General features: G+C 55.4%; 51 protein-coding genes, 1 tRNA gene, 1 other RNA gene and 1 pseudogene (1 of these 54 running past the window's edge). 41 read left to right on the top strand and 13 right to left on the bottom strand.

The genetic code is table 11. The features are described from left to right. The 7 genes and pseudogenes from ACMV5H_RS00270 to ACMV5H_RS00240 form a co-directional block, all read left to right on the top strand. A pseudogene (locus tag ACMV5H_RS00270) lies at positions 1 to 1,097 on the top strand (MFS transporter) (its annotated part extends 163 nt beyond the left edge of the window); the annotation flags it as partial. A gap of 23 nt (positions 1,098 to 1,120) precedes the next feature. Continuing rightward, positions 1,121 to 1,645 (top strand): cupin domain-containing protein, encoded by a 525-nt coding sequence (locus ACMV5H_RS00265; protein WP_021806228.1) that lies wholly within the window; start codon positions 1,121 to 1,123, stop codon positions 1,643 to 1,645. Further along, positions 1,645 to 2,463 (top strand): alpha/beta fold hydrolase, encoded by an 819-nt coding sequence (locus tag ACMV5H_RS00260; RefSeq protein WP_115159296.1) that lies wholly within the window; start codon positions 1,645 to 1,647, stop codon positions 2,461 to 2,463. The genes ACMV5H_RS00265 and ACMV5H_RS00260 overlap by 1 nt, the downstream gene beginning before the upstream one ends. Continuing rightward, the gene (locus ACMV5H_RS00255; RefSeq protein ID WP_021806226.1) at positions 2,460 to 3,254 is read left to right on the top strand and encodes an SDR family oxidoreductase; all 795 of its coding nucleotides are present in this window, start codon (positions 2,460 to 2,462) and stop codon (positions 3,252 to 3,254) included. Before ACMV5H_RS00260 ends, ACMV5H_RS00255 begins: the two co-directional genes overlap by 4 nt. A 13-nt stretch (positions 3,255 to 3,267) precedes the next feature. After that, positions 3,268 to 4,062: an aspartate dehydrogenase gene (locus ACMV5H_RS00250; RefSeq protein ID WP_021806225.1), complete on the top strand. Its 795-nt coding sequence runs from the start codon at positions 3,268 to 3,270 to the stop codon at positions 4,060 to 4,062. Positions 4,063 to 4,078: 16 nt separating this feature from the next. Continuing rightward, complete coding sequence (locus ACMV5H_RS00245; protein WP_021806224.1) at positions 4,079 to 5,548, top strand: aldehyde dehydrogenase; 1,470 nt, start codon at positions 4,079 to 4,081, stop codon at positions 5,546 to 5,548. Positions 5,549 to 5,584: 36 nt separating this feature from the next. Further along, positions 5,585 to 7,222 carry a thiamine pyrophosphate-binding protein gene (locus tag ACMV5H_RS00240; protein WP_414821363.1) on the top strand — a complete coding sequence of 546 codons (1,638 nt, stop codon included), beginning with the start codon at positions 5,585 to 5,587 and terminating at the stop codon, positions 7,220 to 7,222. A 56-nt stretch (positions 7,223 to 7,278) separates the two neighbouring features. On the opposite strand, the gene ACMV5H_RS00235 is transcribed toward ACMV5H_RS00240, so the two are convergent. Next, the gene (locus ACMV5H_RS00235; RefSeq protein ID WP_021179773.1) at positions 7,279 to 8,031 is read right to left on the bottom strand and encodes a M48 family metallopeptidase; all 753 of its coding nucleotides are present in this window, start codon (positions 8,029 to 8,031) and stop codon (positions 7,279 to 7,281) included. 225 nt (positions 8,032 to 8,256) lie between these two features. On the opposite strand from ACMV5H_RS00235, the gene tkt reads away from it, so the two are divergent. The 4 genes from tkt to ACMV5H_RS00215 all read left to right on the top strand — a co-directional run bounded on the left by tkt (position 8,257) and on the right by ACMV5H_RS00215 (position 14,595). Beyond that, the gene (gene tkt / locus ACMV5H_RS00230) at positions 8,257 to 10,251 is read left to right on the top strand and encodes a transketolase (protein WP_037375718.1); all 1,995 of its coding nucleotides are present in this window, start codon (positions 8,257 to 8,259) and stop codon (positions 10,249 to 10,251) included. Between the two features lie 275 nt (positions 10,252 to 10,526). After that, complete coding sequence (locus ACMV5H_RS00225) at positions 10,527 to 11,591, top strand: ABC transporter substrate-binding protein (RefSeq protein ID WP_371822718.1); 1,065 nt, start codon at positions 10,527 to 10,529, stop codon at positions 11,589 to 11,591. Between the two features lie 171 nt (positions 11,592 to 11,762). After that, complete coding sequence (locus tag ACMV5H_RS00220; RefSeq protein WP_074029700.1) at positions 11,763 to 13,532, top strand: ABC transporter permease; 1,770 nt, start codon at positions 11,763 to 11,765, stop codon at positions 13,530 to 13,532. After that, positions 13,525 to 14,595, top strand: a complete 1,071-nt coding sequence (locus ACMV5H_RS00215; RefSeq protein ID WP_115159292.1) for an ABC transporter ATP-binding protein — start codon at positions 13,525 to 13,527, stop codon at positions 14,593 to 14,595. The genes ACMV5H_RS00220 and ACMV5H_RS00215 overlap by 8 nt, the downstream gene beginning before the upstream one ends. A gap of 69 nt (positions 14,596 to 14,664) precedes the next feature. Here the strand turns inward: ACMV5H_RS00215 and ACMV5H_RS00210 are convergent, their stop codons facing one another. Next, on the bottom strand, positions 14,665 to 14,952 hold the full coding sequence (locus tag ACMV5H_RS00210; RefSeq protein WP_021806219.1) for a putative quinol monooxygenase: 288 nt from the start codon (positions 14,950 to 14,952) through the stop codon (positions 14,665 to 14,667). Between the two features lie 459 nt (positions 14,953 to 15,411). On the opposite strand from ACMV5H_RS00210, the gene epd reads away from it, so the two are divergent. The 3 genes from epd to fbaA all read left to right on the top strand — a co-directional run bounded on the left by epd (position 15,412) and on the right by fbaA (position 18,899). Further along, a complete protein-coding gene (gene epd, locus ACMV5H_RS00205) occupies positions 15,412 to 16,428 on the top strand; it encodes an erythrose-4-phosphate dehydrogenase (RefSeq protein ID WP_059201700.1) in 1,017 nt (338 codons plus the stop codon). A 72-nt stretch (positions 16,429 to 16,500) separates the two neighbouring features. After that, complete coding sequence (pgk, locus tag ACMV5H_RS00200; protein WP_037375818.1) at positions 16,501 to 17,664, top strand: phosphoglycerate kinase; 1,164 nt, start codon at positions 16,501 to 16,503, stop codon at positions 17,662 to 17,664. Between the two features lie 155 nt (positions 17,665 to 17,819). After that, positions 17,820 to 18,899 (top strand): class II fructose-bisphosphate aldolase, encoded by a 1,080-nt coding sequence (gene fbaA / locus ACMV5H_RS00195; protein WP_021179781.1) that lies wholly within the window; start codon positions 17,820 to 17,822, stop codon positions 18,897 to 18,899. 92 nt (positions 18,900 to 18,991) lie between these two features. On the opposite strand, the gene ACMV5H_RS00190 is transcribed toward fbaA, so the two are convergent. Then, positions 18,992 to 19,660, bottom strand: coding sequence for a DUF1345 domain-containing protein (locus ACMV5H_RS00190; RefSeq protein ID WP_037375815.1), 669 nt, complete (start codon positions 19,658 to 19,660; stop codon positions 18,992 to 18,994). 230 nt (positions 19,661 to 19,890) lie between these two features. Between ACMV5H_RS00190 and mscS the strand changes: the two genes are divergently transcribed. Further along, the gene (gene mscS / locus ACMV5H_RS00185) at positions 19,891 to 20,760 is read left to right on the top strand and encodes a small-conductance mechanosensitive channel MscS (protein WP_059201699.1); all 870 of its coding nucleotides are present in this window, start codon (positions 19,891 to 19,893) and stop codon (positions 20,758 to 20,760) included. Positions 20,761 to 20,800: 40 nt separating this feature from the next. Here the strand turns inward: mscS and ACMV5H_RS00180 are convergent, their stop codons facing one another. Next, positions 20,801 to 22,000, bottom strand: a complete 1,200-nt coding sequence (locus ACMV5H_RS00180) for an NAD(P)/FAD-dependent oxidoreductase (RefSeq protein ID WP_414821281.1) — start codon at positions 21,998 to 22,000, stop codon at positions 20,801 to 20,803. A 230-nt stretch (positions 22,001 to 22,230) separates the two neighbouring features. On the opposite strand from ACMV5H_RS00180, the gene ACMV5H_RS00175 reads away from it, so the two are divergent. Then, the gene (locus ACMV5H_RS00175) at positions 22,231 to 22,737 is read left to right on the top strand and encodes an RrF2 family transcriptional regulator (protein WP_021806214.1); all 507 of its coding nucleotides are present in this window, start codon (positions 22,231 to 22,233) and stop codon (positions 22,735 to 22,737) included. A gap of 124 nt (positions 22,738 to 22,861) precedes the next feature. After that, a complete protein-coding gene (gene argO, locus ACMV5H_RS00170; protein ID WP_414821280.1) occupies positions 22,862 to 23,485 on the top strand; it encodes an arginine exporter ArgO in 624 nt (207 codons plus the stop codon). 159 nt (positions 23,486 to 23,644) lie between these two features. Here argO and cspA read toward each other — a convergent pair whose 3' ends face one another. Further along, entirely contained in the window at positions 23,645 to 23,857 is a 213-nt protein-coding gene (cspA, locus tag ACMV5H_RS00165; protein ID WP_414821279.1) for an RNA chaperone/antiterminator CspA, read from the bottom strand. 1,343 nt (positions 23,858 to 25,200) lie between these two features. Here cspA and ACMV5H_RS00160 point away from each other — a divergent pair. After that, complete coding sequence (locus ACMV5H_RS00160; protein ID WP_021179787.1) at positions 25,201 to 25,932, top strand: oxidative stress defense protein; 732 nt, start codon at positions 25,201 to 25,203, stop codon at positions 25,930 to 25,932. Positions 25,933 to 25,969: 37 nt separating this feature from the next. Here ACMV5H_RS00160 and ACMV5H_RS00155 read toward each other — a convergent pair whose 3' ends face one another. After that, on the bottom strand, positions 25,970 to 26,863 hold the full coding sequence (locus tag ACMV5H_RS00155; RefSeq protein ID WP_021179788.1) for a LysR family transcriptional regulator ArgP: 894 nt from the start codon (positions 26,861 to 26,863) through the stop codon (positions 25,970 to 25,972). A 216-nt stretch (positions 26,864 to 27,079) separates the two neighbouring features. On the opposite strand from ACMV5H_RS00155, the gene rpiA reads away from it, so the two are divergent. Both rpiA and serA read left to right on the top strand, forming a co-directional pair. Beyond that, complete coding sequence (gene rpiA, locus ACMV5H_RS00150; protein WP_037375716.1) at positions 27,080 to 27,739, top strand: ribose-5-phosphate isomerase RpiA; 660 nt, start codon at positions 27,080 to 27,082, stop codon at positions 27,737 to 27,739. A gap of 426 nt (positions 27,740 to 28,165) precedes the next feature. Further along, positions 28,166 to 29,404 carry a phosphoglycerate dehydrogenase gene (serA, locus tag ACMV5H_RS00145; RefSeq protein ID WP_021179789.1) on the top strand — a complete coding sequence of 413 codons (1,239 nt, stop codon included), beginning with the start codon at positions 28,166 to 28,168 and terminating at the stop codon, positions 29,402 to 29,404. 47 nt (positions 29,405 to 29,451) lie between these two features. Here serA and ACMV5H_RS00140 read toward each other — a convergent pair whose 3' ends face one another. From ACMV5H_RS00140 to zapA, 3 genes are all read right to left on the bottom strand, one after another. After that, on the bottom strand, positions 29,452 to 30,060 hold the full coding sequence (locus ACMV5H_RS00140) for a 5-formyltetrahydrofolate cyclo-ligase (RefSeq protein WP_021806210.1): 609 nt from the start codon (positions 30,058 to 30,060) through the stop codon (positions 29,452 to 29,454). A 52-nt stretch (positions 30,061 to 30,112) separates the two neighbouring features. Beyond that, positions 30,113 to 30,296: non-coding RNA, 6S RNA (gene ssrS / locus ACMV5H_RS00135), on the bottom strand. A gap of 41 nt (positions 30,297 to 30,337) precedes the next feature. After that, on the bottom strand, positions 30,338 to 30,667 hold the full coding sequence (zapA, locus tag ACMV5H_RS00130; RefSeq protein WP_021179791.1) for a cell division protein ZapA: 330 nt from the start codon (positions 30,665 to 30,667) through the stop codon (positions 30,338 to 30,340). A gap of 295 nt (positions 30,668 to 30,962) precedes the next feature. Between zapA and ACMV5H_RS00125 the strand changes: the two genes are divergently transcribed. The 3 genes from ACMV5H_RS00125 to ubiH all read left to right on the top strand — a co-directional run bounded on the left by ACMV5H_RS00125 (position 30,963) and on the right by ubiH (position 34,125). Then, positions 30,963 to 31,541, top strand: coding sequence for a YecA family protein (locus tag ACMV5H_RS00125; RefSeq protein ID WP_024486381.1), 579 nt, complete (start codon positions 30,963 to 30,965; stop codon positions 31,539 to 31,541). Between the two features lie 90 nt (positions 31,542 to 31,631). Then, positions 31,632 to 32,945, top strand: coding sequence for a Xaa-Pro aminopeptidase (gene pepP / locus ACMV5H_RS00120; RefSeq protein WP_414821278.1), 1,314 nt, complete (start codon positions 31,632 to 31,634; stop codon positions 32,943 to 32,945). Position 32,946: 1 nt separating this feature from the next. Beyond that, the gene (ubiH, locus tag ACMV5H_RS00115; protein WP_414821277.1) at positions 32,947 to 34,125 is read left to right on the top strand and encodes a 2-octaprenyl-6-methoxyphenyl hydroxylase; all 1,179 of its coding nucleotides are present in this window, start codon (positions 32,947 to 32,949) and stop codon (positions 34,123 to 34,125) included. 12 nt (positions 34,126 to 34,137) lie between these two features. On the opposite strand, the gene ACMV5H_RS00110 is transcribed toward ubiH, so the two are convergent. Beyond that, a complete protein-coding gene (locus tag ACMV5H_RS00110) occupies positions 34,138 to 34,395 on the bottom strand; it encodes a hypothetical protein (RefSeq protein WP_414821276.1) in 258 nt (85 codons plus the stop codon). Positions 34,396 to 34,462: 67 nt separating this feature from the next. On the opposite strand from ACMV5H_RS00110, the gene ubiI reads away from it, so the two are divergent. From ubiI to ACMV5H_RS00085, 5 genes are all read left to right on the top strand, one after another. Continuing rightward, positions 34,463 to 35,665: an FAD-dependent 2-octaprenylphenol hydroxylase gene (gene ubiI / locus ACMV5H_RS00105; RefSeq protein ID WP_414821275.1), complete on the top strand. Its 1,203-nt coding sequence runs from the start codon at positions 34,463 to 34,465 to the stop codon at positions 35,663 to 35,665. Between the two features lie 509 nt (positions 35,666 to 36,174). Continuing rightward, positions 36,175 to 37,272 (top strand): glycine cleavage system aminomethyltransferase GcvT, encoded by a 1,098-nt coding sequence (gene gcvT, locus ACMV5H_RS00100; RefSeq protein WP_059201694.1) that lies wholly within the window; start codon positions 36,175 to 36,177, stop codon positions 37,270 to 37,272. Between the two features lie 29 nt (positions 37,273 to 37,301). Next, positions 37,302 to 37,688 (top strand): glycine cleavage system protein GcvH, encoded by a 387-nt coding sequence (gene gcvH, locus ACMV5H_RS00095; protein WP_021806203.1) that lies wholly within the window; start codon positions 37,302 to 37,304, stop codon positions 37,686 to 37,688. An 85-nt stretch (positions 37,689 to 37,773) separates the two neighbouring features. After that, positions 37,774 to 40,653: an aminomethyl-transferring glycine dehydrogenase gene (gene gcvP / locus ACMV5H_RS00090; protein ID WP_179248349.1), complete on the top strand. Its 2,880-nt coding sequence runs from the start codon at positions 37,774 to 37,776 to the stop codon at positions 40,651 to 40,653. 174 nt (positions 40,654 to 40,827) lie between these two features. Then, positions 40,828 to 41,574, top strand: coding sequence for an SDR family oxidoreductase (locus ACMV5H_RS00085; protein WP_414821274.1), 747 nt, complete (start codon positions 40,828 to 40,830; stop codon positions 41,572 to 41,574). Positions 41,575 to 41,607: 33 nt separating this feature from the next. On the opposite strand, the gene ACMV5H_RS00080 is transcribed toward ACMV5H_RS00085, so the two are convergent. Beyond that, positions 41,608 to 42,216 (bottom strand): HD domain-containing protein, encoded by a 609-nt coding sequence (locus ACMV5H_RS00080; RefSeq protein WP_414821273.1) that lies wholly within the window; start codon positions 42,214 to 42,216, stop codon positions 41,608 to 41,610. A 236-nt stretch (positions 42,217 to 42,452) separates the two neighbouring features. Between ACMV5H_RS00080 and trhA the strand changes: the two genes are divergently transcribed. Next, positions 42,453 to 43,127 (top strand): PAQR family membrane homeostasis protein TrhA, encoded by a 675-nt coding sequence (trhA, locus tag ACMV5H_RS00075; protein ID WP_037375710.1) that lies wholly within the window; start codon positions 42,453 to 42,455, stop codon positions 43,125 to 43,127. Positions 43,128 to 43,358: 231 nt separating this feature from the next. Then, complete coding sequence (locus tag ACMV5H_RS00070) at positions 43,359 to 43,856, top strand: DUF2165 family protein (RefSeq protein WP_021806198.1); 498 nt, start codon at positions 43,359 to 43,361, stop codon at positions 43,854 to 43,856. A gap of 39 nt (positions 43,857 to 43,895) precedes the next feature. Here ACMV5H_RS00070 and ygfZ read toward each other — a convergent pair whose 3' ends face one another. Next, the gene (gene ygfZ / locus ACMV5H_RS00065; protein ID WP_414821362.1) at positions 43,896 to 44,888 is read right to left on the bottom strand and encodes a tRNA-modifying protein YgfZ; all 993 of its coding nucleotides are present in this window, start codon (positions 44,886 to 44,888) and stop codon (positions 43,896 to 43,898) included. A gap of 300 nt (positions 44,889 to 45,188) precedes the next feature. Between ygfZ and sdhE the strand changes: the two genes are divergently transcribed. From sdhE to creD, 5 genes are all read left to right on the top strand, one after another. Beyond that, the gene (gene sdhE, locus ACMV5H_RS00060; RefSeq protein WP_021179805.1) at positions 45,189 to 45,455 is read left to right on the top strand and encodes an FAD assembly factor SdhE; all 267 of its coding nucleotides are present in this window, start codon (positions 45,189 to 45,191) and stop codon (positions 45,453 to 45,455) included. Continuing rightward, positions 45,436 to 45,858 carry a protein YgfX gene (locus ACMV5H_RS00055; protein WP_071681918.1) on the top strand — a complete coding sequence of 141 codons (423 nt, stop codon included), beginning with the start codon at positions 45,436 to 45,438 and terminating at the stop codon, positions 45,856 to 45,858. The genes sdhE and ACMV5H_RS00055 overlap by 20 nt, the downstream gene beginning before the upstream one ends. After that, positions 45,858 to 46,553 carry a two-component system response regulator CreB gene (gene creB, locus ACMV5H_RS00050; protein WP_021806195.1) on the top strand — a complete coding sequence of 232 codons (696 nt, stop codon included), beginning with the start codon at positions 45,858 to 45,860 and terminating at the stop codon, positions 46,551 to 46,553. The genes ACMV5H_RS00055 and creB overlap by 1 nt, the downstream gene beginning before the upstream one ends. Beyond that, entirely contained in the window at positions 46,550 to 47,968 is a 1,419-nt protein-coding gene (gene creC, locus ACMV5H_RS00045; protein ID WP_414821272.1) for a two-component system sensor histidine kinase CreC, read from the top strand. Before creB ends, creC begins: the two co-directional genes overlap by 4 nt. A gap of 103 nt (positions 47,969 to 48,071) precedes the next feature. Beyond that, complete coding sequence (gene creD / locus ACMV5H_RS00040) at positions 48,072 to 49,460, top strand: cell envelope integrity protein CreD (protein ID WP_414821271.1); 1,389 nt, start codon at positions 48,072 to 48,074, stop codon at positions 49,458 to 49,460. Between the two features lie 35 nt (positions 49,461 to 49,495). On the opposite strand, the gene fldB is transcribed toward creD, so the two are convergent. Further along, on the bottom strand, positions 49,496 to 50,014 hold the full coding sequence (fldB, locus tag ACMV5H_RS00035; RefSeq protein WP_021179810.1) for a flavodoxin FldB: 519 nt from the start codon (positions 50,012 to 50,014) through the stop codon (positions 49,496 to 49,498). A 220-nt stretch (positions 50,015 to 50,234) separates the two neighbouring features. Between fldB and xerD the strand changes: the two genes are divergently transcribed. The 6 genes from xerD (at position 50,235) to ACMV5H_RS00005 (ending at position 56,622) form a co-directional block, all read left to right on the top strand. After that, positions 50,235 to 51,134 (top strand): site-specific tyrosine recombinase XerD, encoded by a 900-nt coding sequence (xerD, locus tag ACMV5H_RS00030; RefSeq protein WP_021179811.1) that lies wholly within the window; start codon positions 50,235 to 50,237, stop codon positions 51,132 to 51,134. A 27-nt stretch (positions 51,135 to 51,161) separates the two neighbouring features. After that, entirely contained in the window at positions 51,162 to 51,875 is a 714-nt protein-coding gene (gene dsbC, locus ACMV5H_RS00025) for a bifunctional protein-disulfide isomerase/oxidoreductase DsbC (protein WP_414821270.1), read from the top strand. A 6-nt stretch (positions 51,876 to 51,881) separates the two neighbouring features. Then, entirely contained in the window at positions 51,882 to 53,615 is a 1,734-nt protein-coding gene (recJ, locus tag ACMV5H_RS00020; protein WP_414821269.1) for a single-stranded-DNA-specific exonuclease RecJ, read from the top strand. Positions 53,616 to 53,765: 150 nt separating this feature from the next. Continuing rightward, positions 53,766 to 54,864 (top strand): peptide chain release factor 2 gene (gene prfB / locus ACMV5H_RS00015; protein ID WP_098929871.1). Its coding sequence is split into 2 segments (ribosomal slippage): positions 53,766 to 53,840 and positions 53,842 to 54,864, totalling 1,098 coding nucleotides; the frame shifts between segments, so codons are not numbered across the junction. 9 nt (positions 54,865 to 54,873) lie between these two features. Further along, a complete protein-coding gene (gene lysS / locus ACMV5H_RS00010) occupies positions 54,874 to 56,391 on the top strand; it encodes a lysine--tRNA ligase (RefSeq protein WP_161741292.1) in 1,518 nt (505 codons plus the stop codon). A 157-nt stretch (positions 56,392 to 56,548) separates the two neighbouring features. Then, positions 56,549 to 56,622 (top strand) — tRNA-Gly (locus ACMV5H_RS00005). The last annotated feature ends 539 nt before the right edge of the window (positions 56,623 to 57,161 follow it).

The raw sequence follows: 57,161 nt of genomic DNA, 5'->3' as shown, positions 1-57,161 counted from the left end.
AGTTTCAGCAGGCGATGGGCATCGGCTTTGATCCCACCCGGCTCGGGCTGCTGATGAGCGCCTTTTTGTTCTCCTACGGCTTCTCTTCGATGCTGTTGAGCGGCATTGGCGATCGGCTCAATCCGGTCAAGGTGCTGATTGGCATGATGGTGACCTGGGGCGTACTGATGGTGCTGATGGGGATGACGCGCTCTTATCACACCATGATGACGCTGCGTATCCTGCTGGGCATCGCCGAAGGGCCGCTGTTGCCAATGGCCTATGCCATCGTGCGCCAGGCTTTTCCGCAACGTCTCCAGGCGCGAGCCACCATGCTGTGGCTGCTGGGAACCCCGATTGGCGCAGCACTGGGCTTCCCGGTCACGCTGTTCATTCTCAGCCGCTTTAACTGGGAAACCACCTTCTTCTTTATGGCATTTCTGACCGTGCCGGTGATGTTGCTGGTGCTGTTTGGTATGCGTCACCTTAACGTGGCACGTCCGGCGGCCAGCAACACCAGTAAACCGGCCGTTGCCGAGCGTAAGCAGCTGCGCCGCGAACTGTTCAGCACCCCGCATTTTTGGATGATTTGCCTGTTTAACATCGCGTTTCTCACCTACCTGTGGGGCATGAACGGCTGGCTGCCGAGCTATCTGATCGAAGGCAAAGGCATTCATCTGGAGCACGCCGGATACCTGTCATCACTGCCGTTTATTGCCATGTTGCTTGGCGAGGTGGTGGGGGCCTGGCTGTCGGACAAGATGGATCGCCGCGCGTTGGCCTGTTTCATCTCGCTGTGCGGTGCCGGGATCGGTTTGGGTGTCGTTCTGTATATGCAGGGCACCTACAGCGTGATCGCCGCCATGTCCTTCAGCACCTTTATGTGGGGAGCCGGCGCGCCAAACATCTTCGCGCTGTTGGCCAAGGCCACCAGCAGCCGGGTGAGCGCTACCGCTGGTGGGGTGTTTAACGGATTGGGTAATTTTGCCGGCGCATTGGCACCGGTGCTGATGGGGGCTCTGATCGCCGCCACCGGCAATATGGATAACGGTTTGCTGTTCCTGGTGGTGATGGCCTTTGTCGGCTGCGCCATTCTGCTGCCGTTACTGAATAAGTATTTATGCAACGAAGGAGAGACAACATGTCCCAGGTTGAGAATAAAGCCGGCATCAAGCCGCAGGATCTGACGATGGAAAACTGGGTGGAATCGCGTATCGCCCGTTTTGAAGGCCGTAAATATGACTGGAACGCGCTGAAGTTCCAGGCCGATTACGATCCGAAGTACCGCCGTGCGCAGATGCGCTATATCGGCACCGGTGCCACCGGCGTCGTCAGCGACACCAACACCATTCCGGCGGGGAACTTTACCTTCTCCACCATGGTGCTGCCGTCGAAATGTGAAGGGCCATTGCACCTGCATGACGACGTTGAAGAAGTGTTCTTTATGCTCAAGGGCAAAATCACGCTGATGATCCAGGACGGCGAAGAGTATTACGAAACCATCCTGAAAGAGCGCGATCTGATTTCTGTCCCGGCGGGGGTTTATCGCGGCCTGTTCAATCACGGCGAAGAGGAAGCGCTGATGTGCGTGATGCTCGGTACTGCCAAGCCGGAAACCCCGACTTACCCGGCCGATCATCCGTTGTCGAAAGTGAAGCGCAACTGATGAACGGCTTACCGGAACGCCAGCAGGCGGATTGTGGAGGCCAGCGGCTAAGTTGGCGTGAAGCCGGGCATGGTCGGGCAGTAGTGCTGCTGCATGGCATCAGTTCCGGTTCTGCTTCGTGGGTGAAGCAGTTCAGCGATCGCGCCCTGACCGACGGCCACCGCCTGATTGCCTGGGATGCTCCGGGTTATGGCGGTAGCGCAGCGCTGGCACAGGCACAGCCAGATGCTGCCGCTTATGCCAACGCGCTGGTGGAGCTGATCGCCGAGTTGCAGTTGCAACAGCCGCTGATCGTGGGGCATTCGCTCGGTGCGTTGATCGGCAGTGCCTTTGCCGCTGCCAACCCGGATGGGTTGAGTGGACTGGTACTGGCCGACCCGGCTCAGGGTTATGCCACTGCGCCGCTGGAAAAACGCCAGCAGGTGTTTGGCCAACGCAAACAGATGATCGAAACGCTTGGCCCACAGGGCTACGGTGAACAGCGTGCGGCAGCATTGCTGCGTGACGATGCGGAACCACAGGATATTGCCTGGGTACGCAGCGGTATGCAGCAACTTGATCCGGCTGGTTTTCTCAGCGCCGCCTGGATGCTGGCCAATGACGATATCAACCGCTACCTGGTGCGCTATCGCGGCCCGTTACAGGTGTGGTGTGGCAGTGTCGATCGCATCACGCCGCCGGAAGGAGCCGCAACGTTGGCGCAACAGCATGATGCGACAATGCGTCTGATTGATGCCGCGGGGCATGCCAGCTATCTCGATGCGCCAGCGCGGTTTAACCGCTATTTGCAGGACTTTACGGGGGCAATCCAACCATGAATTTTCAGATTGAACGGCGAGTGGCGGTGGTCACCGGAGGATCCTCGGGGATCGGTTTTGAAACGCTGCGTCTGTTGCTGGCCGAAGGAGCGAAAGTCGCTTTCTGTGGTCGCAATCAGGACAAACTGGCCAGCGCCGAGGCTAGCCTGCGTGAAGAGTTCCCGCAGGCGGAGATCCTGGCGTTACGTTGCGACGTGCTCGACGCCGAGCAGGTTGCCAAGTTTGCCGAGCAGGTCAGCACGCATTTTGGCGCAGTGGATATGTTAATCAACAACGCCGGGCAGGGGTTTGTGGCACATTTCGATCAGACACCGCGCGAAGCCTGGTTGCATGAGGCAGAGCTGAAACTGTTCGGTGTGATCAACCCGGTGCAGGCCTTTTTACCGGCGTTGGAGCGCTCGGATATCGCCTCCATTACCTGCGTTAACTCACTGCTGGCTCTACAGCCGGAAGAGCACATGATTGCCACCTCGGCAGCCCGTGCCGCGTTGCTCAACATGACGCTGACCTTATCGAAAGAGCTGGTGAGCAAAGGGGTTCGCGTCAATTCCATCCTGCTGGGCATGGTGGAGTCGGGCCAATGGCGGCGGCGCTTTGCCGAACGCCAGGATCAACAACAAAGCTGGGAACAGTGGACGGCGGCGATTGCCGAGCGGCGTGGCATCCCAATGGGGCGTTTGGGTAAACCGCAGGAACCGGCACGGGCGCTGCTGTTTTTAGCCTCCCCCCTGGCCTCATTTACCACCGGTGCGGCGCTGGACGTTTCCGGCGGTTTCAATCGCCATCTCTGACGGGACTGAAAAGATGAAGAAGATCATGATGATTGGCTATGGCGCGATGGCAAAAGAGGTGCTGGCGCGCCTGCCGGAGGGCGTGGCAGTCGGTTGGATCGTGGCACGGGAAACGCATCATGCCGAGATCGACGCAGCGTTTGCCGGACAGGTGCAGGCGCTGGCCCATCCTGACCAGTGTACCGAGCAACCAGATTTGGTGCTGGAGTGTGCCAGCCAGCAGGCGGTCGCCGAGTTTGGTGAGGCTATCGTTAAGCGTGGCTGGCGGCTGGCGGTGATCTCTACTGGCGCCCTGGCCGATGCCGCATTGCAACTGCGTTTGCAGCAGGCCTGCTCACGCTACCACGGGCGGCTGATCGTGCTGTCTGGGGCGGTGGCGGGTATGGATGGTCTGGCTTCGGCGCGAGAAGGCGGGTTGGACAGCGTGACCTACCAGTCCAGCAAAAGCCCGGCCAGTTGGCGCGGCAGCCCGGCGGAAAAGCTGATTAATCTGGATGCCGTCAGCGAAGCGCAGGTGTTCTTTGAAGGATCGGCACGTGAAGCCGCAAGCCTGTTCCCGGCCAACGCCAACGTAGCGGCCACTATTGCGCTGCATGGCTTGGGGATGGACGCCACGCGGGTACGCTTACAGGTAGATCCTCATACTCAACGTAATACTCACCGCCTACAGGTGTGTGGTCAGTTTGGCGAGTTCCAGATTGAGCTGTGCGGCACCCCGCTGGCCAGCAACCCGAAAACGTCAACGCTGGCGGCACTGAGTGCGGTACAAGCCTGCCGCAGTTTGGTGGACGGCGGTTTTATTGCCTGAATGGCAGGAGCAAAGCATGGAAACGTTAAAGATTTTTCTTGCCGGCCGCTGGTGCGAAGGGCGCGGCGAAGAGATGAGTTCAGTTTTCCCGGCGGATGGCAGCGTGAATGCTCGCCTGCGAGCGGCCAACGTCGAGGATGTGAATGAGGCGGTTGCGGCGGCAGAAAAAGCCTGGCGCGAGCCGAGCTGGCGTGGATTGGTGCCGCATCAGCGCGCGGCGATCCTGCATCGCGTCAGCGATTTGATTACTGAACAAGTGGAAGCCCTGGCGCAGTTGCAAACCCGTGACAATGGCAAACCGCTGGCGGAAACCCGTGGTCTGGTCATGAGTGCGGCGGCCACGGCTCGCTATTTTGCTGCCGCCTGCGAGGTGTTGGAGGGAGAGCTTCCCACCCAGCGTAACCGTGATGCGATGACGCTAAGCCAGTATCAGCCGTTGGGCGTGATAGCGGCGATCACGCCGTGGAACTCACCGATTGCCAGTGAAATGCAGAAGGTGGCTCCGGCGCTGGCGGCAGGGAATGCGGTGGTACTGAAACCGGCAGAGGCTACGCCGTTAATGGCGCTGAAACTGGCCGAACTGTTTGAACAGGCAGGCTTGCCTGCTGGCTTGCTCAGCGTATTGCCGGGCAAGGGCTCGGTGATTGGTGAAGCCTTGGCTCGCCATCCGTTGGTGAAAAAGATCTCCTTCACCGGCGGGACCTCCACTGGCCGTCATTTGGCGCATATTGCCGCAGAAAAACTGATCCCTACATCGTTAGAGTTGGGGGGCAAGTCGCCCACCATCGTGCTGGAAGATGCGGATCTGGAACAGGCGGCGCGTGGTATTTGTTATGGCATTTTCAGCTCGGCCGGGCAGGCGTGTATCGCCGGTTCACGGCTGTTTGTGCACCGCTCGCTGTATCAGCCGCTGTTGACCCGTTTATGCGAGCTGACCGCCGGACTGCGTATTGGTAACCCGCTGCAAGCCGGTGTGCACCTCGGCCCGCTGATCAGCGACAAGCATCGCCAGAGCGTGGCGGATTACGTGGCCTTGGCCCAGCAGGAAGGGGGCCGGGTGCTCATTGGTGGTGAAGTTCCTGCCGATCCGCAGTTGGCCCAGGGCAGCTATTACCTGCCGACCATTATTGAAGGGCTGAGTAACAGTGCCCGCACCTGCCAGGAAGAGATCTTTGGCCCGGTGCTGGTGGTGATGCCGTTTGATGATGAACAGCAGCTGATCGAACAGGCCAACGACTCGATCTATGGCCTGGCTGCCGGGATCTGGAGCCGTGATTTTGCCCGCTCGATGGCGCTGGCAGAACAGCTGGAAACCGGCACCGTCTGGATCAATACCTACAAGACATTCTCGATTTCCACACCGTTTGGTGGCTTTAAACAAAGCGGCCTAGGGCGCGAAAAGGGCCTGCATGGCATCCAGGCCTATATGCAGCAAAAGAGTTTGTATCTCTCCCTCAGCAATCAGCCTAACCGCTGGAGCGACTGACGTACCCTACGATCAAAGACAATAAGAAGGCAGATGATGAGCGAAAAAATTACGGTTGGTGAGGCGATAGCCCGAACGTTGGAACAGTACGAGGTGGCGGCAATGTACGGCATCATCTCGATCCACAATCTGCCGATTGCCGATGCCGTTGGGCAGCGTGGCGCGATCCGTTTTGTACCGGCGCGCGGTGAGGCAGGTGCTGTAACCATGGCCGATGCCCACGGGCGCTTTTCTGGCTTGGGGGTGGCGCTGACAAGTACCGGTGCCGGAGCGGGTAACGCCGTCGGTGCGATGATTGAAGCGCTGAATGCCAATACGCCGCTGTTGCATATCACCGGGCAGGTAGAGAAAGCCTACCTGGATGCGGATGCCGGGTTTATCCATGAAACCAAGGATCAACTAGGCTTCCTGCGCGCCTGTTCTACACAGGCTTACCGGGTGAACTCGCCGGAGCAGGCGGTCGCGGTGATCCAGCGCGCCATTCTGGATGCGCAGACTGTGCCTTGTGGCCCGGTGGCGGTAGAGATCCCGATCGATATTCAGAACAGCCTGGTCCCCGCCAGCCTGGTAGGGAAGGTGGTACCGCCTCCTGCTCTGCCTGCTGCGGATGAAGCTGCGGTTGAGCGTCTTTATCAGCTAGTAAAACGCGCCAAACGTCCATTGCTATGGGTTGGTGGTGGTGCGCTGGCCTGTCGTGAGGCGGTGAAACAGTTGGCGGATGCCGGTGTGGTAGTGATCTCCAGCACCCATGGGCGTGGGATTTTACCGGATAGCCATCCGCGCAGCCTGCGGGCCTTCCACAACTCACCAAGCGTTGAGGCGATCCTGACGCAGTGTGATTTGACGCTGGTGGCCGGTTCCCGCCTGCGGAGTAACGAAACTCGTACCTGGTCACTCCCTCTGCCGCGTCCGCTGGTACAGATTGATATCGATCCGGCAGCAGCCAACCGCAATTATCTGGCGGATGAACAGGTTTATGGCGACTGTTCCGCTTTACTGAGTGCGCTGGCAGCACGCCTGGCCCCCGGCGAGAAGGTGAATGCCGAGTGGGATGCGGAGATTGGCCGTGCGGTTGAGTTGGCCGAAACGGCGCTGCGCCAGCAGTCTGGTGAATATGCCAAACTGAACGATGCCATCGCCGCCGCGCTGCCGCAGGATGGCCTGCTGGTACGTGATATCACCGTTTCTGGCAGTGTATGGGGTAGCCGCCTGTTCCGGGCCATCTCGCCTTTATGCAATATTCACTCGCTGGCAGGAGCGATCGGCATGGGGTTACCGATGGCGATCGGCACGGCCATTGCCAACCCGCAGCGTAAGGTGGTTGGCTTGGTCGGGGACGGCGGTTTGGCGCTGGGTCTGGGAGAACTGGCAACCATGGCGCAGGAGCAGGCCAATATCACCTTGCTGATCATGAACGACGGCGGTTATGGCGTGATGCGTGGCATTCAGGACAAGTATTTCTCTGGACGCCAGTATTATAACGAATTGCATACTCCGGCGTTCTGCCAGGTAGCAGAGGCGATGGGGCTGAAAGCCTGGAAAGTAAGCGATGCTGCGCAGTTTGGCGGCGTGCTGGCGGAGGCGATTAATTACCCTGGGCCATCGGTGGTAGAGGTTGATATGAAAAGCGTTGGGCCGTTGACCTTCGCTGGCCCACCGCAGAAGCTGTACTGATTGCTTACTCGGTTCCCTCTCTCCAGAGGTGTACTCCCAAGAGAGGGAACATAGCGTTACTTACCAGCGGCGATGCGATCGCGAATGTGCTTGGCACGGGCTTCGGAAGTTGGGTGGCTGTCAAACATGCTGCTTTCATGACCACCGTCTAATTTCGCCAGTTTATCGAAACTGGTAGCCAGACCTTCTGGATTGATGCCGCGTTTCTTCAGCAGATCGAACGAGTAATCATCCGCTTCACTTTCCTGTTTTTGTGAGAACTGGGCATTGACCAGTTTTTCGCCCAGATCGGCCAACTGCGACTGAGACAGTGAGGCTGCTACGCCGCCAGCTGAAGATGCTGCGGTACGTAATGCCACTGTCCCATAAGCGACCTGCATGGCTTTACGAGTGTGGCCCAGCGCAACGTGGCCCATTTCATGGCCCAGTACGCCTTCGACTTCGTTATCATCCATCATGTCCATCAGGCCGCTGTAGACGCGGATACAGCCGTTGGCCATCGCCCAGGCATTGACGTCTTTGGTCACGTAAACCTTGTAGTTTGCAGGGGTACCGTTGATGTTATCCCCCAACGCGGCGGCAATCTTGTTCAGGCGCTTGGTATAGTCGCTGCTTGCTGGCGCGATTTGCTCCTTGCTATCCATCTCTGCACAGGATTTATCACTGAGTGCCTTGACGTCGCTATCGCTCAGCGTCGCCGCCTGGTAGGCCTGGGCGCCGGATTGTAGTAGGGTATCGGTATTAAGGTTTTGACAGCCGCTCAATAAAGCAGTAATGCTCAGTGCAATCAAAGAAGTACGGATTTTCATCGTTCTATCGTCCTGTGATAGTTAAGGGGGGATCTGCTGCCATTATTCTGCGCATAGCCTAGTGTACGGCAGGCTTGGCCGAAATAGCTATATTCCGAAATGTGTCCCGAACGTGCGCATTAGTGATGAACTCGCTCTCATTCGGTATTAGGGATTGCTGTTTCAATGCCGAGTCTGAGAAAATAGAAATCTTGATCGCTTTTTTAATCCGACCTGGAGTAAAACATGTCCTCTCGTAAAGAGCTTGCCAACGCCATCCGCGCACTCAGTATGGACGCCGTTCAAAAAGCAAATTCCGGCCACCCGGGCGCCCCTATGGGCATGGCTGATATCGCCGAAGTCCTGTGGCGTGACTACCTGAACCACAACCCTACCAACCCGCACTGGGCTGACCGTGACCGCTTCGTGCTGTCCAACGGCCATGGCTCCATGCTGATTTATAGCCTGTTGCACCTCACCGGCTACGATCTGCCGATGAGCGAGCTGGAAAACTTCCGTCAGCTGCATTCCAAAACTCCGGGTCACCCAGAATATGGTTATACCCCAGGCGTAGAAACCACCACCGGCCCACTGGGCCAGGGGATCGCCAACGCGATCGGTTTCGCCATTGCCGAACGTACGCTGGCCGCGCAGTTCAACCGCCCGGGCCACGAGATTGTTGACCACCACACCTATGCCTTTATGGGCGATGGTTGCATGATGGAAGGCATCTCTCACGAAGTCTGTTCCCTGGCGGGTACCATGAAGCTGGGTAAACTGACGGCGTTCTATGATGACAACGGTATCTCCATCGACGGCCACGTTGAAGGCTGGTTCACCGACGATACCGCCAAGCGTTTCGAAGCCTATGGCTGGCACGTGGTGCGTGGCGTTGACGGCCACAACAGCGACTCTATCAAAGCCGCGATCGAAGAAGCCCATAAGGTCACCGACAAACCTTCCCTGCTGATGTGCAAAACCGTGATTGGCTTCGGTTCACCACACAAAGCGGGCACCCATGATTCCCACGGTGCACCACTGGGTGCAGCCGAAGTTGCGGCTACCCGTGAAGCTCTGGGCTGGAAATACGCCGCCTTCGAAATCCCGCAGGACATTTATGCCCAGTGGGATGCCAAAGAAGCTGGTAAGGCTAAAGAAGCCGCCTGGAACGAGAAACTGGCCGCTTATACCAAAGCCTTCCCGGAACTGGCCGCAGAGTTCAAACGCCGCACCAGCGGTGAACTGCCAGCCAACTGGAAAGCGGAAGCGAAGAAATTCGTTGAGCAGTTGCAGGCTAACCCAGCCAACATCGCCAGCCGTAAGGCATCACAGAACTCACTGGAAGCCTTCGGCAAACTGCTGCCTGAATTCCTCGGTGGTTCTGCGGACCTGGCACCAAGCAACCTGACCATGTGGTCCGGCTCCAAGTCTCTGGGTGACGACCTGGCAGGTAACTACATCCATTATGGCGTGCGCGAATTCGGCATGACCGCTATCACCAACGGTATCGCGCTGCACGGTGGTTTCCTGCCGTACTCTGCAACCTTCCTGATGTTCGTGGAATACGCCCGTAACGCGGTGCGTATGGCTGCGCTGATGAAAATCCGCAACGTGTTCGTTTACACCCACGACTCTATCGGTCTGGGTGAAGATGGCCCGACGCACCAGCCGGTTGAGCAGTTGGCCAGCCTGCGTGTGACCCCGAACATGAGCACCTGGCGTCCTTGTGACCAGGTTGAATCGGCTATCGCCTGGCAGTACGGCATCGAACGCAATGATGGCCCGACTACGCTGGTGTTCTCCCGTCAGAACCTGACCCAGCAGCCACGTACCGCCGAGCAGTTGGCGAACGTTTATCGCGGTGGTTATGTGCTGAAAGACTGCGCAGGTACTCCGGACGTGATCCTGATTGCCACCGGTTCTGAAGTGGGCATCACCGTTGAAGCTGCCGACAAACTGACCGCCGAAGGGCGTAAAGTGCGAGTGGTCTCCATGCCGTCTACCGACGCCTTCGACAAGCAGGACGCGGCCTACCGTGAATCTGTGCTGCCAGCGGCAGTTTCTGCTCGCGTAGCGGTGGAAGCGGGTATCGCGGATTACTGGTACAAGTATGTTGGCTTGAACGGCGCCATCGTGGGCATGACCACCTTTGGTGAGTCTGCTCCGGCAGAGCAATTGTTCAAAGAGTTCGGTTTCACCGTTGACAATGTGGTAGCCAAGGCTAACGCGCTGTTGAAATAACGACTGAGCTTTAACTGTACGAGGGGCGATTATTCGCCCCTTATTTTTTGACGCCCCGCCAACCACCTCTCTCCATCAACACTCATGCAACATTAAGAAATCCTTAATGATTGGATAATCATGGCTGTTGCTGTCCAAAAATCGCCCACCATCACAAAACAGCAACATAGCGAATTAACGGCGTTGCTTAACCACCGCTATTCGCTATATGTTAATTTTTGGTTTTGTAAATGTAACCAGGAGTTAATGATATGTTTTTAAAGATTGGCGTATCCATGGCGACAGCGGCCGTCTTAATCTCTGCTCCGGCCTTCGCGCAGTTCCCGGCAGGCTACCCCGCCGATTATCAAAAGATTGTCGATGCGGCGAAAAAAGAAGGCAAGGTGGTGGTGTATTCCACCACGGATACCAAAGCCGCGGGGCCACTGATCCAGGGATTTGAAGCGCTGTATCCTGGCATCAAAGTCGAATACAACGATATGAACAGCACCGAGCTGTATAACCGCTATATCAGCGAGCAGGCGGCTGGGGGCACCAGTGGTGACGTGGTGTGGAGTTCCTCGATGGATACCGCGCTGAAGCTGGCCACCGACTATGCGCTGGAATATGCCTCGCCAGAGCTGGGGCAACTGCCTAAATGGGCCGTGTGGAAAGATAAGGCCTATGGCACGACTTATGAGCCGGTGGTGTTTATCTACAACAAGCGCCTGATCCCACAGGGTGAGGTGCCTGACTCCCATGCTGCGCTGGCCAAGCTGATTGCCAGCCAGCCGGATAAATTCAAAAAGAAAGTCACCACCTATGACATCGAAAAGTCGGGCCTGGGCTTTATGCTTTCGGTGCAAGACTTTAAGGCCGATCCAAACTACTTCGCTACCTTGGCCGATATCGCCAAGGGTGGGTTGGCCGTGCAGTCTTCCACCGGCACCATGATGGAAAGGGTCTCCTCAGGCGAAAACCTGATTGGCTTTAATATCCTGGGGTCCTATGCCGAGGCGCGAGCCAAAACCGACCCTTCACTCGGGATCTCGTATCCCAAAGACTACACGCTGGTGTTGTCACGCGTGACCTTTATCAGCCAGGAAGCGGCCAACAGCAATGCGGCCAAACTGTGGGTGAACTACGTGCTGTCTGAGCAAGGGCAGAACATCCTGGCCAACCAGGCGGATATCCCCTCCATCCGCAACGATATCGAAGGCAAGAACGACATTGATGGCATGACGCAGATGTTGGGTAAGGCGTTGAAACCGATCCCGGTGGACGAAAGCCTGCTGGAATATCTGGAACCCACCAAACGCCTGGACTACATCAAACAGTGGCGTACCGCCGCTGCGAAGTGATGATGGGATTAGGGGGCATGCTAACCATTGTTGCCCCTCTCCCTGTGGGAGAGGGTTAGGGTGAGGGGAAATGCACAGAGCTACACTCTCCTGCGTTATCCTTCAGCATGAACAGGGAATTCTACCCCGGTGCATCTCAGGATGCAGGGGATATCACCATCGGGACAGTCTATGAAAGCATTGCGCAACAAGTGGCAGAGTCTGCCGCGCGGCTTGGTGGTGCTGATAACCGCGCTGGTTATCTACGTACCACTGTCGTTTATCGTGATCCAAAGCTTCCTTTCCGCGCCGTTTTTCTCGCCTTCCAAGGTGTTCAGCCTTGAGGCATTCCGCTTTATCTTTACCGACCCGGATTTCTACAAAGCGCTGAAAAGTGGATTTATTCTGGCATTTGGTCTGGTGGTCATCTCCATTCCGTTAGGCGGTGTGCTGGCGTTCTTGATGGTAAGAACCGATCTGCCGGGCCGCCGCTTTATTGAACCGCTGATCCTGGTACCGATCTTCGTCTCGCCGATGGTGTTGGGCTTTGGCTACGTGGTGGCCGCCGGGCCGGTCGGTTTCTTCTCGCTGTGGGCGGAATCCTTGCTGGGTTTTGTGCCCTGGAATATCTATGCGATGGGCAGCATCGTGGTGATCGCCGGGCTGACGCACGTTCCCCACGCTTATCTCTATATTTCATCGGCACTGCGCAGCGTCGGATCGGATGTCGAAGAGGCAGCCCGCACCGCCGGGGCTTCTCCGCTACAGGTGATGACTGCCGTCAGCTTGCCTATGGTACGCCCGTCGATCCTGTATGCCAGCGTGTTGCTGTTCTTCCTGGGGCTGGAAGTGTTTGGGCTGATGCTGGTGCTGGGCGATCCGGAAGGTAACCTGGTGCTGGCGACTTACCTGTATCAACTGACCAACAAGCTGGGCACGCCGTCTTACCATCTGATGGCGGCGGTGGCAGTGGTGTTGATCTGCATCACCATTCCGCTGGTGATGCTGCAACGGCGTCTGATGCGTACCGCCAACCGCTTTGTCACGGTCAAGGGAAAAGCCTCACAGGCCCGTGCATTGCCCTTGGGTAAATGGCGCTGGGTCGCCGGTGGCGTGGTGGTCTTGTGGCTTACCGTGACCATCGGTGTTCCGCTGGTGGGCGTGGTGCTGCGTGCCTTTATCTCCAACTGGGGCGTCGGGGTTTCCATTTGGGATGAGCTGTCGCTCAACACCTTCCGCACTATTTGGCAGCAGCCCAACCTGCTGCGGGCGATTGTCAACTCGATGGCGATCGGGGTGTTCGGTGGTGCGCTGGCGGTGGTGTGTTATCTGTTTATCGGCATTGCGATGCACCGTAAACCTGACGGCGTGACCCGTTTTCTGGATTACAGCGTACTGGTGCCGCGAGCCGTGCCTGGCTTACTGGCAGGCCTGGCCTTCCTGTGGGTGTTCTTGTTCCTGCCGATGTGGCTGGATAAATCGCTAAAAGCCGGTTGGCTCTCCGCACTGCCGATCGCCGAATGGTTACGTGAAAACCTGGTGGTGTGGCTACGCTCCCTGCGCAGCACCATCTTCAGCGTCTGGCTGGCTTACACCGTGGTATGGATGGCTTATGGCCTGCGGCTGATCTCATCGACGCTGTTGCAGGTTGCTCCCGAGTTGGAGGAGGCTGCGCGCAGCACCGGAGCCTCTCGCGGGCAGATCACGCGCCATGTGACGATCCCGCTCTCCCGTTACGGCCTGATTGGTTCCTGGCTGCTGATGTTCCTGATCTTCGAACGTGAATATTCCACCGGGGTCTATCTGCTGTCTCCGGGTACGGAAACCATAGGTTCCATGCTGGTTTCCCTGTGGGCGGCGGGGGCGATCGATATTGTCGCCGCGCTCTCTTTTATTAACATCCTTCTGGTCGTGTTAGGACTAGGGATTGCCCTGCGATTTGGAGTGAAAATCCATGATTGAGCTTTCAGTAGATAACCTGCATCTGACCTACGGCGATAACCCGGTATTGAAGGGCGTTTCCATGCAGCTCAAACGGGGGGAGGTGGTTTCACTACTCGGGCCGTCAGGCAGTGGCAAAACCACCTTGCTGCGCGCGGTGGCCGGGTTGGAAAAACCTACCCAGGGGAAAATCGTCATTGGCAACAATACCGTCTATGACGGCACGGCACGCAGCGAGATCCCGGCGGAAGAACGCAATCTGGGCCTGGTGTTTCAATCCTATGCGTTATGGCCCCACAAAACCGTGTTTGATAACGTGGCCTATCCGCTGAAATTACGCAAAACGCCTGCGGGGGAAATAACTCAGCGTGTGCAGGCGGTACTTGAGCAACTCGGTTTGGGGCAGTTGGGTAAGCGCCATCCCCATCAGCTTTCCGGTGGTCAGCAGCAGCGCGTGGCGATTGGCCGTGCGCTGGTCTATAACCCACCGGTGATCTTGCTGGATGAGCCGCTATCTAACCTGGACGCCAAGCTGCGCGAGGAAGCACGGGTGTTCCTGCGTGAGCTGATCATCAAACTGGGCCTTTCTGCGCTGATGGTAACCCACGATCAGAACGAAGCGATGGCGATCTCCGATCGGATACTGCTGCTCAATAACGGCAAGATTGAACAGCAGGGCACGCCACAGGAAATGTACGGCTCACCAGCCACGCTGTTCACCGCCGAATTTATGGGTAGCAACAACCGGCTGTTTGGCAAGGTGACGGAGATCCGTGAAGGCAACGCGCGGATCGAAGGTAAAGACTGGGCGCTGTGGGGCAAGGCCGGGGCTGGGCTAACTACCGGGCAGGAAGCAACGGCGGTGATCCGCGTTGAGCGCGTACGCTTGGGGGAAGATCCGCAAGGCAATCAGATCGCGTTACCTCTGCTGACCAGCATGTACCTAGGCGATCGTTGGGAATATTTGTTCCGCACGGTAGCAGAGGACTTTGTGGTTCGCGCCTATGGCACAGAAGGCCGTGGCCAAGAGATGTGTACGCTGTCTCTGCCCGCCGAACATCTGTGGATTTTCCCCAAGGGCTGATTAACTGAAATGGTTTGCCATTGATAGAGTGTGAAGGGGCGCGCCGAACAGCGCCCCTAATCATTACAATTACAGCTGAGTCAGTTTTTTCACTTCAAGACTGACCAGTTTCCCTTCCAATTCGGCCAGGAAGGCATCGTGGTAAGACATTGCCATGTGCTCTTTCAGCGCTTGCTCAGAAGTCCAGCGTTCGATAAATACGAAAGCGCCCGGATGGCCCTGCTCTTCATGCAAATCATATTGGATACAGCCCGGCTCGGAACGGCTCGGGGCGACCATGGCGCGTACCGCTTTGTCTACCGCAGCACGGTGTTCCGGCATGGCTTTGATCAGGGCGACTACTTTGATTTCACTCATTTTGGTTCCTTGTAAATAACATTAACCACAAAAGAAAGAGAGTTAGACCCATCAGCATTTGCTTCACCTAACAAACGCAGGGTCTATTATGGTGGTCTTGGCGTTAGCGGCAAGTCATTTGCGCATTCGAACTCAATTCGGCTAGCGGGGGCTGAGGGTAAAAATGTGCGCTAGATCATTTTATTTTCGCAAAGTCCCCTCGACATGACAGGCAGCGCATTGCACCTGTTCCTTTTGGTAAAACTTTGGTTTATGCTCGGCTGAAGCGTTTCAGTTATCACTGTTGTTAGTGGAAATGCAGAGTGAGCGGTTGCGATGAGCAACGGGGTTTTGACGAATAATGCAAAGCAGCGATTCACAGCAGGCAGTACGCTAAAGTACTCTAGGCGAGATAATCAGTCTGCGCGATCCTTGAAGTGGAACACCACCGTCAGGGAGCGCCCTTTTTCAGGGAGTAGCATGACCATCCGCATAGCGATAAACGGCTTTGGCCGTATTGGCCGCAGCGTTTTACGCGCACTGTACGAATCGGGACGACGCGCCGAAATTTCCGTCGTCGCCATCAACGAACTGGCACATGCCGAGGGGATGGCCCACCTGCTGAAATATGACTCCAGCCACGGCCGCTTTGCCTGGGATGTGCGCCAGGAATGTGACGTGTTGAGCGTGGGGGATGACAGCATTCGTTTGTTGCATCAGCCAGCGCTGGACCAGTTGCCCTGGGGCGAACTGGGCGTGGATGTGGTGCTGGATTGCAGCGGTGTGTACGGCAGCAGGGCAGATGGCGAAGCTCATCTGGCGGCAGGGGCAAAAAAGGTGCTGTTTGCCCATCCGGGCGGTAACGATCTGGATGCAACCATCGTGTTTGGGGTTAACCACCAAACGCTGCGTGGCGAGCATCGCATCGTGTCCAACGCCTCCTGTACCACCAACTGCATTATTCCGATTATCAAGCTGTTGGACGATGCCTACAGCATTGAGTCCGGCACGGTAACCACCATCCACTCCTCGATGAACGATCAGCCGGTGATAGACGCCTATCATCAGGATTTGCGGCGTACCCGCGCGGCGAGCCAGTCGATTATACCGGTCGACACCAAGCTGGCAGCGGGCATTACGCGCATCTTCCCGCAGTTTTGCGATCGTTTCGAAGCGATCTCCGTGCGGGTGCCGACGATCAACGTAACGGCCATCGATCTTAGCGTCAGCGTAAGCTCGAAGGTGTTGGTCACAGAGGTAAACCAGCTGTTGCAAAAGGCGGCACAGGGATCATTTCGTGGTATAGTTGACTATACAGAACTACCATTAGTCTCGATTGATTTTAACCATGACCCGCACAGCGCCATCGTTGATGGGACGCAAACCCGGGTCAGCGGACAGCACCTGATCAAGACCTTGGTCTGGTGTGATAACGAATGGGGCTTTGCCAACCGGATGTTGGATACAACACGGGCAATGGCCGCAAGCGGTTTCTAGTAAGGCGCTATCAACGTGGTGTTGATGCGTCGCTCAGGCAACTTTATAGAGAATCAACAAAGAGGGTTCACCATGTCTGTAATTAAGATGACCGATCTGGATCTGGCGGGTAAACGCGTTCTGATCCGTTCCGATCTGAACGTACCAGTGAAAGACGGTAAAGTGACTTCCGATGCGCGTATCCGTGCCTCCCTGCCGACTATCGAAGCTGCGCTGAAACAAGGCGCCCGCGTGATGGTAACTTCCCACCTGGGTCGTCCTACCGAAGGCGAGTACAACGAAGAATTCTCCCTGCTGCCAGTGGTCAACTACCTGAAAGAGCATCTGAAATCCCCAGTCCGTCTGGCGAAGGATTATCTGGAAGGCGTTGACGTTGCAGAAGGTGAACTGGTTGTTCTGGAAAACGTTCGCTTCAACAAAGGCGAGAAGAAAGACGACGAAGTGCTGTCCAAGAAATATGCTGCGCTGTGCGACGTGTATGTGATGGATGCCTTTGGTACCGCACACCGTGCACAGGCTTCTACACATGGCGTGGGCAAATTTGCTCCGGTTGCCTGTGCAGGCCCGCTGCTGTCTGCGGAACTGGAAGCCCTGGGCAAAGCGCTGGGTAACCCGGCTCGCCCAATGGTGGCCATCGTTGGTGGTTCTAAAGTGTCTACCAAACTGACCGTGCTGGATTCTCTGTCCAAGATCGCCGATCAACTGATCGTGGGTGGCGGCATCGCTAACACCTTCGTGGCGGCGCAAGGGAATAACGTGGGGCAGTCCCTGTACGAACCGGATCTGATCCCGAACGCGCAAAAACTGTTGGAAACCTGCGATATTCCGGTGCCAACCGACGTACGCGTAGCAACCGAGTTCTCTGAAACCGCAGTGGCCACTGTGAAGCAGGCCAACGAGATCCAGGACAACGAGCAAATTCTGGATATGGGCGACGTCTCTGCCGAGCGTCTGGCCGTGATCCTGAAGAACGCCAAAACCATTCTGTGGAATGGCCCGGTTGGCGTATTCGAGTTCCCTAACTTCCGTCGTGGCACCGAAATCGTTGCACGCGCTATCGCAGATAGCGAAGCCTTCTCCATTGCAGGCGGCGGCGACACTCTGGCAGCTATCGATCTGTTCGGTATCGCTGACAAAATTTCCTACATCTCTACCGGCGGCGGCGCCTTCCTGGAATTCGTTGAAGGGAAACCTCTGCCTGCAGTAGTGATGCTGGAAGAGCGCGCTAAGCAGTAATTCAGATAACGGGGGGCGCAAGCCGCCCGTTTGTTTATGCTCCCCAGCTTGGCTGTGGGAGTAAAAAATCGCTATTTATCCATCGCTACCACTAGCTTGCAGGTTGTAGCTTGCAAGACGACGGGTATACGGCCAACGAAACAGGACAACGTCTAATGTCTAAAATTTTTGATTTCGTAAAACCAGGTGTCATCACAGGTGATGACGTGCAGAAAGTCTTCGCAGTTGCCAAAGAGAACAACTTTGCACTGCCAGCGGTAAACTGCGTGGGTACCGACTCCATCAACGCAGTGCTGGAAACAGCAGCCAAGGTGCGTGCTCCAGTAATCGTTCAGTTCTCTAACGGCGGTGCTGGCTTTATCGCGGGTAAAGGTATCAAAACTGACGTGCCACAAGGTGCTGCGATCCTGGGCGCAATCTCTGGCGCACATCACGTGCATCAGATGGCTGAGCATTACGGCGTGCCAGTGATACTGCACACTGACCACTGCGCGAAGAAACTGCTGCCATGGTTAGACGGCCTGTTGGACGCGGGTGAGAAGCACTTCGCGGCGACCGGTAAGCCACTGTTCTCTTCACACATGATCGACCTGTCTGAAGAGTCACTGGAAGAAAACATCGAAATTTGCAGTAAGTACCTGACCCGCATGGCGAAGATCGGTATGACCCTGGAAATCGAACTGGGCTGCACCGGCGGTGAAGAAGATGGCGTAGACAACAGCCACATGGACGCTTCTTCCCTGTACACTCAGCCACAAGACGTTGATTACGCGTACGAAAAACTGAACGCTATCAGCCCGCGCTTCACCATCGCTGCCTCTTTCGGCAACGTACACGGTGTTTACAAGCCAGGCAACGTGAAACTGACCCCAACCATTCTGCGTGATTCTCAGGACTATGTTTCCAAGAAACACAACCTGCCGCACAATGCGTTGAACTTCGTGTTCCACGGTGGTTCAGGTTCTACCGCAGCAGAAATCAAAGAAGCGGTCAGCTACGGCGTAGTGAAAATGAACATCGATACCGACACCCAGTGGGCAACTTGGGAAGGTATCCTGAACTATTACAAAAAGAACGAAGGCTATCTGCAGGGCCAACTGGGTAACCCAGAAGGTGCCGACAAGCCGAACAAGAAATACTACGATCCACGCGTATGGACTCGTGCTGCCCAGACTTCCATGATCACCCGTCTGGAACTGGCATTCAAAGAACTGAACGCGGTAGACGTGCTGTAATAGCGTCCCTCCGTTCATGTTGCTAAAAGGCTCCCGAGGGAGCCTTTTCTTTTTTTGTGCAAAGCTATCCAGGCACCCATTAACCCAGTCAGCTACCCCAATAATCCCGCCCCGACGTTAATCGACAGCCCCAGGATCAAGATATTGAAGACAAAAGCGATCACCGATTGCAACAGGGTGATTTTACGCACGTCTGCGGTGCCCACTGCCACGTCGGCGGTTTGGGTAGCCACGGCAATGGTGAAGGAGAAATAGGCGAAGTCCCAATAGTTTGGCTCCGTCAGCTTGCCGGGGAACAATAGCGGTAACACCTCCGTATCGGCCCGCTGGTGGTAAAACAGGTGGGCGTAGTGCATGGTGAAGGCCGTGGGTAACAGCAGCCAGGAAACTACCAGTGTGGAGCCGGTCAGGGCCAGATGCAGCGTTTTCAACGTGCCGCTGACGTGTTTGGCGGTGCTCAATTCGAACAGGATGGCCAGAATGCTCACCACGCAGCCTAAAGTGACCAGCGCCAATACCTGGCTGGCACTCTCGTCCTGCTTGCGTGCCAATTGCCGGGTACGTTGTGGCGTGCAGCCCAGCATCAGGTGCCAAAGGCACAGTAAATAGATCCATGCCATCACGTTCCAACCAATGATCAACCGTTGCAGCCAGAAGAGATGAGCCGGAAGCAGCCCGACGCACAGAAGCCCCACGCCTAACGAAATCAATAATCTGGGGCGTACTTGCCAATAGTGTTTAAGCGAGGTGGAAATGGCGATCACGATAAGCTCTCCTTGTCCCGTAAATTCATTTCTATCATAGTTGAAATCAGGTTAACCCGAGATTTATTCAGGTTATACCCGGTAAAACCGATGGAAAATTTTACCCGTAGTGGTTGGCACTGCGGCAAAATGTTGGTTACCCTTAGCTGTGGTTGGTTTATTGGCCCTGTTTTGCCAGTATATTTTGCTCATTTTCCCCGCACGGGGATGTCAAGTAGGACGTCAGAATGGAAGAACTTAATGTAGTAGAAGGCATTAACAATGCCAGCAGTTGGCTAGTCAACCATCAGGATATGCTGATCCAGTATGCGGTGAATATTGTTGCCGCGATCGTGATTTTCATTATTGGTTCAGTGGTGGCTCGCGTAGTGAGTAATGCGCTCAGCCGCGTGATGAAGCTGCGTGGCATCGATGCCACCGTGGCAGATTTTCTGGCTGCGATGGCGCGTTACAGCATCCTGGCGTTTACCTTTATTGCGGTGCTGGGGCGTATTGGTGTCCAGACCACCTCAGTGATTGCCGTGCTGGGTGCCGCTGGCTTGGCTGTGGGGCTGGCACTACAAGGTTCACTTTCCAACTTTGCGGCCGGTGTGCTGCTGGTAGCCTTCCGCCCTCTGCGGGCTGGTGAGTTTGTCGATTTAGGTGGCGTTTCTGGTACGGTAGATCAGGTGCAGATCTTCTCCACCACGCTGCGTACTTCAGATAACAAAACCATTGTGGTGCCGAACGGTAAAATCATCGCGGGCAATATCATCAACTATTCCCGTGAGCCAAACCGCCGCGTGGATATCGTGGTCGGTGTGGCCTATGACGCCGATATCGATCTGGTGAAGAAAGTGTTGGGCGACGTGATCGCGGCAGATAAGCGCATCATGCACGATAAAGGCGTGACGGTTCGCCTCAATGAAATGGCACCTTCTTCACTGAACTTTGTGACTCGCTCCTGGACCACCAATGCCGAGTACTGGAACGTGTACTTTGATCTGATGGAAAACTTCAAGCGTCAGCTGGATGCTCACCAGATCGGTATTCCATTCCCGCAAATGGACGTGCATGTACGCCATGTAGCGAAAGCGGCAGAGCAGCCGGAGTCATGATCTGACGTTCCCTCACCTTGTGTGAGGGAACGGATTTCAATCAAACAAACGGGGCTAACGGATCGGCGGCGGCAAAGGCTACTTCACGTTCTGCCTGTGGGGGATAGATCAACTCGTTGGTAATGGAGACTTTGATTTTCTTTGCCTCTTCTTGGGTGAATTTCACCACCTGATCCCAACCTTCGCTGTAAACCGCGCCCCATGCTCCAAGATCCAGACAGGTAACGTAATTCACCTGGCGGTAGGGCAAGGGGTCAATACCGATCAGATCGGCGGCGACGTTATGGCCGACAAAGCGCCCTAACATAATGGCGTGCTGGCAGGTCATCAGGGCGTGATTGCCTTGATCGTCAGTGCGGGCAAAGGCGACATCGCCGGTGGCATAAACCGCGTTCTGCCCAATTACTCTTAAGTGCTGATCGACGTGCAGTCTGCCTTGCGGATCGCGCTCACCCGGGATTTGCCGGGTTAACGGGCTGGCCTGTACGCCCACGGTTAAAATCACGGTGCTGGAGGCGATATGTTCGTCGTTTTTCAGCGTCAGCCCGCTCTCATCAATGGCCTTAATCTCGCTATTCAGCCGCCACTCGACGCCTAACTCTAGCGAGGCTTGGCTAATCACGTCGCGCAGTTGCTCGCTGTAACGGCCCCCCGCCACCGGGCTGCGGTCGACAACAATCACACGAATTGCAGCAGAGTCACCGAGGATCGCCCGTAAGCGTGCAGGCATTTCGGTGGCCACCTCAATACCGGTAAAGCCGCCGCCACAAACGATGACGGTATTACGTGCGGCGCTCTCAGGCTGCTCGGCCAACGCATCAAGATGCTGCTCCAGGCGGGCTGCGTTCTCCATTTTATCGACGTCGAAGGCGTACTGTTGTGCTCCAGGCAAGGTATGAGCGATGTGGCTACCGGTCGCCATGATCAGGCGATCGTAACGTACGGCAGTCAGTTGGTTCTGTTCGTTGTGGTACCAAACCTGCTGGCTGGCGCTATCAATCTCACTGGCAACCCCGGCGACAAATTTTACCCCGGTTACTGCGAATAATGGCAGCAGCGGAGCGGCGTAGTTCTCCACCTCGGACTCATAGAAACGGGGGCGAATACGCAGCTCTGCCTGAGGGGACAGCACGGTGATCTCGATATCGTGACGACCATAGAGATCGGTTAATCGTGCAGCGCTCAATGCCGCCCACATCCCTGCAAAACCGGCACCCAGGATAAGAATTTGTTGTTTCATGCAGTCACTCCGCTGTTGTTTCATCTGTAAATTGGCTCAATCTTTAACTGCGACTATATTGATCGTAGTTTGTGTCATCAAGCATTTTACACTCAATCGTTAGCAGGTTTTATTTAATTATATGAATTTTATTGTTTTTTAATTTTTTCCGGTGTGGGCGGGATGCTGGCGTTGCATCATTGAGGAGAAGAAATTACTATTTAACTCAGAGTTAATCATGCGGAGAAAATATGGCGTTCTACAGTTCCGGGGTGGAGTATGGCATCCATAGCCTGATGTGTATGGTCGATAGCAAAGGCGAAGGGCGTGAGATGAGCGTGCGCGAAATCGCCGAATTGCAGGGCGTGCCTTATGACTACCTGGCCAAGATATTCACCAAGTTTTCCAAGGCTAAGTTGGTTGAAAGCAGCGAGGGTAAGGGGGGCGGCTTCCGGCTGGCCAAACCGGCCGATCAGATCACCGTACTGGATATCGTGGCGGCTATCGACGGTGAAAAGGCCATCTTCGACTGCAAAGAAATCCGCCAACGCTTGGCCGTCTTTGATGAACCTGCGCCTGACTGGGCCTGTGAAGGCATCTGCGGCGTGCGCCAGGTGATGAATATTGCCCAGCAACGTATGGAAGAAGCGCTATCGCAGCATACCGTGCTGGATCTGGTGCGGCGGATGTTAAGAAAGGCACCGGATGTCTTCCCGATCCAGATTGAAGAGTGGATAGATCATCGCCGTAACGATTGAGCATTAGTATTACTGATGCCTGATTAGAAATATCCATTTCCCCTAATAATTTTCTCTTCGTATGATGCGCGTGTTGAACAGCACACGCCGCTTTCCCGGTGCTGATATTTCCAGAAGGAACACCATGTTAGCCATCTATCTGCAAGGCTTTGCCTTGAGCGCCGCGATGATCCTGCCGCTTGGCCCACAAAATGTGTTTGTGATGAACCAGGGGATCCGCCGCCATTATCATCTGATGACCGCCTCGCTGTGCGCGTTGAGCGATATCATTCTGATTTGCGCCGGTATTTTTGGCGGTAGCGCCTTGCTCAGTAGCTCACCTATGCTATTGGCGCTGGTGACCTGGGGCGGCGTTGCTTTCCTGCTGTGGTACGGCTGGGGGGCTTTCCGCACCGCGTTTAGCCAACATATGGAGCTGGCAGCGGCGCAAGAGATGAAGCAAAACCGCTGGCGCATTGTGGTAACCATGTTGGCTGTCACCTGGCTGAACCCGCATGTGTACCTCGATACCTTTGTGGTGCTTGGTAGCCTGGGAGGGCAACTGACGCCAGACATTCGATCCTGGTTTGCCCTTGGCGCGGTCAGCGCTTCGATCGTCTGGTTCTTTGCCTTGGCATTGCTGGCCTCATGGCTGGCGCCGTGGCTGAAAACTCTGACGGCACAACGGATTATCAACGTTCTGGTCGGGCTGGTGATGTGGGTCATTGCGCTACAATTAGCCTGGCATGGGCTAACCGCTAATTGGTAGGAATCGACCATACCAACCCTAGTAGTATTTGAGTCATATTCTTGATTTTTCTATACGAAAAAGCCCGCTTTACGAGAGCGGGCTTTTTATCGCTATGGCTTAACTGCTCAGGCTATTTGCCCTCATCGCTATTGCAAGCTCTAGCAAACTGATCGGTCTTTAAAGCGCAAAAACGTTACCAGCTGAAGGGCCTTTAGCACCATTCTCAATAGAGAATTCTACTTTTTGCCCTTCATCTAACGTTTTAAAATCGTTACTTTGGATCGCAGAAAAATGCACGAAGACATCTTTGCTGCCATCAGCAGGAGTAATAAAACCAAAACCTTTACCTGCATCAAACCATTTTACTAAACCAGTCGTTTTATCAGACATAGATACTTCCTTTAGTTTTGAGCCACTCAATGTGGCGAACATGGCCTGTTTTGCAGAGATTTACTTATTGGGCACTTAGGAGGAGGCTCATGAAGAAGAATATCTATGGATAGCACTTGGACTGAGGACTGCTTTACTAAAACTGCTTTCATAAGGTCTGTGTTCCAAACCGATGAGCCATAATAGTCACGTGCTGATTAATTTTGCAAGCATTAACTTCACTAACTTTTTTCACACGTGTACCGCGCCTTATCTTTTCGATGGCTGTATGTACGGAACACGAAGCTTGGCTGAACCATGAAAGCTAAAAGCCCCGACCGTTGCAGTCAGGGCTTTTAGGGTACTACAAACTTAAGATTTAACATGAATCAACTTACATAACTTGATACTACTGATTTTGGTACTACTCTAAATGCACTTGTTTATCACAGATAATATTGGGTGATAAAAGATAGCTATATCATCCTCCCTATACTGACTGATGTATAACGCCTACTAATCCGAAGAAATATCAAAGACTGAGTAGGTTAAACCAGTACATCTCCCCTCGCGATATAAAGTACTTGATGCGTGGCCTTACTTTCGTTGCGATAACATTCTTTCAACAACACGCAACATCAAAAAACTATAAATCAGAGCCTTACACCATCGCGTTAACATACATACTTTGCGATTATAGAGACTGACTACATGGCCTTAAAACGTTATCGCGTGAGCCTGCCACTCTACCCAACTGCGATTATCCCATATAAAAATATTTCGTGGCCTTTATCGCAAAAAAACTAAAACCCTATTAAAAATACATACTGCTTGCTCTCTATATTAACAGCGAGCTGTTTTATGTGCCGCTGTTGATGCCTAATTTACGGGTTTTAGATACTGTGTCAATACTGTTTTTAACAACATGTTTTTATTATCAGTAAATCCAAATTAAAACAGGCTCAGTATGAAGGTGTGACAAACTCTGATGCTGTTAATACCGGGTTAAAAGGTGTGTTTCTCGCCTGATTTCCTGATCGGTTCTCTCACAATGAAAGCCTCAAGAATTCCGCTCCCACCTTTTTTGGCTGAACTCCGTAATACTTTCTCATCATGCCAATGACGTTTTAGCTTTCGATGGGAGTTATTTATGCAATTTAAGTGAGTTGCGTAATCGGTGGATGGGGGCGTTGCTTCGTCTGTCGCAGATCGTACGTACCTTTCCTACCAGAAAACGCAATTTCCGGGATGCGATTTTTCAATTTTTTGCAGGACAACGCTACCCTTTGTCACTAATCCGAATTCCAAGGGCGGCAGGATGTGTTAGCTTTGAAGGTAAGCATTTAGTCATTCAAGGAGACACTGTGAAGCTTAAAGCATTGGCCATGGCCGCAATGATTGGATTAGGCACGTTACCTCTGGCGCTGCAGGCAGCAGAAGTACCTGAAGGGCCGCATGTGGTCACTTCCGGTACGGCCAGCGTTGACGCCACCCCGGATATTGCCACACTGGCGATCGAAGTCAGCGTCTCTGCCAAAGATGCTGCCCAGGCGAAAAAACAGGTTGATGAGCGCGTAGCGCAGTATTTTGACTTCCTGCAAAAAAACGGCATTGAAAAGAAAGATATCAATGCGGCCAACCTGCGGACCCAGCCAGAATATGACTATCTGAAAACCGGTGAATCGCAGCTGAAGGGCTACCAGGCTGTGCGCCAGGTGCAGGTAACCTTGCGCCAGTTGGATAAACTCAACGAGCTGTTGGACGGTGCGCTGAAATCGGGTTTGAACGAAATTCGTGCGGTTGAGCTTGGGGTGGCCAAGCCAGAGGTTTATCGCGAGCAGGCACGTCAGAAAGCGATTGAAAACGCCACTCAGCAAGCTGCCTCGTTAGCGCAGGGCTTTAAGGCCAAGCTGGGGCCGGTGTACAGCATTCGCTATCACGTTGCCAACTACCAGCCGATGCCGGTCGCGCGCATGTTTAAGGCCGCTGCTGCGGCACCGGAAAGCGATGCCGCTCAGACTTACGAACAGCAAAGTATTCACTTTGACGATCAGGTGGACGTGGTATTCGAGCTGAAAACCAACGCCGCACAGTAAGCAATCTCTTGCCGGGGCGCGGTGTTATGCCGCGCCTTTAATCCTGCCTTAATACCTGATGCCCGTGAGACAGCAGCGCGTCGGTGACCTTACGCATCATGCGGCTCTCCGGTGCAAAGCGGTGCCAGAACAGCATACGGCGCTGGAACAGGCCCGGAGTCAGGTCGATCAGTTCTCCGCTAGCCAGCTCTCTCTCAATCTGCAGATGCGGGATCATACAGCAGGTGGTGCCTTGCCGTGCCAACTGAACAAACGCCTCTGACGAGTTAACGATATGGCAGGGAACGCTGCCCGGCGAGAGATCGAAGTTCTGCTGTAAAAACGCCTGATGCATATCATCGAGATGATCGAATGCCACCGCCGGTGCCTTCAGCAGGGCGGAGCGGGTCACGCCGTTGGGGAAATAGCGATCGGCAAAGGCTTTTGAGGCGACGAACAGATAGTCCAACGCGCCCAACCGATCGACCAGGCAGCTCGGCAGCGGCTGCGGCTGGATACTCACCGCGCCCACCACTTCCCCCCGGCGCAGACGTTCCTGCGTGCGGGTTTCGTCTTCCACCTGCAAATTCAGGCGCACCGGGGAATCGGCCAGTACCGGTTTTAGTGCCGGTAACAGCCAGGTTGCCAGGCTGTCGGCGTTGACCGCCAGTGACAGCAACAGCGGCGTATCGACCCCATTGTCATTCCCTAACCACTCCTCTTCCAGCAGCTCGACCTGATGCAGCAAGGCCAGCAGTTTTTGACCCTGCTCGGTTGGGCGCGGTGGCACGGTGCGCACTAGTAGCGGCTGGCCGAACAGGTTTTCCAACTGTTTGATGCGCTGGGATACCGCCGATTGGGTGATGCAAAGTTTTTGTGCCGCGCGCTCAAAGCCACGCTCACGGATCACCGCGTCCAGCGCTTGCAGCGTTCTATAGTCTGGGCGTTTCATCGGAGAGAAGATCCCTTTTAGTAAATTGATTCAGGCACTATGCCACATTTTTGCACTTTCTCAGGTGAAAAAATCCCGCCACTCTTTTCAGCGCGGGCGTCGTAGGGAGGGGCAGAAATGTGCGTCAGGTTAAATAAGTGTGTTTTAGCCTAAGTTGCCGTCAGTGATTTACCCTATAATACGCACACGTTTTCGTATATAGGCAATGAACACATCATGACTCAGGATGAACTGAAAAAAGCGGTAGGCTGGGCAGCATTGGAATACGTGAAGCCTGGCACTATCGTGGGCGTGGGCACCGGCTCTACCGCGGCTCACTTTATTGATGCGTTGGGTTCGATCAAACACCAGATCGAAGGCGCGGTATCCAGCTCAGACGCGTCGACCGCCAAGCTGAAAAGCCTGGGGATCCACGTTTTCGATAGCAATGAAGTGGATTCGTTGGATATCTACGTGGACGGTGCCGATGAAATCAACGGCCACATGCAGATGATTAAAGGCGGTGGCGCAGCTCTGACCCGTGAGAAGATCATTGCTGCCATTGCTCGTCAGTTTATCTGTATTGTCGACTCCACCAAGCAGGTTGATGTGCTGGGTAAATTCCCGCTGCCGGTAGAAGTGATCCCGATGGCCCGTTCCTACGTAGCACGTGAGCTGGTCAAGCTAGGCGGCCTGCCGGAATACCGCCAGAACGTGTTAACCGATAACGGCAACGTGATCCTGGATGTGCACAACCTGGAAATCCTTGACGCTATCGCGCTGGAAAATAAGATCAACAGCATCGCCGGTGTGGTTACCGTGGGTCTGTTTGCCAACCGTGGCGCGGACGTTGCACTGGTCGGCACGCCGGATGGCGTAAAAAAAGTAGTCAGATAATCTGGCCATGAAAGCGGCGAGCCTGCTGACATAGCCTCAGCAGGTTCGCCGCTTTTTACGGGCTAACGACCCACCACGCATAATTCTTGTCTTAAAATATCTTTTCTCAAAATCGACGAATTTGGTGACATATGTCACATTACGTGAATAACCTCCGTTAAGCTTCTGCCTAAATCTTTCCCGATGGCATTTTCCACCAGAAAGCACCGACATCGCTGAGCCTTGTGCTAACGGGCAGGCAATCGTTTGTATTGCCGGGCGCGTTATTTTTGTTATGTTGGAGGGACGTGCTGTTGATTTTGGGTTGCTGCCGGTCTGGCGGTAATGTGAAAGCTATACCCTCTGGATTTCAAGCTGTCGCTTGGAATATGACGGGTATAAAGGGGAAAACAGCCGCTTCTGAAGTCTGATTATAGGGTCGGGTAAATGGCAAAAGTATCATTGGAGAAAGACAGGATTAAGTTCCTGTTGGTAGAAGGGGTTCATCAGAGCACCGTAGATAACCTGCGTGCTGCCGGATATAGCAACATCGAATATCATAAAGGTGCGTTAGACACCGAAGCGCTGAAGGCATCGATCCGTGATGCACACTTCGTGGGTATCCGATCGCGTACGCATCTGTCCGAGGAAGTTTTCGCGGCCGCAGAGAAGCTGGTCGCGGTGGGCTGTTTCTGTATCGGCACCAACCAGGTTGATTTGAAAGCAGCGACCAAACGCGGCATTCCGGTGTTTAACGCGCCTTTCTCCAATACTCGATCCGTGGCCGAAATGGTGCTGGGTGAGCTGCTGTTGATGCTGCGCGGGATCCCAATGGCCAACGCCAAGGCACACCGTGGCCAGTGGCAGAAACTGGCCGTGGGCTCGTATGAAGCGCGGGGCAAAAAGTTGGGGATCATCGGCTACGGCCACATCGGGACTCAGCTTGGCATCCTGGCGGAAGGCCTGGGGATGAAGGTGTTCTTCTACGACATCGAGAACAAGCTGCCGTTGGGTAATGCCCAACAGGTGCGTCATCTTTCCGATCTGCTCAATATGAGCGACGTGGTTACGCTGCACGTGCCGGAAACGCTGTCGACCAAGAACATGATCGGCACCGAAGAGCTGGCGCTGATGAAGCCAGGTGCGATCCTGATCAACGCCTCACGTGGCACCGTGGTAGATATCCCGGCACTGTGTAACGCCTTGGCGAGCAACCATCTGGCTGGTGCGGCAATCGACGTGTTCCCGGAAGAGCCGGCAACCAACAGCGATCCGTTCAATTCTCCACTGTGCGAGTTCGATAACGTGCTGTTGACGCCGCATATCGGCGGTTCAACCCAGGAAGCGCAGGAGAACATCGGTGATGAAGTGGCTGGCAAGCTCGCGAAGTATTCCGATAACGGCTCAACGCTGTCTGCGGTCAACTTCCCAGAAGTATCGCTGCCAGCTCATGGCCCGAACGCCAGCCGTTTGCTGCATATTCATGAAAACCGTCCAGGCATCCTGACGCAGATTAACCAGATCTTCGCCGAAGAAGGGGTGAACATCGCGGCCCAGTATCTGCAGACCAGCTCGGAAATCGGCTACGTGGTTATCGATATCGAAGCGGAAACCGAACGTGCTGATGCCGCGTTGCAACGTATGAAAGCGATCGAAGGGACTATCCGCGCCCGCTTACTGCTCTAGTCGGTAACCGACGGAAAACATCAAGGCCGGAGCAATCCGGCCTTTTGCTATGCGGAGACTGGCCAGGCCCAGGTTTGTGACGGGGTGATAATCTCTGGCAGGGGAATATCCCATTGTTCCACCGGCAAGGCGCTAACCCGTTGGCAATCGTGCGCAATCCCCATCGGATAGGGGCCAATGTGTTGCCAGTTCTGCAAGGTGCGATCGTAAAACCCGCCGCCCATCCCCAGACGTTGCCCTGCCGAATCGAAGGCGACCAGCGGCGTCAAGACTACATCCAATTGTGACACCGGCAAGACGTTGCGGACATCGAGCGCTGGCTCGAGGATTTTGAAGCGGTTACTCACCAGAGGTGTTTGCGCGGTGTAATGCAGGAATAACAGGTTACCGGGGCTGAACGGATGTAACACCGGCAGATAAACCTGTTTACCCAGTTGCCACAGTCGCTCGATCAGCGGGCCTGTATTTAGTTCGCCATCAAAAGAGAGAAACGCCGCAATGCTTCTGGCCGCCTGAATGCGGGGATGTTGCGCAATATTGCAGGCCATTTGCTGGGCAAAATCATGCTGCTGAGCGGGCGTTAAGGCACGACGTCGTTGGCGTATTTCGTTACGGATGAGTTGGCGTTGCTGAGCGAACTGAGGTTGCAAAGACATAGTGTGAGATTCGCCAAAAGTGGTGAGTTAACACACTGAAAACGCAGGTGAAGGGATCTCCGAGATGCCGTCGCAGGCTGTAACCCTTGAACCCATGGTTCAAGGTGAACGTGCTGTCACAATCTTAAGGCTTCTCGGACGGGCCGAGCATGCACACCGATCATGGATCATCACATTCTGTTGGTACTAAATATCGGCTCAGGGGACTGGCCCGCTGGCAAACATCTCAGAGAAATTTTTCACTCATTGCCGGAGCCTTCAACTCCAGCAACTTAAGTTATTCGAATTGTGCATCCTGACGTTCAGAGATGCGACCCTGTTCAAGCAGTGCTTGTTCAATGGTCTGTTGCAGCATACGAATTCGTTGTTCCATATTGGCCGCATAGTCACGCGTTTTCAAGCGTTCTTGAGCAAGTTCGTGACAGACGTTCAATGCCGCGATAAATACGAGTTGCTCTGTATTTGTGACTCTAGTGCGAACTTTAAGATCTTGCAACCGTTGGTTAAGATCTTCTGCTGCCATGTTCAACGCATCTTGTTGTTCTGGCGGGCAATTGACTCTTAACGAGCGGCCAAAAATTTGAATATCTACCGGTTGTGCAGACATGCCACCTTCCTGCCTAAATTTCGCGCCAGCACCGGTCAGCCATTGCCGGGCTGCCGAAGCGGGCGTCACTATATATACCTGGGTACCAAGATTCAACACTTTTTCAGTACCTGGTTGTAATCTACCGCGCCTAACCTTACCAGACAAAAAACGGTTGCAAAATGCGTATTTACCGTACGTTTGCCCGGACTGCGCTGATTATAACTAGCCACTGAGGTGTTGCCTCAACTGGTATACCAACGGACCTTGGTGGTAGCATAACACGAACTTATCCTGCCAACGATGACGAATGCGCATGTCTATACAGAATACATTTCCAAGTTACCAATCTTTGACCGTGGCTCTTAACCAGCAGGCGGTTGCTTTGACCGCAGCCGAGATGCACGGTTTGATCAGTGGCCTGCTGTGCGGTGGCAACCGTGACGCCAGCTGGCAGACGCTGGTGTTTGATCTGACCAACGAAGGCATTGCCTTCCCGCAGGCGTTGAGCCAACCGTTACAGCAGCTGCATGAAATCACTCGTGATACGCTGGAAGATGACGAGTTCATGTTCCAACTTATGATGCCGGAAGGCGAAACCGTCAGCGTGTTTGACCGTGCGGATGCCTTGGCGGGGTGGGTAAACCACTTCCTGTTGGGGCTGGGCATGATGCAACCGAAGCTGGCGCAGGTGAAAGATGAAGTGGGCGAGGCGATCGACGATCTGCGTAATATCGCTCAACTGGGTTATGACGAAGGCGAAGACCAGGAAGAACTGGAACAGTCGCTGGAAGAAGTGGTGGAGTATGTGCGCGTTGCTGCGCTGCTTTGCCATACTGAATTTACCCGCCAGAAACCGACGGCCCCGGAAAATAAACGGCCGACGTTGCACTGACCGGCGGATCCCGCGTCCGTTGGCCGAGAGCGCTGATAACCCCTACTGACTGCGTTCAGCAGGTGGCATAAACCGATTTCAGGAGATGTGATGACCCAGCAGGAATTCCATAAACGCCGTCAGGCTTTGTTGGCACAGATGGCTCCGGCCAGCGCGGCAGTGATTTTCGCCGCACCGGAAGCGACGCGTAGTGCAGACTCTGAATATCCTTATCGTCAGAACAGTGATTTCTGGTATCTGACCGGTTTCAACGAGCCGGAAGCGGTGTTGATCCTGGTGAAGAGTGATGAAACTCATAACCACAGCGTGCTGTTCAACCGCGTACGCGATCTGACGGCAGAAATCTGGTTTGGCCGCCGTTTGGGCCAAGACGCGGCTCCGGCCAAGCTGGGGGTAGACCGCGCGCTGGCCTTCGACGAAATCAACGATCAACTGCACCTGCTGCTCAACGGCCTGGACGTGGTGTATCACGCGCAGGGGCAATATGCCTATGCCGATGAAATTCTGTTTGGCGCGCTGGATAAACTGCGTAAAGGCTTCCGTCAGAACCTGGAAGCCCCTGCAACCCTGACGGATTACCGTCCTTGGCTGCATGACATGCGCCTGTTCAAATCGGCAGAAGAAGTTGCTGTTATGCGCCGCGCCGGTGAGATCAGCGCCATGGCGCATACCCGTGCGATGGAAAAGTGCCGCCCGGGCATGTTCGAATATCAGCTCGAAGGGGAGATCCTGCACGAATTTAACCGATTGGGTGCCCGCTTCCCGTCTTACAACACCATCGTCGGCAGCGGAGAGAATGGCTGCATCCTGCATTACACCGAAAACGAGTGTGAAATGCGTGACGGCGATTTGGTGCTGATTGATGCCGGTTGTGAATATCGTGGTTATGCCGGCGATATTACCCGCACCTTCCCGGTTAACGGCAAGTTCAGCAAGCCGCAGCGTGAGGTATATGACATCGTGCTGGCGTCGATCAACAAGGCGCTGGAAATGTTTAAACCGGGTATCAGCATTCGCGAAGTGAACGATCAGGTCGTTCGCATCATGATCGCCGGGTTGGTTGAGCTGGGCGTGATGAAGGGCGATGTGGAACAGCTGTTTGCCGAGCAGGCACACCGCCAGTTCTTTATGCACGGCCTGAGCCATTGGTTGGGGCTGGATGTGCATGACGTGGGCCACTATGGCTCAGCGAGCCGCGATCGCGTGCTGGAGCCAGGTATGGTGTTGACGGTAGAACCTGGCCTGTATATCGCACTGGATGCCGATGTGCCGCAGGAGTATCGCGGTATCGGTATCCGCATTGAAGATGACATCCTGATCACCCAAGACGGCAATGAGAACTTGACCGCCAGCGTGGTGAAGGATGCCGACGCAATTGAGGCTTTGATGGCGGCGGCCAGATAACATGAGCGTAATCATTGTGGGCGGTGGGATGGCTGGCGCTACGTTGGCGCTGGCGATTTCATCACTGACGCAGGGCAAGGTGGCCGTCGATCTGGTGGAGGCCACTCGGCCGGACGATCGTGCGCATCCTGGCTTTGATGCACGGGCTATCGCTCTGGCGCAGGGAACCTGCCAACAGCTGGCGCGTATCGGCGTTTGGGCTGCCTTGCGGGACTGTGCCACGGCAATCACTCACGTCCACGTTAGCGATCGCGGGCATGCCGGTTTTGTGAACCTGCACGCGCGGGACTATCAGGTGGAGGCATTGGGGCAGGTGATTGAACTGCACGATGCCGGGCAGCGGTTGTTTGCGTTGCTGGCGAAAGCCCCTGGGGTCACTCTGCATTGCCCGGCCAAAGTGGTCGATGTGCTGCGCACCGCCGATCGCGCTGAAGTGCAGTTGGATAATGGGCAGCGCCTGACGGGCCAGTTGCTGGTGGCGGCAGACGGTTCACGTTCGGTGCTGGCACAGGCCTGCAATATCCAGTGGCAGCAGAGTGATTACCCGCAGTTTGCCACCATTGCCAACGTTTCAACGGCCGAGGCTCCCCAAGGGCGGGCGTTTGAACGTTTCACCCGCTACGGGCCGTTGGCGCTGTTGCCGATGTCTGGCGGGCGTAGCTCGCTGGTGTGGTGCCACGCACGGGAAACTCGTCAGCAGGTCGATAGCTGGAGCGACGAGCGTTTTCTCAGCGAGTTGCAACAGGCGTTTGGTTGGCGGTTGGGCAAGATGCTGAAGGCGGGTAAGCGCCACAGCTACCCTCTTAGCCTGCTGAGGGCCAATCAACACGTTAGCCACCGTTTGGCGCTGGTTGGCAACGCGGCGCAGACGCTGCATCCGATCGCCGGGCAGGGATTCAACCTGGGCTTGCGAGACGTGATGTCGCTGGCGGAAACCCTGGCAGAAGCCGCGCAGGCTGGCACCGATCTGGGGGCCTATGCGCTATTGAGCCAGTATCAGCAACGTCGGCAACAGGATCAGCAGGCGACCATCGGAGTCACCGACGGTTTGATACGCCTGTTTGCCAATAGCTACGCGCCGCTGGTTGCCGGGCGTAATCTGGGGCTGATGGCAATGGAGCAGTTACCGGCCATGCGCGATGCTTTTGCCAAACGCACGTTAGGCTGGGTTGAACGCTAATTTTTCCCTTAGCTATGTGCTGAAGTCGGTCAGAATGTTGACTGTTATCACCGTACCAACTCCCCCTCCTTTGGGAGAGGGTTGGGCCGAAGTTGGGATGAACACTAATTTTTGCCCTACCTGCCTTGCCGAAGTGGGGCAATATTTTGAAAAAGTCACCAAATCAGCTCCCTCTCCCTTGTGAGATAGGGTTAGGCCGAAGTTGGGATGAACACTATTTTTGGCCTTAACTGCCTTGCCGAAGTGGGGCAATATTTTGATAAAAGTCACCAAATCAGCTCCCTCTCCCTGTGGGAGAGGGTTGGGGTGAGGGGCAAATTTAAGGAACTCAAGCAGCATGCAATCATTTGATGTGATTATCGCCGGTGGCGGTATGGTGGGATTGGCACTGGCCTGCGGTTTACAGGGCAGCGGCCTGCGCGTCGCGGTGCTGGAACAACGGCAGCCGGAATTATCGCCGCTGCCAGAACAACCCGCGTTGCGCGTATCTGCCATTAACGCCGCCAGCGAGCGCTTGCTGCAAAGCATTGGCGTGTGGGATGAGATCCGCAATCTGCGCGCCAGCCCATATAACGCGATGGAAGTCTGGGATCGTGACAGCTTCGGCAAGATCGCGTTTCGCGGCGACGAATGTGGTTTCAGCCACCTCGGCCATATCATTGAAAACGAGGTGATCCAGCAGGCTCTATGGCACAAGGCGGCCACCTTGGCCGACGTAACGCTGCTCGCTCCGGCCACGCTGAAACAGGTGGCATGGGGGGAAAACGACGCCTTCGTCACGTTGGAAGATGGCCGCATGTTAACCGCCCGGTTGGTGATCGGTGCCGACGGAGCCAACTCCTGGCTGCGCCAACACGCCGATATCCCGCTGACCTTCTGGGACTACCGCCACAGCGCGCTGGTGGCCACCATTCGCACCGAAGAGCCCCATCTGGCTACGGCGCGTCAGGTATTTCATGGCGAAGGGATCCTGGCCTTCCTGCCGTTTAGCGATCCACATTTGAGTTCGATCGTCTGGTCGGTTGCGCCAGAAGAAGCTGAACGGCTGCAACAGCTGGAACCGGAAGCCTTTAACCGCGAACTGGCGATGACCTTCGATATGCGTTTGGGCAACTGCCAGCTCGAAAGCGAGCGGCTGACCTTCCCGCTTACCGGGCGATACGCTCGCAGCTTTGCCGCCCATCGTCTGGCGCTGGTGGGGGATGCGGCACATACCGTGCATCCGCTGGCCGGGCAGGGCGTAAACCTGGGCTTTATGGACGCCGCCGAGCTGATATCCGAGCTGAAACGCCTGCAACGTCAGGGCAAGGATATCGGTCAACACCTGTATCTGCGCCGTTATGAGCGCCGCCGCAAGCACGGTGCCGCAGTGATGCTGGCGAGTATGCAAGGGTTCCGCGAACTGTTTGCAGGCCATAACCCGGCGAAAAAACTGCTGCGTGACGTGGGCTTAAGGCTGGCCGACAGCCTGCCGGGCGTGAAGCCGAAGCTGGTGCGTCAGGCCATGGGGCTTAACGATCTGCCGGACTGGCTCGCCTAGTCAGCTTGGGGCTGACAAACCTCACTATGGGGCGCGGCATACTGCGCCCGCTAATCTGCATGTTTACCCGTCATCGATTTCTCTTATACCTCTCTTCGTTTGAGAAATTCTAATTTCAGGCAGAATTTATCATTACTTTTTCTAATTCCATGGCCGGTTATCAAAAACCGAAATTCTCTATCTCAGCCTCTGTTTGTTATATAACTTCGGATTTTTGCCGCTTTAATTGTTAATTTTGTGCCTCAAAGCGCATTTTTCCAGTGAAAAACTCTGCAAACTAACGCGGCATTTTACTGACCCTGAACCCGGTCGAGCCTATTTTAACTTATGGTTAATAGGGGCGTTCGGTGTTAACGTCAGGGCAAAGGTATCGTTTGCGTCGTTGACCATTGGCGAGGCAATTTGTGTTGAGCAGCCAGCGTGTTTCGCGCAATCAGGCCCGCGAGCTACACCCGCCTTATTGCGTATAACACCCTGTCTTCGGCTACTTGAGTGGAAAGAGGGAAAAGATGGCAAAGCAAACCCCACTGTACGACCAGCACGTGGCGTGCGGTGCGCGCATGGTTGATTTTCATGGCTGGATGATGCCGCTGCACTATGGCTCCCAGATTGATGAACACCACGCCGTGCGTCAGGATGCCGGCATGTTCGATGTCTCCCATATGACCATCGTGGATCTGCACGGTGCTCGTACCCGTGAATTCCTGCGTTACCTGCTGGCGAACGATGTCGCCAAACTCACTCAATCGGGTAAAGCGCTGTATACCGGCATGCTGAATGCGTCCGGCGGCGTGATCGACGATCTGATCGTCTATTTCTTTACCGAAGACTATTTCCGCCTGGTGGTGAACTCCGCCACCCGCGAAAAGGATCTGGCCTGGATCGAACAGCATGCGGCTCCGTTCAACGTTGAGCTGACGGTGCGTGACGATCTGGCGCTGGTTGCGGTGCAAGGCCCACAAGCCAAAGAGCGCGCCGCCACCTTGTTTACCCCAGAACAGAAGCAGGCTGTGGAAGGCATGAAGCCGTTCTTCGGCGTGCAGGCGGGGGATCTGTTTATTGCTACCACCGGCTATACCGGCGAAGCGGGCTATGAAATTGCCCTGCCGAAAGAGCAGGTGGTGGATTTCTGGCAGAAACTGCTGGCAGCCGGGGTGAAACCTGCCGGCCTGGGCGCCCGCGATACTCTGCGCCTGGAAGCCGGTATGAACCTCTACGGCCAGGAAATGGACGAAGGCGTTTCACCGTTAGCCGCCAATATGGGCTGGACCGTTGCCTGGGAACCGCAGGATCGTCAGTTTATCGGCCGTGAAGCGTTGGAACAGCAGCGTGAAAAAGGCACCGAACAACTGGTCGGCTTGATCATGACGGAAAAAGGCGTATTACGTAATGAGCTGCCGGTACATTTCACCGATGCGAACGGTCAACCCCAGGTTGGGGTGATCACCAGCGGTTCTTTCTCACCGACCCTGGGCTTCAGCATTGCGCTGGCAAGGGTTCCGGCCGGTATCGGTGAGCAGGCTATCGTACAGATCCGCAACCGTGAAATGCCAGTGAAAGTCTGTAAGCCAGGTTTTGTACGTGCCGGTAAGTCACTGATCAATTAGTTTTTATTCTTCGAAGGAGTAGCAGGCCAATGAGCAATGTGCCAACAGAATTGAAATACGCCACCTCCCATGAGTGGGTACGTGACGCAGGCAACGGCGAATACGTTGTTGGTATCACCGAACACGCGCAGGAACTGCTGGGCGATATGGTGTTTGTCGATCTGCCGGAAGTCGGCACCACGGTTTCCGCGGGTGATGACTGTGCCGTCGCAGAGTCGGTCAAGGCCGCTTCCGATATTTATGCGCCCATCAGCGGTGAGATCATCGCGGTTAACGGCGAACTGGAAAGCTCCCCGGAGCTGGTCAACAGCGAGCCATACGGCGAAGGTTGGCTGTTCCGCATCAAGGCGTCCGATGCGGCAGAGCTAGACAAGCTGCTAGATGCGGGTGCTTACCAGGCCTCCATCGACGAATAATCACTATCACGCCCCACCACCCTGTGGGGCGTTTTGCAGTTCAGGCTATATCCCGTACCCCGCAAGCATTCAGGAATTTGTAGCAATGACTCAGACACTCAGCCAACTTGAACACAGCGAAGCGTTCATCGAGCGCCACATCGGCTCTTCCGCAGAGCAACAGCAGCAGATGCTGGAAGCCGTGGGCGCTCGCTCGCTCAGCGCGCTGATCCAACAGATTGTGCCAGCCGATATCCAACTGCCAGGGCCTCCGCCGGTAGGCGATGCGGCCACGGAACATCAGGCGTTGGCCGAACTGAAGGCGATTGCCTCACAGAATCAGCGCTACAAATCCTATATCGGAATGGGCTACAGCGCGGTGCTGACGCCGCCGGTGATCCTGCGCAACATGCTGGAAAACCCAGGCTGGTATACCGCTTATACCCCTTATCAGCCGGAAGTGTCGCAAGGCCGCCTTGAGGCGCTGCTCAACTTCCAGACGCTGACCCTCGATCTGACCGGGCTTGATCTGGCCTCTGCCTCCTTGCTGGATGAAGCTACCGCTGCCGCAGAAGCGATGGCGTTGGCCAAACGTGCCAGCAAACTGAAAGACGCCAACCGCTTCTTTGTGGCTGACGATGTGCACCCACAAACGCTGGACGTGGTACGTACCCGTGCCGAAACCTTTGGTTTTGACGTGATCGTTGATAAACCGGCGAAGGTGTTGGAGCTGCAAGGCGTGTTTGGCGTACTGCTGCAACAGGTTGGCACCACCGGTGAGCTGCACGATCACAGCGCCCTGTTGGCAGAGCTGAAAACGCGCAAAATCATCACCAGCATGGCTGCCGATATCATGGCGCTGGTGCTGCTGGCAGCACCGGGCAAGCAAGGTGCCGACGTGGTATTCGGTTCTGCGCAACGCTTCGGCGTACCAATGGGCTACGGTGGCCCACACGCGGCGTTCTTCGCCTGCCGTGACGAATTCAAACGCTCGATGCCAGGCCGTATTATCGGGGTATCACGCGATGCTGCCGGCAATACTGCGCTGCGCATGGCGATGCAAACCCGTGAGCAACATATCCGCCGCGAAAAGGCCAACTCGAATATCTGTACCTCGCAGGTGCTGCTGGCCAATATCGCCAGCCTGTATGCGGTGTACCATGGGCCACAAGGCCTGCAACGTATCGCCGGGCGTATCCATCGCCTGACCAATATCCTGGCCGCTGGCCTGCAACAAGCGGGTCTGACACTGCGCCATAAAACCTGGTTCGACACGTTGACCGTAGAAGTGAAAGACAAGGCGGCGGTGTTGGAACGCGCGCTGGGCTTCGGCATCAACCTGCGTACCGATATCCACGGGGCAGTCGGCATCACGCTGGATGAAGCCACTTCCCGTGAAGATGTGCAGACGCTGTTTGCCCTGTTGCTCGGCGATAACCACGGTTTGGATATCGATGCGCTGGATGCTGCCGTGAGCAAAAACAGCCAGTCGATCCCTGCGGCCATGCTGCGTAAAGATCCGATCCTCACGCATCCAGTGTTTAACCGCTATCACAGCGAAACCGAGATGATGCGTTATATGCACCGTCTGGAGCGTAAAGATCTGGCGCTGAACCAGGCGATGATCCCGCTGGGCTCCTGCACCATGAAGCTGAACGCCGCTGCGGAAATGATCCCGATCACCTGGCCTGAATTCTCTGAACTGCACCCGTTCTGCCCACCAGAGCAGGCCGCAGGTTATCAAGTGATGATTGGGCAGCTTTCCCAATGGTTGGTGCAACTGACCGGTTACGATGCGGTGTGCATGCAGCCCAACTCGGGCGCTCAGGGTGAGTATGCCGGTTTGCTGGCGATCCGTCGCTACCATGAAAGCCGCAACGAGGCTGGGCGTAATATCTGCCTGATCCCAAGCTCGGCGCACGGTACCAACCCGGCTTCTGCCCAGATGGCGGGCATGGGCGTGGTGGTTGTGGCCTGTGACAAGAACGGCAACATCGATCTGCACGATCTGCGGGTGAAAGCCGAGCAGGCCGGGGAAGCCTTGTCCTGCATCATGGTGACCTACCCGTCAACCCATGGCGTGTATGAAGAAACCATCCGCGAAGTGTGCCAGATCGTGCATCAGTTTGGCGGCCAGGTTTACCTGGATGGTGCCAACATGAACGCGCAGGTGGGGATCACCACGCCGGGCTATATCGGTGCGGACGTATCGCACCTCAACCTGCATAAAACCTTCTGTATCCCTCACGGCGGTGGCGGTCCAGGCATGGGACCTATCGGCGTGAAGTCTCACCTGGCGCCGTTTGTTCCAGGCCACAGCGTAGTGCAGATTGATGGCGTGACCACCCAGCAGGGCGCGGTTTCTGCTGCACCGTTCGGCAGCGCCTCTATCTTGCCGATAAGCTGGATGTATATCCGCATGATGGGCGCGGAAGGGCTGAAGCAGGCCAGCCAGGTGGCGATCCTGAATGCCAACTACATCGCAACCCGCCTGAAAGACGCTTATCCGGTGCTGTATACCGGCCGCGATCACCGCGTGGCGCACGAATGCATTCTGGATATCCGCCCGTTGAAAGAAGAGACGGGCATTAGCGAGATGGATATCGCCAAGCGTCTGATCGACTACGGTTTCCATGCGCCGACCATGTCGTTCCCGGTGGCAGGCACGCTGATGGTTGAACCGACCGAGTCGGAAAACAAAGTGGAACTGGATCGCTTTATCGATGCGATGCTGGCTATCCGCAGCGAGATTGACCGCGTGCAGCAAGGCGAATGGCCACTGGAAGACAACCCATTGGTTAACGCACCGCACGTGCAGGCGGAACTGGTTAACGACTGGCAGCATGCTTACAGCCGCGAGCTGGCGGTATTCCCGATAGCTGGCGTGCGTGAGAATAAATACTGGCCGAGCGTGAAGCGCCTGGATGATGTCTACGGCGATCGTAATCTGTTCTGCTCTTGCGTACCGATGAGCGACTACGAATAACACTATTTTGCCAAAATGATGATCGAGGGACACGGCATGAAGCCGTGTCCCTTTTTTATTGCAGCACCGCAGCAATTGCGGTTCACTGATTAATCTACCGTCGAGCAGCAAGTTGCCTGACTTGCTTGCGTAAATACCCGCTATCGTTTCTGATCTCAATAGCAAGGAACAATAATGACAAAAGTAGTGTTAGTGACCGGTGCCAGCCGGGGCATAGGCCGCGCGACGGCATTATTATTGGCCCAGCAGAGCTATGCGGTGGGCGTCAATTATCTGCGTGATAGTGCTGCTGCTGAGTTAGTGGTGGCGCAGATCCGCCAACAGGGTGGCAAGGCGATGGCTCTGCAAGCAGATATCGCCGAGGAAACTGAGGTGGTGGCGATGTTTGCCGAACTGGAAGCCACGTTGGGGCCAATTGATGCACTGGTCAATAACGCAGGTATTCTGTTCCAACAGGCGAGCATTGAGCAACTCACCGCCGAGCGGATCAATAAGGTGCTGACGACCAACGTCACCGGGTATTTTCTCTGCTGCCGCGAAGCGGTAAAACGTATGGCGTTACGGCATGGTGGGCAGGGAGGAGCGATCGTCAACGTGTCTTCCGCTGCGTCGCGTCTGGGGGCTCCGTGGGAATATATCGACTATGCGGCTTCAAAAGGGGCGGTGGATACGTTGACTACCGGTCTGGCGTTGGAAGTGGCGGCACAGGGGATACGCGTCAACTGCGTAAGGCCAGGTTGTATTTACACCGAGATGCATGCCAGCGGAGGAGAGCCGGGGCGGGTAGATCGGGTGAAGTCAGCGTTGCCAATGCAGCGGGGTGGTCAGCCAGAGGAAGTGGCGCAAGCTGTTGCCTGGCTGCTTTCCGATGCGGCGTCCTACGTCACTGGCACTTTTATCGAAGCCGCTGGCGGGCGTTGAATCAGCAAGGGCGCCATCGGCGCCCCTCATCGATTACTTCAGCCAGCCTTTACGCTGTGCATCCTGCAAATGCTGCTCCAAATGTTGCCACAGCTCGGGATGGGTATCGGCAATCATCGTATTACGGTCCAATACCTGTTGCAGGCTGATATCATTCTCTACCCAGCTCTGACCGCCGTTGTGCAGGTTCATCAGCATTGGCATGCAGCGATCCAGCACCAACGCGAAGCGGGCATCGGCGCTTTCGCCTGCTTCATACTCCTGCCACAGCGCGGTGAAAACCCCACGTTGTGGTTCCGGCAATATCCCGAATAACCGTTTTGCCGCCGCCACTTCCTGGTCGTGGATCGCCGCTCGTGCTGCCAGATCGTAAACCATGACGTCACCGGCATCGATCTCGACGATATCGTGTAGCAGGGCCATCTGGATCACGCGCTGAATATCCACCTCATCGCTGGCATAAGGGGCCAGACTCAAGGCCGCAATGGCAAAGTGCCAACTGTGCTCGGCCGAGTTTTCCTGACGCTGGGTGCCCATCACCTTGGTACGGCGTTGCACGCTTTTAAGTTTGTCGATTTCCATCAGAAACTGGATGGTTTGAGTCATGGAGCCAAAGTCTAACGCGGGTACAGCGGATGACATGGTACGAACCTCGAGGTGAATGATGGGATACCCGCCGTCTTCCAGCCGTAACTGAAATCCATAGGGTGCAAAGCATATCGATTGTAGCCCAGCAGGCTGAGGATTTCGATGTTAGCGTGGTGTTACAAGCGCTCACAGTTTTATTTTAGCGTACACGTGTACACTGGAATCGTTCTCAGTTAATCTCATTTGCAGTTAATTCGCACAATATGCGTTGTTTTGAGGGGTTGCGCTTTATGGGGAAAAAGGACGAAGTGAAAGTCGGGGCAGACCAGTTGCCCGCCACGGCTTATCCATGGGCAGAGGAAATTGCCAACAGCATCAGCCACGGTATCGGCTTGGTGTTTGGGATTGTCGGCCTGGTGCTGCTGTTGGTTCAGGCGGTAAACGACGGCGCTGGGGTAACGGCCATCACCAGCTATAGCCTGTATGGCGGCAGTATGATCCTGCTGTTCCTGGCTTCCACGCTGTACCATGCTATTCCGCATCAAAGGGCCAAGCACTGGCTGAAAAAATTTGACCACTGCGCCATCTACCTGCTGATCGCCGGAACCTATACGCCGTTCCTGCTGGTGGGGCTGGACTCACCGTTGGCGCGGGGGCTGATGGTGGTGATCTGGGGGCTGGCGTTGTTCGGCGTGATTTTCAAACTGGCATTTGCGCACCGTTTCGAGGTGTTGTCGCTGGTGACCTATCTGACCATGGGCTGGCTATCACTGATCGTGATCTACCAGTTGGCAATGCGCCTGGAAGTCGGAGGGGTAACTTTGCTGGCGGTAGGGGGCGTGGTGTACACGCTAGGGGTGATTTTCTATGCCTCGAAACGCTTCCGTTTTGGCCATGCGATCTGGCACGGTTTTGTGCTCGGCGGCAGTGTGTGCCACTTCATGGCGATCTACCTTTACGTATAACCCACTCATCTGTTGTCGATATATTGCCAAAGCGTTTCTTTTGGGTTAAAAAGAGGCGCTTGTTTCTTTCGGGTATCCAGCAAGCCTTAGCTTTATTTCTGAGCCCGCCAAACCCCTCGCTTTCAAGTCGCAGGGGGTTGGCTGCGCTTGCTGCTGGCTGACCTGCATCTTGAGATCTATGGGGTATTTGCACCTCCCGGTGCCTTTAATCATTACCCAGGACTCTTCACTATGATCGTTCGTTTATCCAAAGCCCTGCTGGTTTGTGCTATCGCGCTATTTGCCTCACTGGTAGCCTTTGGCAATATCACTGATTACGACACCAACTTTGCCTTCGTACGCCATGTTTTTATGATGGATACGATCTTCCCTGATGCCACTATCACCTATCGCTCCATCCAGTCGCCATGGCTGCATCAGGTGGGGTATATCGGCATTATTGCGTTGGAAACCCTCACCGCGATTTTGTGCTGGATTGGGGGGATCCGTCTGCTGCGCGGCCTGAAACTGCCTGCGGCCAGCTTTAACCGGGCCAAGACCTTTGCCATTGCAGGGTTGACGTTAGGCTTCCTCACCTGGCAGGTGGCCTTTATGTCGGTTGGTGGCGAGTGGTTTGGCATGTGGATGTCAAAACAGTGGAACGGTGTGCCCGATGCCTTCCGCTTCTTTGTCACTATTTTGCTGGTGCTGATTTATCTGGTGCCGCGTGATGGGGAATTGGACGAATAACTCGTCTGGCCGCAGGCGCGATGCCTGCGGCCAAACCACTTACTTTTCTTCCGCCAGTGAGTAAGGCAGAGGCTTGATGGCGAGCTGGCTGCTGGCGTCATCGCGTACGCGCAGCACGCTGTCCGCTTCCAGATCGTTATTCATCACCACCTGCACCCACAGCGTTCCGTCAGCCAGCGAGATTGCCGCCAGCACGGTGCCGGTGCGGCGCCAGTTGTCACCCAGCTTCAACTCCAGATCGTCACCTGCTTGTGGAACCTGGCTACCTTTACCTTCCAGCCAGTACAGGGCGCGCTTGTTGGCTCCCCGGAACTTGGCGCGAGCCACCATTTCCTGCCCGGTGTAGCAGCCTTTGCTGAAGCTGATCCCGTCCAGCGCCTGTAGATTGGTCGCCTGAGGGATCAACTGCGCACTGTTTGCTGCATCAATCACCGGATAACCGGCCTCAATATCCAGTGCCAGCCATTGGCGACTGTCGTTCAGCTCAGCCTGACCTTCCAGCTTGGAAGCTAGCAGAGCGGCGGTTTCTGCCGTGGTAATCAGCACAAAACGTTCTGCTGGCAGCGCAAAGTGCATCAAGGTGGTATCGCCATCTTGCACCACTTGGTGTTCTGCATCTGGCTGGGTGCTAAACACCTTCGCCAATGCGGCCCGCGCCTCAAGGCCAGCGAGGCCCAGCAGCACCGCATTGCTGTCTGCCGCGATGGTGATTTTGGAGAACACCGCGTATTTCTTTATTTCCGCCAGTTGGCTTTCCAGCACGCTGCGACGCTCAAGATAGGCAAAGCCTTCACCGCGGTGGAATAAACGCAGGTTACTCCACATTTTGCCTTTGGCATCGCAATGGCCGCACAGCACGTGTTGATTGGCCGCCAGTTTGTCGATATCGGCCGTGACCTGGCCCTGAAGATATTTTACCGTGTCTGGCCCGCTCAACTGCACCATGGCCCAATCTTCCAGTGAGATCAGCGTCAGTGGCAGATGGGAAGAGGCGGAAGGTTGACGGGGTAGAAAAGGAATATTGAACGCCATAATCGGTTCCTGCTGCATGTTTAGCATACCTGTTGGGGTTGCTACCATGGTAAAAGAGGTGGCTAGCTTTGCAAACAGTTATTACCAGACAGCGCTTTTTTTGACATTTTATGTTTTGTTGGGTGAACGCCCTTCCCGGCGAGTATGTCAAATTGTTACTCTAGGCGCTTGCGGCCAACGAGACCCAATTGCACCCAAATCGTTGGCTGACGGAATTAAATTACGCGCGCGTTGCCATACCAAGTGTCGGTTGCCCAAGAGCATGGCAAGCCATGCCGAAAAGAGGTTAGTCATAACAACATGGATATTAATAATAAAGCACGTATTCACTGGGCCTGCCGCCGCGGCATGCGCGAGTTGGATATCTCGATCATGCCGTTTTTCGAACATGAATACGATACGCTGAGTGATGCAGACAAGGCCGTATTCATCCGCTTGCTAGAATGTGACGACCCCGATTTGTTCAACTGGCTGATGAATCATGGCGCTCCGCAGGATCAAGATCTGCAGAGAATGGTGTCCCTGATCCAAATGCGAAATAAAGCCCGTGGCCCTGTGGCGATGTGATGTCCGCGTTTCCTGGCGTACCCAGTTAGTCTCGTTGCTGACTCACGGCCTGCTGATTTTGCTGATCCTGATCGCCCCGTGGCCGGAAGGCTATGGCCCGATCTGGTTGGTGCTGTTGACGTTGGTGGTGTTTGAGTGCATTCGCAGCCAAAAGCGCATTGCATCCAGGCAGGGAGAACTGCGGTTGCTGGCTGAACGCCGGATTGAGTGGCATGGCCGAGAATGGCTGATGGTGAACAAGCCCTGGATGCCTGGGTTCGGTATTTTGCTGTCGCTTCAGCAGATCGACGGCAAGAAACGCCATCGGCTGTGGTTGGCTTCGGATTCCATGAGCAAAGCGGATTGGCGCCAACTGCGTCAACGGTTGTTGTTTGAACAATCCGCTACCGATGAGGACGTATAATGAAACCGCTGCTTTGGCTGGTAGAAGACGAGCCCAGCATTGCGGATACGCTGATTTATACCCTGGAGAGCGAAGGCTTTCAGGTGCGTTGGTTTGAACGTGGCGAGCCTGCTTTGCAGGCTCTGCAACAGGGCTTACCGGCGTTGGTGATCCTCGACGTCGGCCTGCCCGATATCAACGGTTTTGAGCTTTGCCGTCGGCTGCTGGCGCAGGCGGCGGATTTACCGGTCCTGTTTCTTACCGCGCGCAGCGGCGAACTCGATCGTCTGATCGGGCTGGAAATCGGTGCCGATGACTATGTAGCCAAACCCTTCTCCCCGCGTGAGGTCAGCGCCCGCGTGCGTACGATCCTGCGGCGTTTACACAAGCAGCAGCGCTTGCAACAGCCTGCTCTTTATCATTTTGGTGCCTTTAGCCTGGATGAAGAGGGAGCTACGATCTGTTACCACCAACAGCCGCTGCCGCTGACCCGCTATGAATTCTTGTTGCTGAAAACCCTGTTACAAGCGCCTGGCCGGGTATTCTCCCGCCAGCAGTTGATGGATATCGTTTGGGCCCAGGCGGAAGAGAGCCTGGATCGTACCGTCGATACCCATATCAAAACGCTGCGTGCCAAACTGCGGGCGATCGATGCCGCAGAACCCCCGATCCATACCCATCGTGGCTTAGGCTATAGCGTGAGCCGCCAGCCATGAGGATTGGCCTGCGCCTGCTGTTGGGCTATTTCCTGATTGTGGCGGTGGCGGGCTATTTCGTGCTGAGCATTTTCGTGCAGGAGGTCAAACCTGGCGTACGGCGTGCCACCGAAGGCACGCTGGTGGATACCGCCAACCTGCTGGCACAGGTGGCGCGGCTAGATATGAGGCATGGGGATGCGGCAAAGGGTCAGTTGGCGCAGGCTATCGCCCAGCTAAATCAGCGGCCGATCGGGGCCAATATCGCCGGGATCCGCAAAGATAGGAACGAATATCGTGTCTATCTTACCGATGGGCGCGGCAAGGTGATTTTCGATTCATCAGACCTGGCGTTGGGGCAGGATTACTCCCGCTGGAACGATGTTTATCTGACATTACGTGGCCAATACGGTGCGCGCAGTACCCGGACGATTGCCGATGACGAGAGCAGTTCGGTGATGTACGTGGCCGCACCAGTGGTGGAGCAAGGGCAGATTATCGGCGTGTTGAGCGTCGGCAAGCCCAACAGCACCATGGCACCGGTGATCCGCCGCAGCGAGCGGCGTATTTTGCTGGCGGGCGCGGTGCTGCTGGGGATTGCGCTGGCGATCGGGCTGGGCTTCGTCTGGTGGATTAACCGTTCGATTAACCGCCTGGTGCGTTATGCCGACGGAGTGGCGCACGGCGAGGCGGTGCCATTACCGCGCATGGGCAGCGTTGAGCTGACCCAACTGGCGCAAGCGCTGGAAAGCATGCGCATGAAGTTGGAAGGCAAGGCTTATATTGAACAATATGTGCATACCCTGACACACGAGTTGAAAAGCCCGCTGGCGGCGATCCGTGGCGCGGCGGAACTCTTGCAGGAATCACCGCCTCCCGCGACGGCCAAACGCTTTTTGACCAACATCGAACAGCAGAGTGCCCGCATTCAGCAACTGGTCGATAAGTTGCTGGTGCAGGCGCAGTTAGAAAGCCGGCCCGGTTTGGAACTGGCTGCGGTAGCGATGGTGCCGTTAGTCCGGCAGATTGTCGCGGGTAAAGAAGCACAGGCGGCGCAGCGTGGCGTCACGATTGAATTGGGGGCGTTAGCGGAAGCATCGCTGACTGGAGATGCCTTTTTACTGGGGCAGGCGCTGAGCAATCTGTTGGATAATGCCCTGGATTTCACCCCTGCCGGTGGTTCGGTCAGTATCAATGGCGAGCGGTTGGAGCATCATTACCAGCTCACCCTTTGCGACACTGGCAGCGGCATACCCGACTATGCGCTGGATAAGGTATTTGAACGTTTCTATTCGCTGGCGCGGGAAGATAAACCCAAGAGCAGCGGCCTGGGCCTGAACTTCGTGCAGGAAGTGGCGCGCCTGCATCGTGGCGCCATCCGTTTGCAAAACCTGCAACCCACAGGCGCGAAGGCCATTCTCACGTTACCACTCTGATTACAACTTATTGCCCGCACTTCACCTTCCCTTCACATAACCACATTCTGATTTCACTTGCCGACTTTATCGTAGTGACATTACCTACAAGGAGTCTGCCACGATGTTTAAATCGGTACTGTTTTGGAAAATAACCACCCTGCTGGGATTGATGATCCTGATGATGATCCCGGTGGGCATGCTCATGGATGTGATACAGGAGCGCAGCGGCTATCGCCAGAGCGTGGTGGGGCAAGTGAGTGAAAGCACCAGCCGGGCGCAGCGCATTCTTGGGCCAGTGATCGTGATCCCGTACACCTTCCGGGAAGAGAAGAAGAACGAAAAAGGCGAAATCAAGATAGAGACCACTCGCTATCAACGCTTTGTTTTGCCGGAATCTTTGGTGGTCAATGGCAAGCCCAACGTTGAGATCCGCAAGCTGGGCATCTACCAGACTCAGGTGTATCAGGGGCCACTGGATTTCCAGGTGAAATTCGGCCTACCCGATCTGGAGGATTTGCAGCATAGCAACATCACGATCGGCCAACCCTTCCTGATGCTGTCATTGAGCGATTCTCGCGGTATAAAGAGCATTTCAACCCTCAACGGCATTCAACAGCAGGCCAAGTTTGAACCGGGCACTTTGGTCAGCGGGCTTTCTCAGGGGATCCATGCACCGTTGGCCCTCGCCTCGTTGCAGAAAGATGGGCTGACGGCGGATTTCACACTCAACCTGGCAGGGACCAGCAGCTTGTCCCTGGTGCCGGTAGGGCGCAGTTCCGAACTGCTATTGCAAAGCAACTGGCCGCACCCGAACTTCCTCGGTAACTTCCTGCCGGATGAGCGCAAGGTGACCGATAAAGGTTTCTCTGCCCGCTGGCGCAGCACCTGGTTTGCCAACAATATCAATAGCTCATTCATGTATGATAACGGCATCATGGAAGAGGAAAAGCTGCCGACCTTCACTACCAGCCTGATCGAACCAGTCGATCACTATCAACTGACCGAGCGGGCGGTGAAGTATGCGGTGCTGTTCCTGGGGCTGACGTTTATGGCGTTCTTCCTGTTCGAAACCCTGACCGGGCTGCGGGTGCACCCGATCCAGTATCTGTTGGTGGGGGCGGCGCTGGTACTGTTCTATCTAATCCTGCTGGCTTTCTCAGAACATCTGGGGTTCGACGTGGCCTACCTGCTGGCAAGCGTGGCCTGTAGTGGACTGATTGCCTTCTACCTCAGCGCCGCGCTGCGCGGGATGCGCCGAGGCATGCTGTTCGCTGCCAGCCTGCTACTGCTGTATGGCATCCTGTATATGCTGTTGCAGTCGGAAGATAACGCACTGGTATTAGGTTCGGTGCTGCTGTTTGGGGTTCTGGCGGGCATTATGCTGCTGACACGTAAACTTGACTGGTATCAGGTGGCCGACCCGGCTCGTTTGAAGGGTAATGCTGCCGAGCCAGAAGCCGCTGATACGCCAGCCAGTAATGGCGAGAGCCGTTTCAGGTTGTGGAAATAAAGACGTTGTTGGGCGCGATATCGCGCCCAATTTCGTTACAGCAGCGGTTCCATCTCCAGCAGGATCTGTTCACACCACTGTTGCAGACGCTCTTCGCTCAGATCGTATTGGTTCACCTCATCCAGCGCCAGGCCAACAAAGTGTTTGCCGTCGGCGCTGAGCGGTTTGGGGCTGGTGAATTCAAACCCGTCGATCGGCCAGAAACCGATAAACTGCACGCCCTGTGGGGCAAGCTGGTCGTGCAACATCCCCAGCGCATCCAGGAACCATTCGCCATAACCTAATTGATCGCCCATCCCGTACATGGCAACGATCTTGCCTTTCAGGTCTAGTTCAGTCAGTTGCGGCCAGATCGCTTCCCAATCCTCTTGCAGTTCACCAAAATCCCAGGTTGGAATACCCAGGATCAGGATGGAATAATCTTCCATCAGCTTGGGAGAAACGTCTTTCAGGTTGTGTAGGTCGACCAGGTCTTCACCCAGAATCTCACGGATTTTTTCTGCTGCCATCTCGGTGTAGCAGGTGCTGGAGCCGTAAAACAGACCAATCTTCATGTTTAAACCGTTTATAATGCCGTAGGTAGAATTGCAACGAGTATACCTTAAGGCATAATGCCTGTGGCATATACCCGTCGTCTTTCAAGCTACAGCGTTGTTACCTGCGCTTACTCACCCCAGTCACTTACCCGAAAGTAAGCTCCTGGGGATGAGTAAGCTTGTCGCCTAGCCGCAGCTTGAAATCCATAGGGTATAAATATATTGAAGAGAGGACCGCGTGCAACAGCAAGACAGTGCGCTGATTGAGCAATTCCTGGATGCGTTGTGGATCGAACGCAATCTGGCAGAGAATACGCTGGCCTCTTATCGGCTCGATTTACAGGCGCTGGCCGGTTGGCTGGCTCTCAACAACCGCAGCCTGTTACAGGCCGAAGCGTTGGACTTACAGGCCTTTCTCGCCGAACGGGTGGAGGGAGGATACAAAGCGACCAGTTCAGCCCGGTTGTTAAGCGCGATGCGTCGCCTGTTCCAATATCTCAACCGTGAAAAAATGCGGGCAGATGACCCCACCGCGTTGCTGGCCTCGCCCAAATTACCGCAGCGGTTACCCAAGGATCTGAGCGAAGCGCAGGTTGAGGCCTTGCTACAGGCACCTTGCGTCGATCAACCGTTGGAGCTGCGTGACAAGGCTATGCTCGAGGTGTTGTATGCCACCGGGTTGCGTGTGTCGGAACTGGTGGGGTTGACCATCAGCGATGTCAGCCTGCGCCAGGGCGTGGTGCGGGTGATCGGTAAAGGCAACAAAGAGCGCCTGGTGCCGTTGGGTGAAGAAGCGGTGTACTGGATCGAAAATTATCTGGAACATGGCAGGCCCTGGATGCTGAACGGCCAGACGCTGGATGTGCTGTTCCCCAGCAACCGCAGCCAACAAATGACTCGTCAGACGTTCTGGCATCGGATTAAACACTATGCGATCCTAGCGGGTATCGACAGCGAACGGCTGTCTCCGCATGTGCTGCGCCACGCTTTCGCCACCCACTTACTGAACCATGGGGCCGATCTTCGTGTCGTACAGATGTTGTTGGGGCATAGCGACCTCTCAACCACACAAATTTATACTCATGTAGCCACTGAAAGATTGAAGCAGCTACATCAACAGCATCACCCGCGCGCCTGACGCGCAGGGTTCGAAAGGATTGGAAGAATGAAAAAAGGTTTAATGCTGCTCTCCCTGCTGGTGGCTTCGGTTACCGGCGCGGCCCATGCTGACGATGCAGCCATTCAGAAAGCACTAGGTAGCCTGGGCATTAAGCAGGCAGACGTGCAACCCTCGCCGGTCGCCGGTTTGAAAACCGTATTGACCGAAGGCGGTACGCTGTATGTGACTGAAGATGGCAAGCACGTTTTGCAAGGGCCGCTGTTTGACGTCAGCGGCGGTGAGCCGGTCAACGTGACTAACCAACTGTTGATGACCCGTCTGGAAGCGCTGAAAGATCAGATGATCGTCTATAAAGCGCCGAAAGAGAAACACGTGATCACCGTGTTTACCGATATCACCTGTGGCTATTGCCATAAGCTGCACGAGCAGATGAAAGAGTACAACGAGCTGGGGATCACCGTGCGCTATCTGGCGTTCCCGCGTCAGGGGCTGGAATCTCAGGCAGAGAAAGATATGCGTTCCATCTGGTGTACCGCAGACCGGGCTAAGGCCTTCGATGCTGCCATGAAGGGCGACGCGGTGTCTCCGGCAACCTGCAAAACCGATATCAGCCAGCATTATGCGCTGGGTGTTCAGTTTGGTATCAACGGCACCCCGGCTATCGTGCTGAAAAACGGCATGGTTGTCCCTGGCTACCAAGGGCCGAAAGAGATGGCCGCGATGTTGGATGCGCATGCAGCCTCCGCAGCCACGAAATAAGTCACGGTGAGTATTAAAACCCAATTACGCCGCCGCGAGGCGGCAGATGCCAGCCATTTACCCGCCAGCCTGCCCCCCTTGTTGCGTCGCTTATACGCGTTGCGCGGAGTTAAGGGCGAGCAGGAGCTGGAGCGTAGCGTCAAGGGCATGTTGCCTTGGCAACAGTTGAGCGGTATCGATGCTGCGGTAGCGATATTGCACCAGGCACTGGCCGATGGCCGCCGCATCATGGTGGTGGGCGACTTTGACGCCGACGGCGCCACCAGTACCGCACTGACGGTGCTGGCCTTGCGTAGCATGGGCTGTAGCTCTATCGAATATCTGGTGCCCAACCGTTTTGAAGATGGCTATGGCCTGAGCCCCGAAGTGGTGGAACAGGCGGCGGCTCGGGGTGCTGAGCTGATCGTCACGGTCGATAACGGTATCTCCTCGCATGCGGGCGTTGATGTTGCGCATGGCTTGGGAATACAGGTGCTGGTCACCGATCACCATCTGCCGGGGGATACTTTGCCTGCGGCAGAGGCGATCGTTAACCCGAACCTGCGTGACTGCGATTTTCCCTCCAAATCTCTGGCTGGTGTAGGCGTTGCCTTCTATCTGATGTTGGCTTTGCGGGCCAAACTGCGTGACAGCGGCTGGTTCGAACAGCGTGCGCTGGCTATGCCTAATCTGGCCGAACTGCTGGATCTGGTGGCGCTGGGCACGGTGGCGGACGTGGTGCCGCTGGATGCCAACAACCGTATTCTGGTGTATCAGGGGCTGAATCGCATCCGGGCTGGCAAGTGTCGACCAGGTATTCGCGCTCTGCTGGAAGTGGCCAACCGCGATGCACGGCAATTGGCGGCTAGCGATCTCGGCTTTGCTCTTGGGCCACGGCTGAACGCGGCAGGGCGGCTGGACGATATGTCGATCGGCGTCGCCATGCTGTTGAGCGACGATATTGCCCAGGCACGTATGCTGGCCAACGATCTCGACGCGCTCAACCAGACCCGGCGTGAGATTGAGCAGGGGATGCAGGTGGAGGCGCTGGAGCTGTGCGATCAGCTGGAACGCACTACCACTGAACTGCCTTACGGGTTGGCGATGTATCATCCAGAATGGCATCAGGGTGTGGTAGGTATTCTGGCTTCGCGTATCAAAGAGCGTTTCCATCGCCCGGTGATCGCTTTTGCCCCTGCGGGCGACGGCATTCTGAAAGGTTCTGGCCGCTCGGTGGCCGGGTTGCATATGCGTGATGCGTTGGAGCGACTCGATACCCTGAATCCTGGGCTGATGATGAAGTTCGGCGGCCATGCGATGGCGGCGGGCTTGTCGCTGGAAGAGGCCAAGTTTGACGAGTTCCGCCAGCGTTTTGGGGAACTGGTCGGCGAATGGCTAGATCCAGCCATGCTGGAAGGCGTGATCTGGTCGGACGGCGAGTTGATGATGCAAGAACTGACCCTGACCACCGCGGAGCTTCTGCGTGAGGGGGGGCCTTGGGGGCAGGCGTTTCCTGAGCCAACCTTTGACGGCAAGTTCCGTATTCTGCAACAGCGGCTGGTGGGCGAAAAACACCTGAAGCTGATGATCGAACCGCTCGGTGGCGGCCCATTGTTGGACGGCATCGCCTTCAATATCGACACCACACAGTGGCCTGACAGCAGCATCAAAGAAGTGGAACTGGCGTACAAACTGGATGTGAACGAGTTCCGTGGCAACCGTAACGTGCAGTTGCTCATTCAACACCTCTGGCCGCGTTAACCGGTTTATCAGGGCACCTGCGGGTGCCCTGATCTCAATCCCCCACAAAAACTGACCAACTCGCTATAAACTGGCGACTGGATCCGCTAGAATTACCGGTTCCAATGGCATTTCGCCATCGACGACATCAACGTAAGAACGCAAAAAATCATGTTTGAAATTAATCCGGTAAAAAACCGCATTCAGGATGTGTCCGAGCGGACAGCCGTTCTCAGGGGGTATCTTTGACTATGATGCCAAGAAAGAACGCCTAGAAGAAGTTAACGCCGAGCTGGAACAGCCGGACGTTTGGAACGAACCTGAACGCGCACAGGCATTAGGCAAAGAGCGCTCGTCGCTGGAAGCCATTGTCGAAACCATCGATCAGTTGGAACAGGGCTGTGAAGACGTCACTGGCCTGCTGGAACTGGCGGTTGAGGCGGAAGACGAAGACACCTTCAACGAGACCGTGGTTGAGCTCGATCAACTGAGCGCCAAGTTGGAACAATTAGAATTCCGTCGTATGTTCTCTGGTGAATACGACAGCGCGGACTGCTACCTGGATATCCAGGCAGGCTCCGGCGGCACCGAAGCGCAGGACTGGGCCAGCATGCTGCTGCGCATGTACCTGCGTTGGGCGGAATCCAAAGGCTTTAAAACGGAGGTGATTGAAGAGTCCGACGGCGACGTCGCGGGCCTCAAGTCGGCCACCATCAAGATTATCGGCGACTACGCGTTTGGCTGGTTACGTACTGAAACCGGCGTGCATCGCCTGGTACGCAAGAGCCCATTCGATTCCGGCGGCCGCCGCCATACCTCTTTCAGTTCCGTATTTATCTATCCGGAAGTGGATGACGATATCGATATCGAAATCAACCCGGCCGATCTGCGCATTGACGTATACCGTGCCTCAGGCGCCGGTGGTCAGCACGTTAACAAAACCGAGTCGGCGGTGCGTATTACCCACTTGCCAACCAACATTGTGGTGCAGTGCCAGAACGATCGCTCTCAGCATAAGAACAAGGATCAGGCATTCAAACAGCTGCGCGCCAAGCTGTATGAATACGAGATGCAAAAGAAAAATGCTGACAAGCAAATGCTGGAAGACAACAAGTCCGATATCGGATGGGGCAGCCAAATCCGTTCTTACGTGCTGGATGATTCCCGCATCAAGGACTTGCGCACCAACGTCGAAACACGTAATACGCAGGCCGTACTGGATGGCGACCTGGATAAATTCATTGAGGCAAGTTTGAAAGCCGGGTTATGAGGAACAGAAATGTCTGAGCAACAAGCACAAGGCGCCGAACAGGCGTTGGATCTCAACAACGAGCTGCAGTCACGCCGTGAAAAACTGGCCGCGCTGCGCGAGAACGGCATTGCGTTCCCGAACGACTTCCGTCGTGATACCACCTCCGACAAGCTGCATGCAGAATACGGCAGCAAAGAAAATGAAGAGCTGGAATCACTGGGTATCGAAGTGACCGTGGCTGGCCGTATGATGACCCGCCGTATCATGGGTAAAGCCTCCTTCGTGACGCTGCAGGACGTGGGTGGCCGCATTCAGCTCTACGTCGCACGCGACGATCTGCCTGAAGGCGTTTACAACGAGCAGTTCAAGAAATGGGACCTGGGCGATATCCTTGGCGCACGTGGTAAGCTGTTCAAGACCAAAACTGGCGAACTGTCTATCCACTGTACCGAGCTGCGTTTGCTGACCAAAGCACTGCGTCCGTTGCCAGACAAGTTCCACGGCCTGGCCGATCAGGAAACCCGTTATCGCCAGCGTTATCTGGATCTGATCGCCAACGAAGAATCCCGCAACACCTTCAAGATCCGTTCGCAGGTGATGGCGGCGATCCGTAACTTCATGGTGGGTCGAGGCTTTATGGAAGTCGAAACCCCGATGATGCAAGTGATCCCTGGCGGCGCGTCTGCTCGTCCGTTCGTCACGCACCACAACGCGTTGGACATCGACATGTACCTGCGTATCGCGCCAGAGCTGTATCTGAAGCGCCTGGTGGTAGGTGGCTTCGAGCGCGTGTTCGAGATCAACCGTAACTTCCGTAACGAAGGCGTTTCCCCGCGTCATAACCCAGAGTTCACCATGATGGAACTCTATATGGCGTATGCGGATTACAAAGACCTGATTGAGCTGACCGAGTCGCTGTTTCGTACGCTGGCGCAGGACGTGCTGGGTGACACCAAGGTGCCTTATGGCGATGAGGTGTTCGATTTCGGCAAGCCGTTTGACAAGCTGACCATGCGCGAAGCGATCAAGAAGTATCGCCCGGAAACCAACCTCGACGATCTGAACGATATGGCGAAATCCGTGGCGATTGCTGAATCAATCGGCATCAAGGTTGAGAAGAGCTGGGGCCTGGGCCGCGTGGTTACCGAGATCTTTGAAGAGACCGCGGAAAGCCATCTGATCCAGCCAACCTTCATCACCGAGTATCCGGCAGAGGTTTCTCCGCTGGCACGCCGTAACGACGAGAACCCGGAAATCACCGATCGTTTCGAATTCTTCATCGGTGGGCGTGAAATCGGTAACGGCTTCTCGGAGCTGAACGACGCAGAAGATCAGGCGCAGCGTTTTGCCGATCAGGTTAGCGCGAAAGATGCTGGTGACGACGAAGCGATGTTCTACGACGAAGACTACGTCACTGCGCTGGAACACGGCCTGCCGCCAACCGCGGGCCTGGGCATCGGTATCGACCGTATGGTGATGCTGTTGACCAACAGCCACACCATCCGCGACGTGATCCTGTTCCCGGCCATGCGCCCGAGCAAGTAACCTTCGCCAAGTGATTAAACCGGTGCAGGCGACTGTGCCGGTTTTTTTTCGCCTGAAGAGAACGGGGTGTTGCTAACCGCTTAAAACATCGGCAGTTATGCACTTTCTTCTCTTGCCCGATGCGCATAACCGGTTATAATGCCAGTCGCACACCTAAGCGGGTGTAGTTCAATGGTAGAACGGCAGCTTCCCAAGCTGCATACGAGGGTTCGATTCCCTTCACCCGCTCCAAAATCTCCTTATAAATAAACTTTTTGATTTATAAGCGTTTCAAGCAAAAGTGATTTCTCACCTACAATGCTTTCAGCCCCATTGAACTACACCCGTAACTGTCACTGTTTGGTGTGTGGTTGATCTGTGAGCATATCAAACCGTTGGCGGTCGTTCCAGTGTCTTACCGCGATAGCAAAACAAGAAAACTAAGCCACACTGTAGGCTCTAAACACTCACAGAAAGCTCATGGTAAGGCGCATTTTAGCCCGATGTTTACTAAACAGGTTCATGGTGGTTTTCGTCCCTGCACACGATATGCAGGCTCTGCCAGCGGTTCGGCCTCGCTACCTAACGGTTACATGGTCATCCTGATAAGTCCTTGCCCTGAGTTACATAATGCTGTCGCTAACGCTCCGCTTTGCGTGTTACCTGTCAATGCCAATCGAATAGTGACCCAGGCTGCCAAAGTAAATCTGACCCACCCCTGTTAGCGGTTAGCCAGAAATGTCGGCGGTTGCCGGCTTCTTCAACTGACCACTTTTTAACTTGTCCTTCAG

The sequence above is a fragment of the Serratia sp. N21D137 genome (genome assembly GCF_047530005.1).
GTDB lineage: Bacteria > Pseudomonadota > Gammaproteobacteria > Enterobacterales > Enterobacteriaceae > Chania > Chania fonticola_B.
The sequence above is the reverse complement of the archived record's forward strand: the minus strand, read 5'-3'. Positions and strand labels throughout refer to the sequence as shown.

Excerpts from the sequence above, each read along its gene's own strand:
- ACMV5H_RS00240 (WP_414821363.1), top strand. The coding sequence starts at position 5,585 with ATGAGCGAAAAAATTACGGTTGGTGAGGCGATAGCCCGAACGTTGGAA.
- ACMV5H_RS00225 (WP_371822718.1), top strand. The coding sequence starts at position 10,527 with ATGGCGACAGCGGCCGTCTTAATCTCTGCTCCGGCCTTCGCGCAGTTC.
- creB (WP_021806195.1), top strand. The coding sequence starts at position 45,858 with ATGAAACCGCTGCTTTGGCTGGTAGAAGACGAGCCCAGCATTGCGGAT.
- mscS (WP_059201699.1), top strand. The coding sequence starts at position 19,891 with ATGGAAGAACTTAATGTAGTAGAAGGCATTAACAATGCCAGCAGTTGG.
- argO (WP_414821280.1), top strand. The coding sequence starts at position 22,862 with ATGTTAGCCATCTATCTGCAAGGCTTTGCCTTGAGCGCCGCGATGATC.
- ACMV5H_RS00125 (WP_024486381.1), top strand. The coding sequence starts at position 30,963 with ATGTCTATACAGAATACATTTCCAAGTTACCAATCTTTGACCGTGGCT.
- cspA (WP_414821279.1), bottom strand. The coding sequence starts at position 23,857 with ATGTCTGATAAAACGACTGGTTTAGTAAAATGGTTTGATGCAGGTAAA.
- ACMV5H_RS00215 (WP_115159292.1), top strand. The coding sequence starts at position 13,525 with ATGATTGAGCTTTCAGTAGATAACCTGCATCTGACCTACGGCGATAAC.
- ACMV5H_RS00255 (WP_021806226.1), top strand. The coding sequence starts at position 2,460 with ATGAATTTTCAGATTGAACGGCGAGTGGCGGTGGTCACCGGAGGATCC.
- creD (WP_414821271.1), top strand. The coding sequence starts at position 48,072 with ATGTTTAAATCGGTACTGTTTTGGAAAATAACCACCCTGCTGGGATTG.
- tkt (WP_037375718.1), top strand. The coding sequence starts at position 8,257 with ATGTCCTCTCGTAAAGAGCTTGCCAACGCCATCCGCGCACTCAGTATG.
- ACMV5H_RS00085 (WP_414821274.1), top strand. The coding sequence starts at position 40,828 with ATGACAAAAGTAGTGTTAGTGACCGGTGCCAGCCGGGGCATAGGCCGC.
- epd (WP_059201700.1), top strand. The coding sequence starts at position 15,412 with ATGACCATCCGCATAGCGATAAACGGCTTTGGCCGTATTGGCCGCAGC.
- pgk (WP_037375818.1), top strand. The coding sequence starts at position 16,501 with ATGTCTGTAATTAAGATGACCGATCTGGATCTGGCGGGTAAACGCGTT.
- ACMV5H_RS00245 (WP_021806224.1), top strand. The coding sequence starts at position 4,079 with ATGGAAACGTTAAAGATTTTTCTTGCCGGCCGCTGGTGCGAAGGGCGC.
- ACMV5H_RS00210 (WP_021806219.1), bottom strand. The coding sequence starts at position 14,952 with ATGAGTGAAATCAAAGTAGTCGCCCTGATCAAAGCCATGCCGGAACAC.
- ACMV5H_RS00180 (WP_414821281.1), bottom strand. The coding sequence starts at position 22,000 with ATGAAACAACAAATTCTTATCCTGGGTGCCGGTTTTGCAGGGATGTGG.
- trhA (WP_037375710.1), top strand. The coding sequence starts at position 42,453 with ATGGGGAAAAAGGACGAAGTGAAAGTCGGGGCAGACCAGTTGCCCGCC.
- ubiI (WP_414821275.1), top strand. The coding sequence starts at position 34,463 with ATGCAATCATTTGATGTGATTATCGCCGGTGGCGGTATGGTGGGATTG.
- creC (WP_414821272.1), top strand. The coding sequence starts at position 46,550 with ATGAGGATTGGCCTGCGCCTGCTGTTGGGCTATTTCCTGATTGTGGCG.
- ACMV5H_RS00235 (WP_021179773.1), bottom strand. The coding sequence starts at position 8,031 with ATGAAAATCCGTACTTCTTTGATTGCACTGAGCATTACTGCTTTATTG.
- ACMV5H_RS00155 (WP_021179788.1), bottom strand. The coding sequence starts at position 26,863 with ATGAAACGCCCAGACTATAGAACGCTGCAAGCGCTGGACGCGGTGATC.
- ACMV5H_RS00220 (WP_074029700.1), top strand. The coding sequence starts at position 11,763 with ATGAAAGCATTGCGCAACAAGTGGCAGAGTCTGCCGCGCGGCTTGGTG.
- ACMV5H_RS00260 (WP_115159296.1), top strand. The coding sequence starts at position 1,645 with ATGAACGGCTTACCGGAACGCCAGCAGGCGGATTGTGGAGGCCAGCGG.
- dsbC (WP_414821270.1), top strand. The coding sequence starts at position 51,162 with ATGAAAAAAGGTTTAATGCTGCTCTCCCTGCTGGTGGCTTCGGTTACC.
- ACMV5H_RS00175 (WP_021806214.1), top strand. The coding sequence starts at position 22,231 with ATGGCGTTCTACAGTTCCGGGGTGGAGTATGGCATCCATAGCCTGATG.
- gcvP (WP_179248349.1), top strand. The coding sequence starts at position 37,774 with ATGACTCAGACACTCAGCCAACTTGAACACAGCGAAGCGTTCATCGAG.
- zapA (WP_021179791.1), bottom strand. The coding sequence starts at position 30,667 with ATGTCTGCACAACCGGTAGATATTCAAATTTTTGGCCGCTCGTTAAGA.
- gcvH (WP_021806203.1), top strand. The coding sequence starts at position 37,302 with ATGAGCAATGTGCCAACAGAATTGAAATACGCCACCTCCCATGAGTGG.
- rpiA (WP_037375716.1), top strand. The coding sequence starts at position 27,080 with ATGACTCAGGATGAACTGAAAAAAGCGGTAGGCTGGGCAGCATTGGAA.
- pepP (WP_414821278.1), top strand. The coding sequence starts at position 31,632 with ATGACCCAGCAGGAATTCCATAAACGCCGTCAGGCTTTGTTGGCACAG.
- ACMV5H_RS00080 (WP_414821273.1), bottom strand. The coding sequence starts at position 42,216 with ATGTCATCCGCTGTACCCGCGTTAGACTTTGGCTCCATGACTCAAACC.
- ygfZ (WP_414821362.1), bottom strand. The coding sequence starts at position 44,888 with ATGGCGTTCAATATTCCTTTTCTACCCCGTCAACCTTCCGCCTCTTCC.
- ACMV5H_RS00265 (WP_021806228.1), top strand. The coding sequence starts at position 1,121 with ATGTCCCAGGTTGAGAATAAAGCCGGCATCAAGCCGCAGGATCTGACG.
- ACMV5H_RS00250 (WP_021806225.1), top strand. The coding sequence starts at position 3,268 with ATGAAGAAGATCATGATGATTGGCTATGGCGCGATGGCAAAAGAGGTG.
- serA (WP_021179789.1), top strand. The coding sequence starts at position 28,166 with ATGGCAAAAGTATCATTGGAGAAAGACAGGATTAAGTTCCTGTTGGTA.
- sdhE (WP_021179805.1), top strand. The coding sequence starts at position 45,189 with ATGGATATTAATAATAAAGCACGTATTCACTGGGCCTGCCGCCGCGGC.
- lysS (WP_161741292.1), top strand. The coding sequence starts at position 54,874 with ATGTCTGAGCAACAAGCACAAGGCGCCGAACAGGCGTTGGATCTCAAC.
- ACMV5H_RS00140 (WP_021806210.1), bottom strand. The coding sequence starts at position 30,060 with ATGTCTTTGCAACCTCAGTTCGCTCAGCAACGCCAACTCATCCGTAAC.
- ACMV5H_RS00070 (WP_021806198.1), top strand. The coding sequence starts at position 43,359 with ATGATCGTTCGTTTATCCAAAGCCCTGCTGGTTTGTGCTATCGCGCTA.
- ubiH (WP_414821277.1), top strand. The coding sequence starts at position 32,947 with ATGAGCGTAATCATTGTGGGCGGTGGGATGGCTGGCGCTACGTTGGCG.
- gcvT (WP_059201694.1), top strand. The coding sequence starts at position 36,175 with ATGGCAAAGCAAACCCCACTGTACGACCAGCACGTGGCGTGCGGTGCG.
- fbaA (WP_021179781.1), top strand. The coding sequence starts at position 17,820 with ATGTCTAAAATTTTTGATTTCGTAAAACCAGGTGTCATCACAGGTGAT.
- fldB (WP_021179810.1), bottom strand. The coding sequence starts at position 50,014 with ATGAAGATTGGTCTGTTTTACGGCTCCAGCACCTGCTACACCGAGATG.